This is a genomic window from Clostridium sp. FS41, from assembly GCF_000954015.1.
GTDB classification, from domain to species: Bacteria; Bacillota; Clostridia; order Lachnospirales; family Lachnospiraceae; genus Enterocloster; species Enterocloster citroniae.
The window spans coordinates 57,672-115,342 of sequence record NZ_JYHN01000059.1 but is presented as its reverse complement, the minus strand read 5'-3'; the positions used below and the strand labels follow the sequence as shown (position 1 = coordinate 115,342).

The window sequence follows — 57,671 nt, the reverse complement described above, 5'->3', positions numbered from 1 at the left end:
CCACAGTTTCTTACGGAAGTTTAAGTCAACGGACACGGTTACGCCGTGAGCCTTTGCCGCCTTTAAAGCAGCCTCAGTCAGAGCGATGGCCGCATCGCTGACAGCTGGTGTGATACCTGTAAAATGGAACCAGTCAGCATCAGCAAAAATTTCATCAAAGTTGAACTCATCAGGAGTTGCTGTTGCAATGGCGCTGTTTGCACGGTCATAAACAACATTGGAAGCCCTCATTGCAGAACCGGTCTCCAGGAAATAGATTCCCAGTCTCTCGCCGCTGCGTGCAATATGCTTTGTTCCTACATTATATTTTCTCAGTGCCGCCACTGCGCAGTCACCGATTGGATTCTTGGGGATAGCTGTCACAAACTGAACATCATGTCCGTAGTTGGCCAGAGATACAGCCACATTGGCCTCTCCGCCGCCGTAGTTGATATCAAACTCGTCTGCCTGGATGAATTTTTCATTGTTGGGGGTAGATAATCTTAACATGATTTCGCCCATGGTAACTATTTTTGCCATTGTATGATTCTCCTTTTTTTGAATGAATAGATTATGCTCTGGCTGCCGCCACTGCTGCAACAAATTCCTGAGCCTTTGCTGTCACTGCTGCGAAATCGCCTGTCTTAGCGCCCTTGGTCAGGCTGGAACCTGTGCCCACTGCATATGCGCCTGCCTTGATCCACTTGTCAACGTTGTCAACATCAACGCCGCCGGATGGCATGAACTCGCCCTGGGGAAGGGGTCCCTTAAAGGAGCTGATCGCTGCCGGTCCCACAATGTTGCCTGGGAATACCTTGATGATATCGCATCCGGCTTCCAACGCTGTGATCGCCTCGGTTGGAGTCATGACGCCCGGAAGCATAGGCACTCTGTAACGGTTGCAAAGCTTAATGGTATCTACGTTAAGACCAGGACTTACAATATAGTTAGCGCCTGCCAGGATGCATGCCCTTGCGGTCTCAGGATCCAGTACAGTACCTGCGCCGATCACGATCTTGTCATTGTTTTTATACTTATTAGCCATCATCTTGATGAATTCAACAGGGTCGCCCTCATCCATGGTCATGGTCAGCTCAATAAAGTTAATGCCGCCCTCAATGATAGCGTCAACTACTTTCTCACCCTGCTCGTAGTTCTTTGCACGAACAACAGCAACCAGACAATCCTCTTTCATTCTTGCTAAAACGTGTTCTTTTTTCATTTCGCTTCTCCTTCTCTCTGAAAATTCGCATATACGAATCAGTTTCATATTTGCGATTTCTATAGTTAAATTTTAATCGTTACCGCATCATTTGTCAACAGCAAAAGAGGTAAAAAAACAAGTTTTTCTATGCCGGAATTCAGCATTTACCCAAAAATCCCAGGAGCCTTGAAATCTCCGCTGCCTTTGCCTGCACCTGCCGTCCCAGGGCATCATAATCCTCTGTGGGTTTATAAAGGCTGGACACGCTGATCGCACCCATTACATTACCATCCTGCCCAAATACCGGCGCTCCCACACATTCCATGTGTTCCTCCAGTTCCCTGGCGTCAAAGGCATATCCCTTTTTTCGCACCCGTTCCAGCTCCTTCTCAAACTCTTCCCTGGTTCCAAGGGTCCGCCCCGTATGTTTTTTAAAGGTTATGCGCTCCAGCACCCGCCTCACTTCCTCCTCCTCTGTAAATGCCATAATGGCTTTTCCCAGGGACGTGCAGTAAATGGGATTCTTAGTGCCTACGGTTGCTGTGGTAATAATGGGGTTCTCAGGTTCAAACTTGCAGATGTACACAATGGCATCGTCCGTGCGTGTGCCAAAGAATACGGTCTTTCCCACCTCCCTTGAAAATGCCTTCAGCACCGGGTCAATGGTGCTGATAAAATCCAGGTTATTGGTATAATTGATACCGATCCTGTATGCCGTGAGGCCGATGGTGTAGCGCTGCTTCTGCTCCCTGGCCACATGTATCATCCCGGTCTGCACCAGGGTTGTCACTATGTCATAGCCGCTTGTCTTGGGCATATCAAGTTTTTCACATATCTCATCCAGCGTGATCCCATCCGGCTTTTTTGATACCAGTTTTAATATCTCCACGGTACGCAGTGTGGTTCTGTTCAGTTTCATGGACACCTCCCGCTTTATTGATATTCGCATATACATTATATATCCGTATATACGAAATTCATCTGATTTCAGTATACATCAACCCGTACCCTGATGCAAGTGGAAGTTACATGAAATCCTGCTTTTTAAGCGCGGCATCCCAGCGGACAGGGAAACACAGAGCCCAGGCGTCAGAGTGTGTTTCCCCCGCACTCCTGCCCAGGCTCCTTATATTATTCCCTACAGGGTCACTCCCTGCTTGAAAATAGCCATATCATGGAAGCCTGCTTCCTCTGACTTCACCTTTTTCCCGGAAGCCACTGCCAGCACATAGTCCAGCAGCTCCTGTGCAAGTTCTTCCTTTGTCATATCCTCCACCATGCGGCCCGCATTAAAATCGATCCAGTTGTCCTTATGCCCGGCCAGCTTGGAGTTGCTGGATATCTTTACCGTGGGTACCGGGGAGGCAAAGGGCGTTCCCCTTCCTGTGGTAAAGAGCACCATGTGGGCGCCGGACACTGCCAGGGCCGTGGAGGCCACCAGATCGTTGCCCGGGGCGCTGAGCAGGTTAAGCCCCTTTACCTTCACCGGCTCCCCATATTCCAGAACACCTCTTACAAGCGCACTTCCCGACTTCTGGGTACAGCCCAGGGACTTGTCCTCCAGGGTTGAGATACCCCCCTTTTTGTTGCCCGGGGACGGATTCTCATAGATGGTCTGGTTATGGCTGGTAAAGTAATTCTTAAACCCATTGATCAGATCCACGGTCTTACCAAATAGTTCCGGTGTGGCGCAGCGGTTCATGAGGATGGTCTCGGCCCCGAACATCTCAGGCACTTCCGTAAGGATCGTAGTCCCGCCCTTGCTCACCAGCAGGTCTGAAAATGCTCCCACAACCGGATTGGCCGTAATGCCGGAAAGCCCATCGGAACCTCCGCACTTCATGCCGATGACCAGTTCGCTGGCATCTATCTTCTCCCTGGAAAATGCACCTGCATATGCGGCAAGTTCTTCCAGCATACCCATGGCCGTCTCCATCTCATCCTCCACATCCTGGCACTGGAGGAACTTCACCCGGTCCTTGTCATACTCGCCAATATAATCCATAAGCACAGGAATATTGCTGTTTTCACATCCCAGGCCAAGCACAAGCACTCCTCCGGCATTGGGGTGATGGATCATGTCAGCCAGCACCTTTCTTGTATTCTCCTGGTCATCTCCCATCTGGGAGCATCCATAGGGATGTGGAAATGCGATCACATCCTCCACCGTTCCCCCCGCCAGCTTCCCGGCCTGGGCTTCCAGCGCCTTTGCAATGGAATTGACACAGCCCACTGTGGGAATGATCCAGATCTCATTGCGGATGCCAACCTTGCCGTCCGCCCGGCGGTAGCCGTCAAAGAAAACATGGTCCGTGGGCTCCACATCCCTTCCGTCCGGTATATAATCATAGGTAAGAACATCTCCCAGCGCAGTCTTTACATTGTGCACATGAACCCAGCTGCCTGCCTTTATATCCTCTTTTGCGTATCCGATCCGGAAGCCGTATTTGACCACTTCCTCCCCTGACCTGATATCCCTTAAGGCAAACTTGTGGCCCTGGGGGATGTCCTCAGTGACGGCAACATCCGTTCCCTCCACGCATATGGTCTCTCCCATGGAAACCGGGCGCAGTGCAACGGCAACATTATCATTCCTGTTGATTTTAACAATATCCTGCATGGTCTTCACATTCTCCTATCATTTTATTTGAAATCCTGTGTCATATTTTTGTAAGTACTTACAATTATTCTACCCATTTTCGGGGAATAAGTCAATAAAAAAATAGAAAAGTATTGCAATACTGACGAGGAATATGTATAATAAACTTAGCTTGTAAGCGCTTACAGAATGTGAGGTTTTTTTATGAATATATATGATGTTTCCGAACATGCGGGAGTATCCATAGCCACTGTGTCCAGGGTTTTAAACGGCAATGCCAATGTCAGTGAAAAGACCAGGGAAAAGGTCTTGAAAGTTATGGATGATTTGGGGTATACTCCTAATGTGTTTGCCAGAGGGCTTGGCCTGAACACCATGCAGACCATTGGGATCATGTGCTCCGACTCCTCGGATCCCTACCTGGCAGGTGCTATTTATTACCTTGAGCGGGGACTCAGGTCCCACAATTATGACGCTATTTTGTGCTGTACCGGATATGATCTGGATGCCAAACAGAAGTATTTTGAGCTTCTGCGCTCCAAACGTGTGGACGCCATCATATTGGCAGGCTCCAAGTTTGTGGAGATGCGCTCCAAGGATAACGCCTATATAACCGAAGCCGCCGCCGACCTTCCCATCATGCTGGTAAACGGCTACCTGGAAGGGGATAATATCTACAGTACGGTATGCGATGACCACGCCGCCATGTTCGGCGCGGCCACACAGCTGCTCCAGGCAGGCAGGAGACGCATCCTCTACCTTTATACCAGCTATTCCTACAGCGGTGTCAACAAGTTAGAGGGATACAAGGACGCATTAAAAGCATTCGGCGTGGAGCCAAAGGATGAACTGATCCATCAGTGTCCCAAGGACATAGGCGCTTCCAAGGAACTGCTATTATCCCTCAGGGAACAGGGGCTTTCCTTTGATGCGGTCATGACTTCCGATGACTCCCTTGCGGTGGGCACTGTCAAGTATGCCCATGAAGCGGGCATTTCCATACCTGAAGAGCTGAATATCATTGGATATAATAACTCCATCCTGTCACGGTGCACGGATCCGGAGATTACATCCATTGACAGCAAGGTGGAGGCACTGTGCACCACCACCATCAACACTCTTATGGGGGTTTTCAGCGGCGTAAATGTGCCCAGCCGGACCACGATCGCCTCTGATCTTATAAAAAGAAAAACCACAAATTTTTAATTCTTAAGGAGGACCATCAAACATGAAAGCATTTTTGGACAAGGATTTCTTATTATCCAGCGACATGGCAAAGACACTGTATCACGATTTCGCAGCAAATATGCCGATTCTTGACTATCACTGCCACATCAACCCACAGGAAATTTATGAAGACCGGAAATTTGACACCATTACCCAGGTATGGCTGGGAGGCGACCACTACAAGTGGCGTCAGATGCGCTCCAACGGCATAGATGAAAAGTATGTGACCGGGGACAGCACAGACTGGGAGAAGTTCAAAGCCTGGGCTGAGACCATGCCTAAGCTGATCGGCAATCCTCTGTATCACTGGAGCCATCTGGAGCTTAGAAGATATTTTGGATATGAAGGCTATTTAAACGGCGACACTGCCAAGGAAGTATGGGATCTGTGCAATGCAAAGCTTCAGGAAAGCTCCATGACGGTCCGCAACCTGATCAAGCAGTCCCATGTAACATTGATCTGCACCACTGATGACCCGGTCGACTCCCTGGAATGGCATAAGAAGATTGCTGAGGATCCTTCCTTTGACGTACAGGTACTGCCCGCATGGAGACCGGACAAGGCTATGAACGTTGAAAAGCCTACTTTCCCTGCTTATATGGCACGTCTCTCCGAGGTGAGCGGCATTCAGGTAACGGATTTCGCATCCCTAAAGAAAGCCCTTCAGGTCCGTATGGATTTCTTCACCTCCATGGGCTGCTGTGTATCCGACCATGCACTGGAGTACGTGATGTATGTACCTTCCACAGAAGCTGAGGTTGACGCCATCCTTGCAAAGGGATTAAAGGGCGAGGCCGTCTCCAAGGAAGAGGAACTGAAATTCAAGACAGCATTTATGCTATTTGCTGCACGTGAATACAACAGAATGGGATGGATCATGCAGATCCATTACGGCTGCAAGCGCGACAACAACGCCTACATGTTTGAGCTGCTGGGGCCCGATACCGGATTTGACTGCATCAACAATTATGCCCCCAGCGCACAGATGGCTGACTTCTTAAATGCGCTGAGCACAGGCAATGAGATTCCAAAGACTATCCTTTACTCACTGAACCCCAATGACAATGTTTCCATCGGCACCATCATCGGCTGTTTCCAGGACAAGTTCCCCGGAAAGATCCAGCACGGTTCCGCCTGGTGGTTCAATGATCACAAGGTAGGCATGACAGAGCAGATGGTATCTCTGGCCAACCAGGGCTGCCTGGGCAACTTTATCGGCATGCTGACAGATTCCAGAAGCTTCCTGTCCTACACAAGGCATGAGTATTTCCGCCGCGTTCTCTGCGAACTTCTGGGCGGATGGGTTGAAAACGGCGAGTATCCTGCTGACATGAAGGCTCTTGAGGAGATCGTCAGGGGAATCTGCTACAACAATGCCGTCAATTACTTTGGCTTTGAATTAGACACCGTTAAATAATATGTTTAAGCAGCATAATACAGCCTGCCCGGATCTCCTTTCCGGGCAGGCTGCCTTTATCTCATGGGATGTCTGATAGGTAACTATGTATTATTTCAGCCGGACAACATGCTGACAGTAAATGTACAGATTCTTTATCTTCTTTGCCTGCTGTCCATCCTCGCCCAATACAATGGGCTGGGTTCCGGAGGGCGTGATATACAGCTTAAACGCAATTGCATCCTGTCCCACGTGCATCTCCTTTACCGGCGTATAGGCAAAGTCCTGTTTTTCAATATCCAGATATTCAAACATGATGTGTTCCAGTTCCGGATTGGCAAACACCCTTACAATATCCGGTGTTCCTTTCATCTCCATAATCGCCTTGGCTTCTTCAAACTCAATGTTGGTAAAACGGTAATCTCCACTACCCAGAATATAAGCCAGCGTGCTGTTGTCCAACAGCAACAAAGGATCTTTAGCCATAACGTAACCTCCTTTTTCCCATCCATATGATTGTTTCACTTTAATCATATATCCTTTTCCGAAAATTGTCAATATTGTTAGAAAATAATCAATATTGTCCGAATTTTATCAAACATATCATACAGGTTAAGGGGATTAGTCTGGTATAACTTAAGAATTCTCACACAATTTACTGTTATTTCTTATTTCCCTATCTACACCCTTATTTCCCTATTTACACTCCCATTCTCCTTTATACATCCGTTCTTTCAATCCGGATCCGGTACTTTCCCAGGTATGCCAGGATCCCCTTTTCCCTGTTTTTCTCCTCTGCCCCCGGTTCCCAGACCAGGTCCTGGTATCTGTAAATACTGAATAGGATTCCCAGCAGCCCATAGACGGCAACCGTATGGTACAGGCCAAAGGTAAAAAAAGGCAGACCTGCTGAAGACAGGTAGAGTATGCCAAGATTATTAAGCAGGTGGGTGGCCGTCTCTATCACAAGGATCAGGACACACCCATACCCGATCATCTGCCCCAGCTGATTCTTCTGCCGCTTTACCATAAAGAACAAGCCGGAAAGGAACAGGATCAGCAGCGCAGCCAGTCCAAAGGCCGCCAGGGTTCCCCACATGGAAGCTGCCTGAAGGATCACAAAATCGCTTTGGCCCCACGGCAGTACATGGGCCGGGGTCTCTGATAGACCATATCCCCTTCCCTGCATTCCCCCTATGGGTTTTAACTGGGATATCATCTCTCTCACCTTAAGGGTGACAAAGCTGCCCTCCTTTGCATAAGCCCGGGGATTCAGGTATGCCATAATCCTCCGATACTGATAAGGTGCCATGTTTACAAACGATAGTACGCCCAAAAGCAGGGACATGATGCCCAGACCTGAGAGGGGCAGCCACCTGTGCTTTACCTGATACCAGTTTTTGATCAGAGCTGCTGTAAACATCAGGCAGCAAACAAACATCACATCCAATGTAATGCTGATGCCGCCTCCGATCACTCCAAAACCGACCCATGCAGCCGCAAACAGCCATAGCAGGGAACCGGCGATGCACGCATACCCCCTTCCCCTGTACCGGTACAGGATTCCGCCGTAAACAGGGATGAACAGGTACATGATGGGCTTCAGGTAGGAATGGCCGCCGTTGGCTTTTCTGGCAAAGCCCAGGATACAGGCAAGAGCGATTGCTGCAAGGAATAAAAATCCGATCCCTCCGCCGTATCTGCTAAACATGCTGTAATCAAAGAAATACAGAAGGGCCATTCCCGCAAGGCCCAGGAAAGTATACAGGCATTGTCTCATAAATGCATGGCCCCCTCCGGTCCCGGCAAGCTGGTCACCTCCAAACCGGTAGATACATAAGTACTGCACCAGCAGGCCCACCAGGCTCAGCACAGCCATTGCCCCAAGCAGCTTCCAGTTATTCCTGGGGCGATGGATCCGGTCCATATCGATCCCCACCTCCACAGGATTTCCCATCTGGCGCACTGCTTCTGCCAGGGCCTCCTCCTGCCCCATCCCCTGTTCCATATAGACCTGGGCCTGGTCTTCCATATGGCTTTTGATCTCCTTTGCCACAGATGCCCCTGCTTTCTTATTCCTGATCTGCCCGGTTAAAAGATCCAGATATTCATGCATTTCCATACAGGGCACCTCCTATCACATGTTCCACTGCCTTGGAATAAGTGTTCCAATCCTCCTTCTTCTTAGCCAGGACACCCCTGCCCTCTTTGGTGATGGAATAGTATCTGCGCACCTTTCCCTGGGCCTCCTTTTCATATGATACCAGGAGCCGTTTGGCTTCCATGGTGTGGAGAAGAGGATACATAGTACCCGCTTTCAGGTTAAATACAAATTCCGACCGCTTCTGAAGGGTTTCAATCATCTCATAACCATACATATCCCTCTCAGACAGCAGCTGCAGCAGCAGCATGGATGTGTTGCCTGATGAAACGTTCTTGTCTTCTGCCATAATTCTTCCTCCTGTTCTTACAGGTGTACGCTCGGAGTCCCCGAAAGTACACACGAATCCAAACAAAACCTGATCCATGGACGATATATAGATTACCTATATATCAAGGGCTAAAACCCGGTAATCCACATAAGCATATATAGATTACCGATCTATCATCCATAGTCCCATTATATATAGGTCATCTATCTATGTCAACCCCTATGACCTGTTGTTTTCCCTCGCCTGCCGCCCTAAGGCGTGGCCTGAACTGCAGATACGCGGTCACCAGGCCGCTGATCACAAGAAATCCATAGAAACTGATGCCTCTGCTGAGCATCATAATGGAAAATGTCTGACCGGCCCCAAATAAAGGGCCGTATAAGGCCATGAAACCGCCTTCCGATGCTCCCACGGAGCCGGGAAGAGGCACTGCCGTTACAGCCAGGCTTAAGATGGCCTGCATGGCCAGGAAGCTTCCCGGTTCAGCACCTATTCCCAGGGCCAGACAGGCAAAATAGGGCACCAGGAACAGAGAGGTGAGCTGGACCATGGAGCGCAGGAACATCCTTAGGATCACCAGCGGATACTCCCTCAGATACGCACCGCCCCTGCTGTACTCCATAATAAGCCCTTCCATCCTGCGCTGCGCCTTCTTTTTGTTCCTGATGACCCCTATCCGGGCCAGAAAGCCTATGATGCACATGCCGGCCCGCTCAGCCAGCAGTCCGTTTAGGATAATGAGAAGGATGGCGCAGGAGCAGATCCCGTTTACCAGGATCCCGAATATTAAAAGCCAGCGGATCACCCCGGACTGGGCCATCACAAAGGGAAACCTGACGATCACCACGGCTGTTCCGTACAGGAGCACGCTCATCTGGTACACGGCCGCCACTGTCAAAAGGGTAAAGGAGCTCTGGGCAAACCCAAAACCGTCCCTTGTCATATAGTAAAGCTGCATGGGCTGCCCGCCTGTGGCCGAGGGCGTGATGGCGCTGAAATAGAATCCCGCGCAGGCATAGGACAGGGAACGCCTAAAGGGCACTGTTCTCCGGAAGGTCCTCATAAGCAGCCTTATGTTGGCCGCTTCGCAGTTAATGAATACCGCCATGCACAGGCATCCCATCAGCACATACCGGATATCCGCCCTCCGAAATGCCTCCTGAAGGATCTCCATGGAATGTTTCTTAAACAGGATACGGAATGTAAACCAGGCCAGTGCCGTGACCAGGCCCAGTCCTATGACCGTTTCCCTCATGTTCATCTTCTTTTCTTTCAATCCATGGCTCCTTTCCTGCAAACCGTTTTCCGCCGGCATGCGTTTTTCTGAAGTCCATTATACTAGCAAATTCTTAAAATCCTATTAGGATTTTCTGAATGTTTCCATTTCAAACAACAAAAAAGCCTAAGAAGGATATCTTAGACTCTTTTATTACGGATGCTGTTGTATGTGAGCAGGACGATAAGCCGGGTTATGTCGTTGGATGGCCATCTATCTAGGACTGCCGTCACCGGCAGCCTCAAGCAACCTACCCGGGAGCTGACGGGCCGCCATATGCTCCCTGTTCGGTCTTGCTTCAAGTGGGGTTTACATATGCCCCGCCTGTTACCAGACGGGCGGTAGTCTCTTACACTGCCCTTCCACCCTTACCTCTTCCAGCCAAAGCTGCAATAGGCGGTATATTTCTGTTGCACTGTCCCTGGAGTCGCCTCCGCCAGACGTTATCTGGCACCTTGCCCTGTGAAGCCCGGACTTTCCTCTCCTGCGCCCTTGCGGTCTCGCAGCAGCGGCCACCTGTCCTACTCACAACTGTATTAGTCTAGCACAGAATCCGAGGTTTGTCCAGTCCCATCAGACATTGAGGCAGCTTCCCCCGATAAACTCCCTCAGGATGGAATTTTTAGGTATGTCCTCACTGCTGACCCCGATAAAATAATCCAGGAACTTTAAAAGCCGTTTGGCTTCCAGGTACTCCTCCGAATCCTTTGGAATACTGAACAGCAAAGGCTCCGCATACTGCTTTAACACTGCAAATTCATAGACCAGGGCGGAATTGAACATGGCATCCGCTTCCTCCTGGAAGGGAAAGATATTCTCCTCCTCCCCCTTGCGCACCGAAGGCCACATGCGGATGGTATCCTGGGCCGATGACCCCCTGGTCCTGGCATCCCGCACCATTCTGCGTATAAGACGTCCGTCCGTGGTGGGGATCCGGTTGTGTTCGTCAATATTAAGCTGTGTCAGGGCGCTGATATAGATTTTAAACTTGCTCTCCTTGGGCAGAGAGTGGGACAGCCTGTCATTGAGGCAGTGGATGCCCTCGATCACCAGGATATCCTCTGCTCCCAGCTGCAGGAAATTCCCTTTATACTCCCGCACACCCTTCTTAAAATTATAATAGGGCAGTTCTACACGTTTGCCTGCCAGAAGATCCGTCATGTTCCGGTTAAACAGTTCAATGTCCAGACATTCCAGCACCTCGTAATTATAGTTTCCCTGTTCGTCCCTTGGGCTGTCCGCCCGGTTGACAAAGTAATTGTCAACCGAAATGGGATGGGGCTTAAGCCCAATGGCCTCCAGCTGAACCGACAGCCTGTGGGAAAATGTGGTCTTTCCAGAGGAGGAGGGGCCTGCGATCATCACAAACTTGGCATTTCTCCTGGAGGCGATCTGTGCCGCTATCTCAGCAATCTTTTTTTCCTGAAGTGCTTCCTGGATCAGGATTAAATGGGACATCTCCCCCTGGGCGATCTTGTCATTGAGGGCGCCTACCGTCTCCAGATCCAGGCGCCTTCCCCATTCCGTGGACTCTGACAGGGTTGCAAACAGCTTATCCTTTGGCTCAAATTCCCGGATGGTCCTGGGTTCTTCCTTGGAGGGCATCACCAAAATGAATCCATAGTGGTAAGGGACCAGATCAAAATATTTGATATATCCCGTATTCTGCACCATGTACCCGTAGTAGTAGTCCTCAAACCCGTCAATGCTGTAAATATTGACCCGGGATACCCGGCGGTAATGGAACAGGCGCTCCTTATCATACATCCGGTGCCTGTGGAACAGCTCGACAGCGTCATCAGTGGACACACTGCGCTTCATGATGGGGATCTCCTGGGCCACATACTCCGCCATCTTATTTTTCACCCGCAGGAGAAGGGTCTCGTCCAGCACAAAGTTCCCCCGCGCCTCCACAAAGAAACCTCTTCCCAGGGAAAAGTCAATCACGATCTTATCAATGTTCTCCGCTCCCACCACTGCGTAGAATGCTTTCAGCATGATCAGGGAGGCGCTTCTTTGATAGGTCGTCATACCCGGCTTATCCCGGGCCGTGATAAATTTGAGTTCGCCGTCCTTCACATGCTTATGAAGTTCCTGAAGCTTGCCGTTGATCCGCACCAGAAGGATGTCGTCCTCGTACCTGTACTGATATTCATTTGCAACTTCCAGCCAGGTGGTCCCCTCCGGGTAATCCCGTACAAAACCATCTACTTTAACCTGTACCAAATGTTTTACCTCCCTTATTATTGAGTGTACTCCCGCAAATCCGAGTGCCGGGGCAACTCCGAGAATGCACCTAGTCCTGCCGCCCCTACACGATCACCGCGGGCCACGCGGGCGGGGCCTGGATGATCTCCAGTTCACCGCCCAGACGAGCCTCCAGATATTCCGCCATGTAGGGGATAAAGATATGCTCCAATCCGTAATGGCCTGCATCAATGACAGCCATCTGCCTTGCAGCCGCGTCAATTCCCTGATGGTGGCTGATATCACCGGTCACAAGCACCTGTGAACCGCAGGATACGGCCCCCCCGATCTCACTTCCCCCCGCCCCCGGACACAGGGAGATCCTGGTCACTTCCATGTCCATCAGCTCCTGGCCGTAGACCAGTGCAAAGGGAAGGTCAAATGCTTCCTTTACGCGCTTTGCCACCTGCCTTACGGTCATGGCCTTCCTTAGGATGCCTGTCTTTCCGATGCCGTAGGGAACCGGCCCCTGGCCCGCGTCCATCTCTCCCAGGAGTTCCAGAGGCACGCATTCCTCAAGCCCCAGCCTCCTGGCTGCCAGGTCCGCCATACAGCCCGGGGCAGCATCAAAGTTGGTGTGCATGGCGTAATAGGAAATATCCGACTGGATCAGCTTAACCAGTCTTCTGGTAATAAAGTTCTGGTCATTCACCTGTTTGATGGCCTTAAAGATCAGGGGATGATGGGTCAGGAGCATATGGGCCCCCGCTTCTATGGCTGCCTCCACCACCTGGTCCGTGGCATCCAGGGCAATGTATACTTTTTTTACTTCCTTATCGCTTCTGCCTGCCAGAAGTCCCGGGTTATCCCACTCACAGGCACAATCCTCGGGCGCCAGCCCTTTCAGCACCTCTATCAGTTCACTGCATTTCATTTTGCGCCTCCTTGATCTGGTCCAGTTCCTCCCTGAGGGAGCCCATGGCTTTTCTCTGTCCCTCCGTCATACCGCCGATGTCCTCTCTCCCAAGGGAATCCACAATTACCTGTACCCTGTGCTTTTCTTTTTCCAGATATTCCTTCAGGATATTGTCTTTCCTGTCCATCAGGATCTTCCCGTATTTATACCATACCGGACGCCCGTATTCCATGGTTCCCCGGACAACGCTCATAACCGTATAATATTTTCCCTCGTCCTGCACCATTGTCTCGTCCTCAATAAAAAATCCATGCATCTCCAGATAAGCCCTGACCTTGTACTGCTCGGACTGCGGGGAAAGGATCCAGTGTTTTACGCTGTCCCACACATGGCGCCCCTGATCCAGGATGCGGATCATCAGTTCGCCTCCCATACCGGCTATGATCACCGTATCCGCGTCTTCCGGCGTGAGTTCTTTAAGACCATCGCTGAGACGGGCCTCAATGGGGCATCCCGTTCCAGGGGACCGCGTTTCATATTCCTCAATGTGCTCCCTTGCCCGTTCCAGGGGACCTTTTCCCACATCCATGGCAATAGCGGACCGGATTCTGCCGGTCTGTGCCAGATAGACCGGCACATATCCGTGGTCTGTTCCCACATCCGCAATGCGGCTGCCCTGCCTTACAAAGCCGGCAACGGTCTGAAGGCGCAGGGACAGCTTTACTGTGCCTTTTGGTATGGTCCTGTCATTTGTTTCCAAGTTCATCTTTTCCTCCGGTTGAGATTCCTGCCTTTTCAGGCAGGGAGTAATAACTAATTTAAGATCATTCATCCAAATAATCCTTTAATTTTTTACTTCTGCTGGGATGGCGCAGCTTGCGCAGGGCCTTTGCCTCAATCTGGCGGATCCGCTCCCTTGTCACACTAAACTGCCTGCCCACCTCTTCCAGGGTCCTGGGACGGCCATCGTCCAGGCCGAAGCGCAGCCGCAGCACCTTCTGCTCCCGTTCCGTAAGAGTCAGGAGCACCTCCATCAGCTGTTCGTGCAAAAGAGTGAATGCGGCGGCATCCTGTGGGACCAGCACATTGTCGTCCTGGATAAAATCCACCAAATGGCTGTCCTCCTCCTCGCCGATGGGGGTTTCCAGGGACACCGGTTCCTGGGACATCTTAAGGATTTCAGACACCCGCTCCACTGGAAGGTCCACCCTGGCCGCAATCTCCTCCGTGGTGGGCTCGCGGCCCAGTTCCTGAAGCAGCTGGCGGGATGTCCGCACCAGACGGTTGATGGTTTCCACCATATGGACCGGAATCCGGATGGTCCTGGCCTGGTCTGCGATGGACCTGGTAATGGCCTGGCGGATCCACCAGGTGGCATAGGTGCTGAACTTATATCCCTTGGTGTAGTCAAACTTTTCCACTGCCTTGATCAGTCCCAGGTTGCCCTCCTGGATCAGGTCCAGAAACTGCATTCCACGGCCCACATAACGCTTTGCAATGCTGACCACCAGCCGCAGGTTGGACTCGGCCAGACGTTTCCTGGCCTCCCCGTTGCCCAGCTCCATGCTCTTGGCCAGTTCAATCTCTTCTTCCATGGAAAGGAGGGGAATCTTGCCGATCTCCTTCAGGTACATGCGCACCGGGTCCTCCAGGCTGACGCCCTCGGGTACGGAGAGGTCCAGATGTTCCATGTCGATCTCTTCCTCTTCCTCCAGGTCCATCTCCTCTTCAATAAACAGGTCCGGGTCCAGATCCCCATCCGAGTTCATCCGTATCACATCCACCTTGTTCTGATCCAGAAACTCAAAGAGCTGGTCCATCTGGTCACTGGCCGGCTGTTCCGAACCAAAGTAGTTCATAATCTCCTGGTACTCCAGAACATTTTTCTTCTTCTTTGCTTCCTCCAGCAATCCTGCCAGTTTTTCCTCAAACACGTTCGTCCCTTCCATAACCGGTCCATCCTTCCTAAGAAATGCGTTAATCCAGTGAGATATGCAGCTGCTTTAAGGCTGCCTGCTGCTTTATGATTTCCTGTAACTGGGTTATATCCTTTGCATTGCGGCTGGCCGCATCCAGGCTGTTCTTCCGGACCTTTACAACCGTCTCCGAGAATGCCTTCTTTTGTTCTTCGTTGCTGAGGGACTCTTTTAAGCTGGCATTAAAAAGCGCAGCCACTTCCTTATACTGATCCTCGTCATTGATAAAGCGGCTGAGTATGGCGGCCGGGTTTAAATTGCCGGACGCCTGTCCTTCAAATACCATCTGTGCCACCTGATGATACAAATCCTCCACAAAATCATCTGCTGTAATAATTCCCCTGATCTTGTCAAACAGTTCAGGGGTCTCTATAAGCCATGTGAGCAGCAGCCTCTGGGACCGGCGGATCCCATCCTCCTTGTCCGGCCTTTTAGGGCGCTTTGCCTGGCCTGCTCCCCTTTCCCCGTAGGGACTGTTTCTCCCATCCTGTGCGCTGTCTTCACCTTGGTAGGGATCATTTTCAAAGTAAGCTTCCTCCTGGGCCGGGGCGCTGTGGCGGATCTGGCCGGAGTGGTTCATATGGTCCCCGGCTTTCATGCCAAAGCTCATGCCCATGCGGTTTACCAGGCCGCGCAGCTCATCCGCGGGTATCATCTGCTCCCTGGCGACTGCCTGAAGATAGTTCTCCCGCTCCAGGGCCTCCCCAAACTGAAGGAGCTTCCTTGCAGTCTCCTGGTAAAACTTCGTCTTCTGCTCCGGATCGTCCATCTGGTAACTCTGCCTCAGCACGTCCACCTCAAACAGGAAACTGTTCTTGGCTTCCTTGATCCTCTGCCTGAATGCTTCCGGCCCCAGGTTCTTGATGAACTCATCCGGGTCCTTATGGGGCTTCATGTTCAGGACCTTGATGGATATCCCCACCTCCTTGAGGATGGGAATGGCCCTGAGAGCCGCCTTGATGCCCGCACCATCGCTGTCATATGTCAGTATGACCTGATCCGTGTAACGCTTCAGCACATTGGCATGCTGGCTGGTAAATGCGGTTCCCAGGGAGGCCACCGCATTGGTAAAGCCTGCCTGGTGCAGGGATATGACATCCAGGTAGCCTTCGCATATTAATAGATATCCTTCCCTGGAAGTCCTGGCATAATTCAGGCCGTAAAGATTGCGGCTCTTGTCAAAGAGCTTGGTCTCCGGGGAATTGAGATATTTGGGTTCTCCGTCCCCCATCACGCGTCCTCCAAAACCAATGACGCGGTTATTCACATCCATGATAGGGAACATGACGCGGTTCCAGAACTTGTCCCTTCCCCCGCGCTCTTCCAGTGTCACCAGGCCGGTGTCCTTTAAAAAGCTGTCCTCATATCCCTTACCCTTTAGGAAACGGTAGAGGTCATCGCTGGTCTTGTTGGAATATCCCAGCCCGAAACGCACAATGGTGTCGTCCGACAGACCCCTTTTATCATGGAAATATTCATACCCCATCCTGCCCTGGGGCGCTTTAAGCTGGTAATAAAAATAGTTGGCGGCCAGCTTGTTCACTTCCAAAAGCCTGGCCCTGTGTTCCGCCTGCTCCCTGGCCTCCTTGCTGTATTCCATCTTGGGAAGGTTGACTCCCGCCCGGTCCGCCAGGTGCGACAACGCTTCCTGAAAGGTATAGTTCTCATATTCCATCACAAAAGTGAGCACGTTCCCCCCTGCGCCGCAGCCAAAGCAATAGTACATCTGTTTGCCTGGCGACACGGAAAAGGAGGGGGATTTCTCGTTGTGGAAGGGGCAGAGCCCAAAATAGTTGGCGCCCTTTTTCTGCAGCTTCACATATCCTGAAATCACATCTACGATGTCGTTCTTCATTCTCACTTCTTCTATGACTTCATCGGGATAGTACATGAAATGATCTCCCTTCTATATTTATAAACTCAATACACGTTCCACCGCTTTGGAACAAATAATTCCTCAAACTGGTCAATGGCATAGATGTCGCTCATGCCCGCAATGTAATCGCAGACCACCCTCGACTTCTTTTCCCCTCCATTGACGATCAAAAGCACATATTCCATAGGCAGTTTGTCAACATGGCCCATGTAATATTCATAGAGCTGGCGGATCATGTTCTGGGCCTTGCCCTCTTCCGCCTTGGGGATCTCATTCTTATACACATTCTCAAACATCCATCTGCGCAGCCCCTGCATGGCCTCCTCCATGCCCTCGGACATGATGATGGCAGGCTTATCCATACTGTTTAATATGATATCATGTATCATATTGTTCAGGCGCTCCCGGACGCTGTGTCCCAGTATGTCCGTGTACTCTCCGGGAAGCTCGTCTTCCACAAACATCCTGGCCCGGATGGCATCGTCAATATCGTGATTGATATAGGCGATCTTGTCGGAAAGACGGACAATGGCCCCTTCCAGGGTAGAAGGATGGCCCGAGGTCCTGTGGTTTAAGATCCCGTCCCTCACCTCCCAGGTAAGGTTTAATCCCCTTCCATCCTTTTCCAGGATCTCCACAATGCGTACACTCTGCTGGTAGTGGGCAAAACCATCCTCGCATATCTTGTTTAATATGTATTCACCGGAGTGGCCGAATGGGGTGTGCCCCAGGTCATGGCCCAGGGCAATGGCCTCTGTGAGGCTTTCATTCAGCCTCAGGGTCTTGGCAATGGTGCGGGCGATCTGGGACACCTCCAGGGTATGGGTCAGCCTGGTCCTGTAATGGTCTCCCTCAGGAGCCAGGAATACCTGGGTCTTATGCTTCAGACGCCGGAATGCCTTGGAATGCAGGATGCGGTCCCTGTCCCTCTGGTATTCCGGCCGCATGTCGCAAAGAGGCTCCGGCTTGTCCCGTCCCCGCGTCCTGCTGCTAAAGGACGCATAGGGACTCATATATGATTCCTCCAATGCTTCCAATGACTCCCTGATATTCATCCGTCCACTCCCTATCTCTACTATTATATTGCCCGGTTCCTCTTTTTACTACAAAAAATTCTATTATCACGGTTACAAAAGAGCATTAAGCCTGTAAAACAATGCCTAATGCTCACATTATATCATAAATTCCAACAATTTCATAGAGCATGTGCTGATAGTCTGACTTCATTGTTTCATTCGTGTAACTGTTCAGGGCGGCTTTTCTTCTTGACTGGAAAAACCGGTCAAGAAGCATCAGATGGGCAGGCTGTCCCTGACACACAGGGCGCCGTATCCCAGCTGCGGGTTGGGCCAAACCTCATATCCCGGCAAATGCCTGGCCCCCCGGGCCAGAAACGCCTTTACCTTTTCACCGTACAGGAAGGGGTCATTTCCCTCCACGATCCCCCATTGCATGAGAAGGGCCGCGCTTCCCGTGACAAAGGGCGCCGCAAAGGAGGTTCCGGTCACCGCCTCATACCCTCCCCCGCTTCTGGCCGTTATAATATCCACGCCCGGCGCCACCAGGTCCGGTTTCACCTGCCTGGTCTGTCTTGTAAAACCTCGCCCGGAAAAGTCGGCATATGCCTGGTAGGAATCATCATAAGCCCCCACGGATATCACCTTGGCCGCAGTGGAGGGAATGGTCAGGGTGGTCTCCGGCACTGCCCTGAGAAACCGGGTGGAGGGATTTAAGATGCCCCTGGAGGGAAGCCACATATTGTACTGCCCTGTGACGATCCGTTCCGGGGTCAAGCGAAAGGTCCATATGCCGCTGTCCAGGTAATCCCTGATGGGTATGAAATCAAAATAGATCTCCTGGGCCGGGCTGTAGGGGCTGGGCTTGCCGTAATAGAGCAAGATCCTGGTCCCCCCGTAATTCAGCGTCTGAGGCCCCAGCCGGCTGTCAATAGGGCCTATGATGTCGCCGGAGGGAGTGATCAGGCGGATGGCAAACTGGTCCACATAGGAGGACCATAGCTGCACTCCCATCCCTGTCTCAAAGGGTGCGATGGAAAGCTCCACATTGGTATCATTTCCCATGACCAGCTGTCCCGATGTATGGCCTGCACCCGCCCCCTCATTCCCTGTGCCTGCAACCAGAACGCTCCTGCCGTAATTGGATATGTCGTTCATAAATGTCTCCAGCAGGCTGGTGCCGTCATGGGAACCGTAGGTGTTTCCAAAGCTCAGGTTGACAGCCACGGGCCGCCCCAGTTCCTGTGCCTGGCGGATGACAAAATCCAGCCCCCTCATCAGCTGGGTGGTCCTGGGAAAACTGTCCGCCATGGGCGCCCCCAGTTTCACCACCAGAAGGTCGCTTTCATAGGCAACTCCCCGGTAGATTCCCCTGTCTCCCCTGCCGTTTCCCGCCGCAATGGCCGCCACCGCTGTCCCGTGCCCGCTTAGATCCACGGACGGGACAATTGCCAGGGAGGCCGCACGGTTCGGGGCGTTGAGGGCCTGGTTGATCTCCTCCCTTGTGTAGATCCGGTCCCGGTCCTGGTCCATGAGCATGAGGATCCTGGTGCTTCCGTCCGCATTTTTAAAATCTTCATGAAAATAGTCGATTCCGGAATCAATGACAGCCACCAGGACTCCCTTTCCCGTAAGGCCGGAGGCCAGTCCGCTGATCACGCCGCCTCCCCCTCCTCCAATGGAGGATTGTACCACGGACAGGCAAGAGGCCGCCCTTGCCATATTGCTGGCAAAAAACAGCCTCTTTGGTTTCTCAATATATTCAATCTGGTTCAGGTCGCTTACCTGGTCCATGAGATGTTCCGGGACCACCAGGACCGCGTAGCCGTTGAGCAGTTCGTTTACCTGGATGCCCTCCTGTGTAAGGCCTGCCAGGCTTCCGGAATGCCTGACGATCAGTTCCCAGGTGCGCTCCAAAGGATCGTAGCCCACATCCAGGTTCTCGGACCGCTCACGTTCTTCAGGGGTGGCGTCCAGGGCCAGGTTCAGGAGATTTTCGCGTTTTTGGTTTTGCATGGTGTCACCTCTGTGTGAATCGATCATGTACCGTTATCATATGTTTCAGTGTATTCATGCAAAACTTATATTATGTCAGCCGGTTCTCATCCCCTGACCGTCATATAAATGTTGTAAAAGCCGGTGATGGTGACTGCCAGCACCATGATCGGGGTCAGGAAGCGGATACAGAGGATCCAGAGCTTTTTCAGTTTAAAGGGGATCCCGTCCTTCTCAATCTCCTCCACCAGGTACTGGGGGTCCCATTTCCATCCTATATAGTAACACATGGTCACGCCTCCCAGGGGCAGAAGTATATTGTCGGTTATCATTCCAATGAAATCAAATACACTGTAATTCAGTATGGTCACATGGCTCAGGGTCCCGAAGGAAAGCGCGCTGGGAATGCCCACCAGGAAACAGGCAGTTCCCAGAAGGATGGTACCGGTGCGGCGGCTCAGGCGCAGGGTATCCAGGGCAAAGGATACGGTGACCTCCAACAGGGCAATGGCGCTGGTGACCGCTGCGAAGAACACCAGTGTGAAGAAAACAAGCGCAAAAAACGGGCCGCCCTTGATTGCGGAAAACACCTTGGGCAGGGTTCCGAAAATAAGGCCCGGGCCCTGTCCCGGTTCCAGGCCAAAGGAGAACACGGCCGGGAAAATAGCGATCCCTGCCATCAGGGCGATGACGGTGTCCAGCCCCGCTACACTGAGGCAGCTCCTGGGAATATTCTCCTGGTCGCTGAGGTAGCTACCATAGGTAATGGTGATTCCCATGCACAGGCTGAGGGAGTAGAACACCTGCCCAAGGGCAGCGCTGACCGCCGTCATGTTAAAGGCCGAACGGTTGGGAATAAAGACGAATTTAAACCCTTCCCCAGCGCCGGGAAGGGTGATTCCCCTTCCGATAATGACCAGAAGAAGCACAAACAGCAGGGGCATCATGATCTTACTCACCTTCTCGATCCCGCCGATTCCAAAGCAGCAGATGGTGGTGGTCACAAGCAGAAACAGGAAATGCCAGACCACAGGCTCAAAGGGAGCGCTTATAAATGCCTCAAAATCCGCAGGCGCCTGGAAGGTGCTTGCATAGCTGACAATATACTTGATGATCCAGCCGCCGATCACACTGTAATAGGACAGGATGAGAAATGCCGCCGCCACCCCGAACACACCCACGATCCGCGCGTTGGAGGTGATATCCCCGTATGCCTGGATGGGGTCGTGGCGCGTCCTTCTGCCCAGGGACATCTCTATCATCATAACAGGAACGCCCAGTATGCAGATAAAGAACAGGTATACCGCAAGGAAGGATGCGCCTCCGTTGCGTCCCATAAGGTAGGGAAATTTCCAAAGGTTTCCCAGTCCGATGGCTGCTCCTGCCGTGGCCATGATAAATCCCAGTTTACTGGCCCATTGATTCTTTGTCTTCATATTATCTTCATCCTATTCTCTTGTTCGTTTTTTTATAAAAATAAATGCAAGGCCGCTGACTCCCATGAGAATGGGATAAAAGCAGTAAGGTATGATTTCAAAGGGTGTAAGCCCTGTAATGGTTGCAGCCGCAAGAAGCTGGGCCCCATAGGGGATCAGCCCCTGTCCCATGGAACTGAACATATCCAAAAGGGATGCGCTGCGCCTGGGAGTCACCCCAAAGTCATCGCTGATCTCCTTTGCAATGGGACCGGACATGACAATGGCCACCGTGTTGTTGGCCGTGCACATGTCCACCAGAAGGGCCAGGGCCGCGATGCCCAGCTCACCGCCCCGTTCGCCGCTGATCCTTTTCCTGATAAATGCCAGGATAAAATCAATGCCGCCGTACTCCCTGACCAGGGCCACAATACAGGCCACGACCACGGAGATGACCGTAATGTCGTACATGCCCGTGATCCCCGCTCCCACATGGTTAAACATCTCCCCCAGGGGAAATGCGCCTGTGGCCACGCCTGTGATCAGGGACAGCACCGTGCCTGCGATAAGTACCGCAAACACGTTCACCCCGGCCAGGGCACCTGCCAGGACCACCACATAGGGAAGCACCCGGAACAGGTTGTAGGACAGATTCCCGGTCAGCCTAAAGGCGGCGTCCCTTCCTAACACCAGGAATAGGATAATGGTTGCAATGGCTGCCGGAAGCACAATAAGGAAATTTTCCTTAAACTTGTCCTTCATCTCACATCCCTGGGTCTTGACAGCGGCAATGGTGGTATCGCTTATCATGGACAGGTTATCACCGAACATGGCGCCTCCCACCACCGCCCCTGCGCAGACAGCCATGGAAAAACCGGTTTTTTCACTGATTCCCACCGCAATGGGGGCCAGGGCCGTGATGGTTCCCACGGAAGTTCCCATGGAGATGGATATGAAACAGCCTATGAGAAACAGGCCTGCCACCGCCACATTGGAGGGCAGAATGGACAAGCCCAGGTTCACGGTGCTGTCCACGCCTCCCGCTGCTTTCACCGCTCCTGTAAATGCTCCTGCAGCTAAAAATATAAGGCACATGGTGATAATATTCTCATCACCAACGCCCTCTGCCGCCAGCCTGATCTTTTCTGAAAATGAGAGTTCTCTGTTCTGCACAAACGCTACCAGCAGTGCAATAAGAAATGCCGCAATGGCCGGCATGCTGTAAAAGTTCCCGGTGATAAAACCGGAACCTAAGAATATCAACAGAAACACCAGAATCGGGAGAAGGGCAGACGCCCTTCCCTCTTTTGTATTCCCCTTCATCTTTTCCCCCCGCGCCTGCTTTTATTTCAGGAATCCGTTAACGATCTGGGCCTCTGCTTCTTCCTCGGTCAGTCCCAGGGTCATCAGCTTCACGATCTGTTCTCCTGCGATCTTGCCAATGGCAGCCTCATGGATCAGGGCCGCGTCAATGTTATTGGCAATAAGACCCGGTATGGCGAAAATCTTGGCATCGTCCATGATAATGGCATCACACTCCGTGTGGCCGCTGCACTTTGCATTGCCCACGATCTTAGAGTTAAAGGTCTGCTTGGAGTTGTCCTTTGCAACGGAGCGGGAAACCACGTCCGCGCTGGAATCATCCCCGTTCAGGTTTACGATATAGGTGCTCTCAGCCTCCTGTGTACCATGGGTGAGAAGGCGCTCACGCACGATCAGCTTGGCCCCGGACGCCAATTCCGCGGTGTTGGTCCTGTTGGTGGAGTCCACACCCTTGATCTGGACCATCTCCATCTCCATAAAGCTGTTCTCTTCCATATACACTTCCGTACCCGGATTCAGTATGCGCTTGCCATGGCCGTCCCCTTCCCCGTAATGCTTTTCCACGTATTTGACCTTTGCATTTTTCCCTACAAAGAAGCGGTGGATGCCGTCATGCTCGGAATCCTGGTCCCCGCAGTTATGGATGCCGCAGCCGGCCACGATCACCACATCAGAGTCATCTCCGATAAAAAAGTCATTGTATACCATTTCCTTTAAACCGCTGGCGCTTACTACTACGGGAATGTGTACGCTCTCATTCCTGGTCCCGGGCTTGATCCTGATATCGATGCCTGGTTTGTCTGTCTTTGTGACAATATCAATATTAGCCGTTGTGCTGCGGCTTGCTGTCTTTCCATTGGCACGGATGTTATACGCGCCCTCGGGCACGCCGTGAAGGCCTGCCACTTCCTCTAAGATTCTCTCCTGTATTGCATCTGTCATGTCGCTCACTCCTCCTCTTGCTATGCTGTCTCATAGAACTTGCTGCACGCGTCTACCGCGGAAGCAGTTCCCATGATCTGAGGCATGATTTCATCTCTTGTACCCTGGTTTACCACCCGTCCGTCTGCAATTACCACGATCTCGTCCGCAATATTCAGGATGCGCTCCTGATGGGAAATGATCAGGATGGATCCATTGGTATTCTGGCGCATGCGCTCAAATACCTGGATCAGGTTCTGGAAGCTCCACAGATCGATCCCCGCCTCCGGCTCATCAAACACGGAAAGCCTGGATCCCCTGGCAATGACAGTGGCAATCTCGATCCTCTTAAGTTCTCCTCCTGACAGGCTGGCATTTACCTCGCGGTTGATATAATCCTTTGCGCAAAGTCCTACCTCTGCCAGATATTGACAGGCTTCAGCTACTGTCAGCGTCTTTCCCGAAGCCAGCCGGAGAAGATCCAGTACCTGCACTCCCTTAAAACGGACCGGCTGCTGAAAGGCAAAGCTGATTCCCAGATTGGCCCTGTCTGTGATGCTCATATCCGTGATATCCTGTCCGTCAAACAGGATGCGCCCTCCTGTGGGCCGCTCTATCCCCATGATCAGTTTCGCTGTTGTAGATTTTCCTCCCCCGTTGGGACCGGTGATCACAACGAACTTTCCGTCATTGACCGTAAAGCTTATGTCCTTAATGATCCCCTTTTCTCCTTTTTCATCATTCACATCAAAGGAGAGATTCTCTAATGTAAGCATCTTGTTTCCTACCTCTCTTTTATCTCTTCTTTTTATTTCAGGGCGCGCAAAATACACGACCCATACCCTTCGTCTACAAGGGAACACGCTTTTTAAGCCACAACTTACAGTATATACTATTTCCTAGTAAATTACTATCAAAACTTTACCTCTTATGGCAGAAAATGTCTGTTGCAATTGCAACATTTATAGTTTTCCCTTAAATCCTGATTTTTATTATAACATTCACTTTTGTTTGCAGGATTCACCGTCTGCGGCGGGCTGTTTCAGCGAAAACTTCCCTTCCGCCGCGGCGCGGTCTTTGCGGAGCGTTTTTCGTATCATAGGGATTTCATATGATACAAAAAAAAGGAAGCATATTCTGCTTCCTGCTCTTTAAATGACTGCAGAAGAAGGGAGTCGAACCCTCAAGGTATTACTACCACACGGACCTGAACCGTGCGCGTCTGCCAATTCCGCCACTTCTGCGTTACGCTGCTCTCGCAAGCAACGTAGGTTATTATAATGGATGAATCAGTTTTTGTCAATGGATTTTTTACAAAATCTTTCAAAAAATTCATCCATGGGCATGGGCCTTGCAAAATAGAAGCCCTGTCCAATGGAACAGCCCATCTCCGACACCATCTGCAGCTGCTCTTTTGTCTCGATTCCCTCGCACAGGGATGTAAATCCCATCTTGTTGGTCATCTGGATCAGCTGTCTTAGAAATTCCCTGCCCCGGTCCGTCTTCTGACAGGACTGCACAAACCCGCAGTCCAGCTTGATCACGTCACAGGGGATATCCGCCATCATATTCATGATGGAGTAACCGGAACCAAAATCATCAATGGACGTGGTGAACCCGCTGTCCCTCAGCACCTTCATCACATGATAGGTCCGCTCCGTATCCTCCAAAAAGGCAGTCTCTGTCAGTTCAAACTCCAGATACCTGTGGTCGATCCCGTATTTCTTTGTTCCCTCCAGGATCTCCTCCAGGATTCCCTTTACACAGATATCCACACTGGAAAGGTTCAGGGAAATGCAGACCGGACTTCCGCCCTCATCCTGCCACTCCCTCAGCTTCCTGCACACCTGTATAAAAAGGCAGTAATCCACCTGGGAGATAAAACCGTTCTTTTCAAACAGAGGGATGAATGTACCCGGCCCCATGATCCGCCCGTCTTCCCGCTGCCATCTCACAAGGGCCTCCGCCCCAACAAGAGTATAATCCACAAGAGAAAACTTGGGCTGAAGATAGACTTTAAATTCCTCATGCTTCAGGGCATACTCCATCCTGTTTATGATCTCATTTTCGCGGAAACTACTGTCAAAGGGACCATCGTTAAACACCACCTCAGTGGATTTCATAATGTAGTCCACGGACTTTCTGGCAATGGCAGCCCGGTCAATGGCTGTCTCGATCTCCCGGCATTCATCTTCGATAAAATAAATGCCGGAGCGTATCATGATATTGATCTTGGCAAAGATCCCGTTCTGTATCCTGCAGAATTCCTCGTTAAGGTGCCGGACCATCCGCACAAACCCATCCCGTTCCATCCTGCAGATACCAAAGGTCAGGAACTGGTCCGCGCTGACCCTGGTGTAGAAATTTTCCTCCCGCCCATTCTGGATCAGCATGTCGGCAAACATACGCAGGATATTATCCCCCTGGGTATATCCCACCTCCTCATTGATGAATTTGAATCCTTTGATATCGCTGGATATGATCACATAGCTTTCTTTCCTGTCATCCAGCACCTTTTGACAGTCTTCCTTGAACCGGTCATAGTTCATAAGACCTGTGAGGATGTCCCTGTTCTTGTAGTATTCGGCCTCCCGCCTGGCCTCCTTCAGGCGCAGGGATGACTTGGCGTTGATCCCCACCACGCGGGCGATCTCAGATATGGCTCCCCGCTCCGCCACAGGCCAGTCCCGTTCCTCCTCCGTATTGACCAGCACCAGCATACCTGTGTATTGGTTGTCTATGGTTACGCTTGCAAACAGCATGGTCTTTGCCTTTGCCCTGTCCATGAGCCGCAGCAGTCCGGTATTGTAATGCTTCAGGCCGCTTCTTTTTAAAACCGCGATTCCATCGCTGTCATAGAGATTATAACTGAGATAAAACTCTTCCTTGCGGAAACTGTCCGATGGGTCAAATAACATGGCGGTCCTGTCATCCACCCATTGGTAAGCCAGCCCCTGCTCATTTTCCCCATTCATATAGAGGACAATGCGGTTCAGGCAAAACCGGTTGCCCATGAATCCCATGAGGATGTGCAGCGCCTCCTCAAAGGAGGAGGTCTTTTCAAACACCTCCAGGGCAACCGTTGTGCTGGTCTTGTCCTGCAGGCTGCTCTGCTCCCTGCGCTTCTCATCATTGGAACGCTTCAGCCGTTCATAGGTAAACTCCTCATCCCTCTTGTCCTCAACAGACTCGTAAAACCGGATGCCGCCCTTGCCCTCTTTCTTTGCCTCGTGCATGGCCTGATCCGCCTTCACCATGACATCGTAGAATCCTTTTTCGTCTCTCGCAACCATCCGTATGCCAATGCTGCAGCTGACCTTCATAAGGCCGCCCTGGCTGTCCGCCAGAATGCATCCGATATCCCCGGATATGGAGGAAGCGATCCTGATCGCCTCCTCCTTGTCCGTGTTCTTGAGAAGCACCAGGAACTCATCCCCGCCAAAACGGCCGATCAGGTCCCCCTCCCTGCATGCCCGTTTCAGACAACTGGCGACATTCATCAGCACCACATTGCCAAACAGCTTTCCCCTGGCCTTGTTAATGTCCTGGAAATGGTCCATGTCCAAAAGCAATGCCGCCGGGGTGCCTTCCCTCGGTTCTGTTTTCAGATACTCCTCCATCCTCCGCTCAAACGCCCCGGCGGTAAGCAGGTTGGTAAGGCCGTCAATGTCCTCCGCCCCCTGTTCCCTGCAGCTGATCTGTTCCGTCACGCCGTCCAGCACGTTCTGAAGACTGGAAAGTTCCTGCTTCAGCACATTCTGGGCACGGTCCTTGAGAAGAAAGGTTCCCACGATCCGGGCCACGTAGGTGAGCGCCTCCACCTGTGCACCTGTCCACTGCCGGTTCTCCTTGCACTCGTCAAAGCCGATAAATCCAACCAGCTTTCCGTTGTCATAGATACCGCACTGGAGAATGGCCTTGATATCCTGGGAGGTGAGCACCCTTTTCTGCACAGGAGGGAGCACATCCACATCCATGCACAAAAAGACGCCGTTCTCATCAAAATTGTCCCGGTAACCGGGGGCATCCGTCTCATAGGACATATTCTGCAGGTTGTCGATCTGGGGGCTGATCCCCTGATTGCACCATTCAAAAGTATTGCTCATAAGCCGCCCGTCCGGGCTGTCCTCAAATATATAAACGCGGCTTACATTAAACTGAATTCCCACGATCTTAAGTATGGAGTCGATCGCTTCCCTGGTATTCCCTGATTCATACAGGGCCTTAAATACATAGTGGATGATCCTGTCCCCGCTGTAGATCCGCTCGTCCTCGGAATCAATCCTTGGGACCCGGGCGGAAAAGGACTCCCACCTGGCAGCATCCACGGAGGGCAGTGAGGACTGATAAAAGACACATTTCCCCTTCCCGCTTTTCTTTCCCGAATAAAGCGCAATGTCCGCCTTGGCAAAGAGCTGGTCAAATTCCGTTGCATGCTCCGGATACATGGCCACACCGATGCAGCATTTGAGGCGGAAGGATTCCGCCGCCGGGGCGGAGATGCCGGCCAGGCCTTCCATGATCCTGCCGCCATAGGCCATGACCTCCTCCTGTCCGCTGACCCCGATCAAAAACACCAGGAATTCATCGCCGCCGATCCGGCTCACCACATCACTTCTCCTCGAAACACCGCTGATGCACTTGGCCACTTCCGTCAGAACACTATCCCCAAAAAGATGCCCCTTTGTATCATTGATATCTTTAAAATTATCTATGTCTATGATCATCAGGGCCGCGGTGCCCTCTGTCCCAACAGCTTCCAGATACTGGGTTATCTGTTCTTTGGACGCCTCCCTGTTCAGCAGGCCGGTAAGGGAATCCCGCCTGGACTTTTCCCTGTAGGTATGGATCTGCTTCTTGTCCTCCGTGTCATCCAGCATAATGGTGTAAACCCATCTCTGTCCCTTCTCCCCCTCAATGATACGGCCTCTGCAGTCCACCCACCGGGTGCTTTTGTCCTTTCTCACAATGCGGAACTCTGTCTTAAGGATATCCTTTCCCTGGCACAACTGATTCCGTGATTCCATGATCGCATGCTCATAATCCTTGTCAAGGATCATCCCCTCCAGCGTCCCCCCTGTAAGGTCCTCAAACTCGGCCGTGTCCCTGCATCCAAAAAGATCCAGCATCGTCCGGTTTGCCATGTCCACTTTTCTCACTGCATCCATTGAGCATCGAAAAAAAAACGGCCGGCATAAAGTCCATGAGAAAATGGGCTCCATATTCCGACCGTATTCCGCTTATCATTTGTTCATATTTACTCATATCCCTGATTCCTCCGCCAATGTCCGCCCCATGCATAATTTGATTATACTGAATATTCCAAAGTTTTACAAGCACAAAGGATGTTTGCCTGAAAGCCTTCCTCCGTTCCCCGGGACATTTCCCCCAAAACCCACATATAATAATGCAAACCTTACAGTGGAGCCCCCATGCAGACCATCATCCACCATTCCCTGGAACATACGTTTTACAGCCGCGATATACCGGTCTTAAAATATACCATTGAATTCCCCACCTTTCTCTCCACCTGCAGCCAGACCGCTGCGCAGACAGCCAACGCACATTACGCATCCGTTGCAAAGGAAAAGGAGCAGTACTGCCGCACCGTGCTCTACCCCCAGGCCGCAGAAGATGCCCGGTATATCGAGGACAACATCCCTCCCTTCCACACCTACGAGTTCAACATCGCCTACACGGTCCCCCTTAACTACGGCTGTATCACCAGTCTGTACTTTGACCAGTATACATTTATGGGCGGAGCCCACGGTTCCACTGTCCGCACCTCCGATACCTGGAATTTTTCAAATGGCAGGCAGATGCAGCTGGGAGAATTTTTCCAGTCGGATCCCCATTATGCTGATAACATACAAAACTATATCGAACAACGGATCACAGAACATCTGCGCACGGAACCAGGCGCCTTTTTTGAGGACTATGCCGCCCTTATAAGGAAAACATTTAAGGAGGAAAACTATTACCTGACAACGGACGGCCTGGTCCTGTACTTCCAGGAATACGACATCGCGCCCTATGCTGCCGGACGGCCGCAGTTCCTGCTGCCCTTTGGGCCCGGCTGACCGGCAGCTCCGCCTCATTTTCAATCCGCCCCGGCTTGTCCGCGCCCCATAAACGGACTGCCGCGGACAGCATGCTCCCATGCGCCGCGGCAGTCCTTGCACCGTTTACCATACAAGTTGCACAGGCTAAGCTCTCAGTTCGATTCCAAGATCTCCCAGCCCATTGAGTATTTTATTCATGATCGCAGTTACTTCCTTATCCTCCAGGGTATGGTCCTTTGCCCTGAAGGTGATGGAATATGCCACGGACTTATGCCCGGACAGCACCTGGGCACCCTCATACACATCAAACAGCTTATAGCTTTCCAGGAATTTTCCTCCCCTCTGTTCGATCACATCCTCAATCTGTCCCACAAGGATATCCTTTGGAACCACCATGCTGATGTCGCGGGTTACGGCAGGGAATCTGGCAATTCCTGAATATTTCCTGTCAAATGTGGTGAACTCCATGATGGACGGCATGTCGATCACTGCAATATACGCCCTGTCCCCGATTTTGTAGTTGTCGGCCACATCCGGGTGGACCTCGCCTAAAAAGCCCACAACCCTTCCGTCATATACAATGTCGGCCTTTCTTCCCGGATGAAGGTAAGGATGGTCTCCATTTGGGTCGTAATGGGGTTTTTTATGCATTCCTGCCTTTTCAAAAAACTCCTCCACAACGCCCTTCATGGTAAAGAAATCCCCGTCCCCGTACATACCCAGGGTAAACTGCATGCGCTCATCAGGAAGCTCCGTAAGGGGAACTGCCTTTGGACGGTATACATTAGCCAGCTCGTACAGGCGCACGTCCTTGTTCCGGCGGTTATAGTTGGTTGACAGGGAGGTGAGCATTCCGTTCAGGGAACTGGTGCGCATCACGCTGAAATCCTCTCCCAGGGGATTGGAAATGTTCACGGTCATGCGCAGACGGCTGTCTGCCGGTATCAGCATTTTGTCAAATACCCTGGGGCTTTCAAAGGAATAGGTCATTCCCTGTGAAAATCCGCAGAACTGGGCGATTTCCCTGGCTATCTCCTCAATGCGCAGCTTATAGGAAAGTTTTCCCGTGGTTGCCTCCCCTGATGGAAGGGTTGTTGGGATCTTGTCATAGCCGTAAAATCTGGCCACTTCCTCAGCCAGGTCCGCCATGCGCTCCAGGTCCTGACGCCAGGTAGGAGCGATCACCTCCCTTGTCTCAGGGTCATATTTTAATTCTATGGTTTTAAAATACCCCAGCATGGTCTCTTCCGGCAGATCGGTGCCCAGGAGCTTGTTGATCTTATCAGCGTTAAAAGGTATTCTCTTTTCCACCTTTTTAACCGGGTAAATGTCAATGATACCTCCCACAACCTCTCCTGCTCCCAGCTCCTCGATCAGCTGGCACGCGCGGTTTACAGCCTCCTCAGCCGTGTTGGGATCCAGTCCCTTTTCATACTTGCCTGATGCATCGGTGCGCAGTCCCACCTTTTTAGCGGAAAGGCGGATATTGGTGCCGTTAAAGCAGGCTGACTCAAATACCATGGTCTTTACATCATCCGTGATCTTGGAGTTCTCACCGCCCATGATACCGGCAATTCCCACTTCCTTTTCCCCGTCATTGATCATCAGGATGGTGGAGTCCAGCTTTCTCTCCTGACCGTCCAGGGTCTGGAACACATCTCCATCCTTTGCGCATTTTACAATGATCTCATGTCCTGCCAGCTGGTCGTAATCAAAGGCGTGCATGGGCTGTCCGTACTCTTCCATCACATAATTGGTTATATCCACAATGTTGTTGATGGGACGGATCCCGCTGGCTGCCAGACGGCGCTGCATCCACCTGGGAGAGGGGGCAAGCTTTATATTCTTTACCATCCTTGCGCAGTAACGCGGACAAAGCTGTGTATTCTCCACCCGCACTTTCAGGTAGTCGTTGATATCCTCCCCATTGCCTGTGGCAGTGACCACCGGAGGGATGAAGGGCTTTCTGAAGGTTGCCGCCGCCTCCCGTGCGATCCCCTGCACGCTGTAGCAGTCCACACGGTTGGAGGTGATCTCATATTCAAACACCACATCCCGCATACCCAGAATCACCAGGGCGTCACTGCCCGGTTCGCTGTCCTTTGGAAGGATATAGATGCCGCTCTCCGGGGCGTCCGGGTACATCTCCCGCTCAGCTCCCAGCTCCTCCACGGAACACATCATACCCCAGGACTCCACGCCTCTTAACTTGCCCTTTTTGATCTTGATCCCTTCCTCGGGAAGGGGGCCTCCGTCATGGCCTCCCGCCACACGTCCTCCGTCCAAGACCACAGGCACCTTTTCCCCAACGGAATCCAGAGTGATATTGGGGGCTCCTGTGACGATCTGTACCGGCCCGGCCTGACCCACATTGACCTGGCACACCACCAGCTTGTCGGCATCCGGGTGGCGCTCCACTGAGAGGATCTCTCCCACCACGATCTTCTCCAGGTTTTTATCCAGACAGGTAAAGCCCTCCACCTTTGTCCCTGTCAACGTCATGGCATCGGTGTACTCCTGAGCAGTCACATCCAGGTCCGGCACATATGCTTTAATCCATGATAATGCTGTATTCATATCGGTTCTCCTTTATTATTCACTAAACTCACGCTATACAGTCTATACAGTACTGGTCTTCTTGCCTCAACAGCCCTTATCAGAACTGCTTCAGGAAACGGATATCGTTCTCATACAGAAGGCGCATGTCGTCAATCTCATACTTAAGCAGAGCAATTCGCTCAAGGCCAACGCCAAAGGCAAAGCCGGAGTACTCATCCGGGTCAATATCACACATCTCCAGCACATGAGGGTGAACCATGCCGCAGCCCAGGATCTCGATCCAGCCGGAGCCCTTGCAGAACCGGCAGCCCTTGCCGCCGCACTTAAAGCAGGTCACATCCACCTCGGCGCTTGGCTCCGTGAACGGGAAATGATGGGGGCGGAATTTAACCTTTGTCTCAGGTCCGAACAGTTCCCTGGCAAACTCGGCCAGGGTTCCCTTTAAATCCGCAAAGGTAATATTCTTGTCAATGACCAGTCCCTCGATCTGATGAAAGGAAGGGGAATGGGTGGCATCCACCTCATCGGAGCGGAATACCCTGCCAGGCGCGATCATACGGATGGGCAGATGCCCCTTTTCCATGGTACGGACCTGGACCGGAGAAGTCTGGCTTCTCAGGAGAATGGTGTCATTTATATAAAATGTATCCTGCTCATCCCTGGCCGGGTGTCCCTTGGGGATGTTCAGTTTTTCAAAGTTATACCTGTCGTACTCCACCTCAGGTCCCTCTACCACTTCATATCCCATTCCCACAAAGATGCGCTCCACATCTTCCAGGGCAATGGTATTGGGATGGCTGTGCCCCACGCTGTTTTTGTTTGCAGGAAGGGTTACGTCAATGACTTCCTTTTTCAGCTGCTCCTCCCTGGCTTTTCTGGCCAGGACATTCTTTGTCTCCTCCAGCTTGCCCTCGATGACGGCTCTGGCATCGTTTACCATCTGTCCCACCTTTGGACGCTCCTCAGGTGCAACATCCTTCATGCTTTTTAAAAGGTTGGTCAGTTCTCCCTTTTTACCCAGATAAGACACACGGATGTCATTCAGTTTTTCCAGCGCATCGGAAGCTTCAATTTTTTTCAAGGCTTCTTCTTTGATTTTCTCTAACTGCTCTTTCATGGCTTCTCCTTTTTTGTTCTTTGTTCATACAACCGGCTTCTTCCCTTCCGCCGCAGTGCGGTCTTTGCGGAGCGCTTTTTGTATCACAGGGAATTCCAGTGGAATTCCCTGTGATACAAAAAAGTCCCGTCCCTTCATGAAGAAGGGACGGGACGATAAGCCCGCGGTACCACCCTGGTTCCTGCAAAGACCTGACGGTCCTGAATGCAGACACTCAAATGCACGTAACGTGTGCCAGCGTCACGGACTACGGGAATAGGATCATCCTTTCATCCATGCGGCTCCAGTGGGAATTTCAACTGTTTATCTGAACCCGGGCAGGCTTTCAGCCGGTGGCCGTCCCTCTCTGATGGAAGATAAATGTCTACTATACACTTTCACTGCCTTTTCATAACTTCTAAATCTAATGTACATTCTAGCCAGGTTGTCCGGAAATGTCAAGTGTTTTTTCATCCTTTGTGAGATGGCAGGAAATCTCATTTGACGAAATGCCTCTTTGCGTTTACACTATACCATATGGAAAAACTTGATTAGAAAGCGGGATGGATTATGACCAGTTGTGTGATACCCTGCCTTGACCTAAGGCAGATTGCTGAATCCGGACAGTGTTTCCGGATGACTCCCCTGGCGGCCGGGACCCTGACCGGACATGGGGACTGCGGTTACAGGATCATCAGCCGGGGAAGGGTTCTGAGGATCTGGCAAAGGGGATTGGAACTCTCCTTTGACTGCGGTGAGGAGGACATGGGGTTTTGGCTGACTTATTTTGATGTGGACACGGATTATCAGGCCGTCATTGACTCGGTGGCGCCGGAGGACTCCTATCTTGCGGCCGCGGCCGCGGCGGGAAGGGGGATACGGATCCTGCGCCAGGATCCCTGGGAGATGATCATCACCTTTGTTATCTCCCAGCAAAAGACGATCCCTAAGATCAGGGAGCTGGTGGAAGCGCTGAGCGCCGCCTACGGAAAGGCCCTTGAAGGGGATCCGGGCTGCGGGGACATGGAAACAGTACATGCCTTTCCTACGCCCCGGGAATTATCCAGGGCCACCCTGGAGGAGCTTCAGGCATTAAAGCTGGGATACCGAGCAAAATACATACACAGGCTGTGCCAGGACGCGGTTTCAGGCGCCTTAGACCTAAAAGGGCTGGCGCAGATGGGATATGAGGAGGCCATGGAGTACCTGACCGGATTTTACGGGATCGGGAAAAAGGTAGCCAACTGCGTCTGTCTGTTTGGACTCCACCATATCAGCGCATTTCCCGTGGATACCTGGATTGAAAAAATTCTCATGAGCCAGTATTATGACCAACGGAAATACCGCCGCACTCCCAAAGGCAGACTGTTGGATTGCATTGTAACGGATTGCTTTGGACAATACCAGGGGTGTGCCGGTGTAATGCAGCAGTATATCTTCTATTATGAACGCTTAAGGAGCAGCAAGCTTTCCTGACATCCAACTCTCCAGCCGGTGTCGGGAGAGCGTGCTGCTCCTCCTTTTTGATTTAACACATATTACATCATTCCCAGTTCAAATATCTTCCATTTGCTCTTAAGTCCTGTCTCTTTTCCCACCGCAAAATCCCTGGTAAACTCACCGTCCCCCCACTGGGGCGCTCTTTCAAGAGCCTTGTCTGACCATTTCTGTGAAAAATGCACGCGCACCACCTGGTATTCCTTGTATCCGCAGCTCCGGGCTTTCTCATCATAGTACGTCTTCCGGTCCCCGTATTCCACGGTTGGCAGGGTCTCAAAGCTGTGTATGATATATTCCCTGATATAGCGGCCTTCCTCATAATCCTGACGGTTCTGTTCAAAATTAAGGCTGTCCGGCTGGTCCTGGGGAAACAGCCTTGGGCACATGTCAAACTGGGCCAGACCCATATATTTGAAATACCAGGCCGCCGCCAGCTGGGCTTCATCCGAGGGCATGTTTTCATACTTCACATGCCTTGGGAGGCCCTGGGTAACTGTATATTCCCGGACCAGGCGCTCTCCTCCCCTGGCCTTGTTGACAGCTGACACGCCCAACATAATGGCCATGCACACAATGGTGACCGCCAGTATCTTTACTGCCTGGGGGGAGAATTTCTGTTTGCTCATTGGTTTCCCGTCCTTTCATCTTGTGTCATTGCCGGTGTATAAAGATCCATGCCCAAGCGTCATCTGCCCCTATAATCGGACAGACAGGTCCTGATCCCGGCTGCCGTGTCCTCAAACCCGATCCCATGGCTGTTGACCCGGCTGATGTCAATGGTAAGATTGCGCGGCGAGGCAGCAAAGCGTTCCCTGTCCGGCTCTGCCCAGGCAGACACATCCTCCCTGCCTGTGAGGGCCTGTAAAAACAAAACTGCCGTGTCATAGGTATTCATGGTGTTTTCACTGCCGAAATTATAGATCCCACCCGGGAGCATCAGGGCCCGGGTCATGCTGCGCACCGCATTCCATACATAAGTAATGCCCCTGTAATCGTAAACCGGCAGCTTCATCCTGCGGTTCTCCTCAAGGGCGCTTACAAGATTTCCCAAAAGTCCGGTGCCGCCTGTCCGCTCCCTGACCGGATAATCATACATCCATGTAAGGCGCAGGGCCACTGCGTCACTCAGACAGGCAAACATGGCTTCCTCAGCCCGCTTTTTATCCCGTCCATACACGGTGCAGGGCCTCTGCACCCGCTCTTCCCTGTTGGGTTCCATGGAACAGGAGGCATTATAGATCTGGTCCGAACTCATAAATATCATCTTTGTATTGGACTGCCTGCAGGCCTTGGCCATGTTGGCGGTTCCCCTTACATTGATCTGCTCGGAAAGCTCCGGCTCCGCCTCACATATCCCTGTATCAGAGACACCTGCACAGTGGAGGACGTAATCCGGACGGATGGCATTTATAAAGGCGGTCACTGCCAGGGAATCACTGACTTCCAGTTCCCTGTGGGTTACCCCCAGTACGTCATACCCCTCCTGTTCTTTAAAATATTCAAAAAGCCGGGAGCCTAAAAAGCCGTTGACTCCGGTGATCAAAATTCGTTTTTCCATTATACTGCTCATACCTTTCTTCAGATATGTTAACATTATAGCCCAGGAAGCCCTTATATACTTTGCGATTTTCTTAATATTTTCCAGGACACTTTTTTAAAAAGGGAAAAAAATCAGCCCGCTAAAATAGCGCCGCAAAACATCAAACCAGCCGGAAACAAAGCATATGCCGCCGGTTAACCGCGGCATATAACTTTGTTTCCGGCTGATCCAAAACCCAAATTTACTTAAATATACCTTTTTTCTTGGGCTTTTCTTCCTCCGAAGGAGTGATTCCATTCATTGCATCATCAAACCGCCTTAAGGCTTCCTTCTGCGCCTGGTTCATACGCTCCGGCACCTGCACCACCAGGGTCACATAGTGATCTCCGCGGACATTGCGGCTGCGCAGGGAGGGAACGCCTTTTCCCTTAAGGCGCACCTTGGTATCGGTCTGTGTCCCCGGCCTCACCTCATATTCCACCTCTCCGTCCACGGTCTTGATGCGGATCGGGCCTCCCAGGGCCGCGCGGGCAAAGGAAATGGGTACAGTGGAATAAATGCTGGTGTCCTGACGCTTAAAGATCGGATGCTGGGAGACAACCGCCTCCACCAGAAGATCGCCGCGCTCTCCGCCATTGATGCCGGGTTCGCCTCGGCCTGCCTGGCGCACGCACTGGCCGTTGTCAATACCGGCCGGAATGGGCACTGCAAATTTCTTGCGCACGGTCTTATAGCCTGTGCCGTAGCAGTCCGGACATTTTTCCTTGATGATTTGGCCGGTCCCGTTACAGTCCGGGCAGGTCTGCACATTCTGCACCTGGCCGAAGAAGGACTGCTGGGTGTACATGATCTTACCTTTTCCGTTACACTTGGAACATGTCTGGGGAGAGGTGCCCGCCTTTGCCCCGGTTCCGTGGCAGCTGGCACATGTCTCCTTGAAATTGATCTCTATCTCTTTTTCGCAGCCAAAAACAGCTTCCTCAAAGGATATCCTGATGGAAGTCTTTATGTTAGCGCCCCGCATGGGCCCGCTTCTTGCCCTGGAAGAACGGCCTCCGCCAAAGATATCCCCGAAAATATCCCCAAAGATATCTCCCATATCCCCGTTAAAATCAAAGCCGCCGAAACCGCCAAAGCCGCCGGCGCCTCCGCCGCCCTGGTCAAACGCAGCATGGCCGAACTGGTCGTACTGCTGACGTTTCTGGGGGTCACTGAGAACGCTGTACGCCTCAGAAGCCTCCTTAAACTTAGCCTCTGCCTCCTTGTCGCCTGGATTGGCATCCGGATGGTATTTCTTGGCAAGTTTCCTGTATGCTTTTTTCAGTGCATCATCGTCCGCATCCTTGGGAACGCCCAGAACTTCATAGTAATCTCTCTTGCTCTCTGCCATGTTGTTTACCTCTTAATCTATTAAAACGCCCTGAAACCGCCTTGTTGCAAACCGCTTTCAACGCACTCTTTATCAGCCACAAAGGGGTTAGGAACCGTATGTCCGGCTCCTAATCCCCATTATAATTATCTTACATTATACTTCCTTAAAATCTGCATCCACTACATCATCGTTTGGTGCGGAGGACGCGCCTGCGCCGCCCATGTCAGGACCTGCACCGGCTGCTCCGGCTGCCTGGGCCTGCTCATAAACCTTTGCAAACAGCTTCTGTGCGCTGTTCATCAGCTTCTCTTTGCCTGACTTGATGTCCTCAACCTGGGCATCCGTCATCTCTTCCACGGGTGCGCGGTTGATGGCTTCCTTCAGGGAATTAAGGTCTGCTTCCACCTCTGCCTTGTCATTGGGAGAAATCTTGTCGCCAACTTCCTCCAGGGCCTTCTCGGTCTGGAACACCATGGAATCAGCATCATTTCTGGCGTCAATTGCCTCTTTGCGCTTCTTATCCTGTGCCTCGTACTCGGCAGCTTCCTTCACTGCCTTATCGATATCGTCATCGGACATGTTGGAGCCTGAGGTGATGGTTATGTGCTGCTCTTTTCCTGTTCCAAGGTCCTTAGCAGATACATTTACAATACCGTTGGCATCAATATCAAAGGTAACCTCGATCTGGGGGATTCCTCTTCTTGCAGGCGGGATCCCGTCCAGACGGAACTGTCCCAGCGTCTTATTATCCCTTGCAAACTGACGCTCACCCTGTACCACGTGGATATCCACAGCAGTCTGGTTGTCTGCAGCGGTTGAGAAGATCTGGCTCTTCTTTGTTGGGATGGTGGTATTGCGCTCGATCAGCCTGGTGGCAACGCCGCCCATGGTCTCGATGGACAGGGAAAGAGGTGTAACATCCAGAAGAAGGATATCTCCTGCACCGGCATCGCCTGCCAGCTTGCCGCCCTGGATCGCTGCACCAATGGCAACACACTCATCCGGGTTCAATGATTTGCTGGGTTCCTTGCCTGTAAGCTGTTTTACCTTTTCCTGAGCAGCGATCATACGGGTGGAGCCGCCTACCAGCAGCACCTTGCCAAGTTCGGAAGCCGTAATGCCCGCATCCTTTAAAGCATTCTGTACCGGGATGGCTGTGCGCTCAATAAGGTCATGTGTCAGTTCGTCAAATTTAGCTCTGGTCAGGTTCATATCCAGATGCTTTGGTCCCTCTGAGGTAGCTGTGATAAACGGAAGGTTGATGTTGGTGGTGGTAGCTGTTGACACTTCCTTCTTTGCCTTCTCAGCAGCTTCCTTCAGTCTCTGAAGGGCCATCTTATCCCCTGAAAGGTCAACGCCCTCCGCCTTCTTAAACTCAGCGATCATCCAGTTGGTGATCGCATTATCAAAGTCATCGCCGCCCAGACGGGTATCGCCGTTGGTGGAGAGAACCTCGATCACGCCATCGCCGATCTCGATGATGGAAACATCAAATGTACCGCCGCCCAGGTCGTATACCATGATCTTCTGCTCTTTTTCATTATCAAGGCCGTAAGCCAGCGCCGCGGCTGTGGGCTCGTTGATGATACGCTTTACATCCAGGCCGGCAATCTTGCCCGCATCCTTGGTGGCCTGGCGCTGTGCGTCATTAAAGTAAGCAGGAACAGTGATAACCGCCTCTGTCACGGTCTCACCCAGATAAGCTTCCGCGTCTGCTTTCAGCTTCTGCAGGATCATAGCGGAGATTTCCTGTGGCGTGTACTTCTTGCCGTCAATATCCACCCTGTAATCTGTTCCCATGTGGCGCTTAATGGAGGAGATGGTCTTATCCGCATTGGTAACTGCCTGACGCTTTGCCGGCTCACCGATCAGCCTCTCTCCTGTCTTAGTAAATGCAACCACTGACGGTGTGGTCCTTACTCCCTCTGCATTGGCAATAACAGTTGGTTTTCCGCCTTCCATAACAGCAACGCAGCTATTTGTTGTACCTAAGTCAATACCAATAATCTTGCTCATAGTTTTTTCCTCCTGATATTTTTATATGAATTTAGTTAATGGCCAATATTAGTTGGCTACCTTTACCATACTGTGCCTTACCACACTGTCCCTGTACAGATAACCCTTCTGCAATTCCTCAACCACCACATTCTCCCCAAGGTTTTCGTCATCCACATGCATGACCGCGTTGTGGAAATTGGGGTCAAACTCCTGGCCCGCGGCTTCGATCGCCTTAACGCCGGCTTCTTCCAATGTCTTCCGGAACTGCTTATATATCTTCTCCATACCCTCGGCAAGGGGGCTTCCCTTTTCTTCCTCCGGTATGGTAGCTAAACCTCGCTCAAAATTGTCGATCACGGGAAGCATCCGCTCAATGATGTCCCTGGCGCCCATCTCATACATGGTGGACTTTTCTTTCTCAGTTCTCTTACGGAAATTCTCAAACTCAGCCATCTGGCGCTTCACCCGGTCCGTAAGTTCTTCTATCTTCTCATCTCTGGGATCTTTTTTCTTTTTAAAGAATCCCTTCTTTTCTTCCTTGCCCGCGCCTTCCTCGGGTGCTTCCGGGGATTCCTGGGTGTCCTCCGCCCCGCCCTGTGCTTCCTGGGCCTGGCATTCCTCACCTGCAGCCTGTTGGTCTTCCCCGTTCACTTCTGCCTGCGCCGCTGTTTCCGCTTCTTTTTTTAACTCTTCATCCTTCATATCTTCACTCACAGCCTATCACCTTTCATCTTTTTTAAATGCCGCATCCAGCTGGTTCATTAGATTCCGCAGGGTTCCCAGCACCTTCTCATAATCCATCCGCTTGGGACCAATGATACCAATGGTTCCCCTAAGTCCTCCTCCCAGATCATAATTGGCAGTCACCACACTGCAGTCCTTCATGGACTGCACCGGGCTCTCATCCCCAATATAGACCTGGATGTCTGAATTGTTCTCTGACTCCGCATTGACCCCTGATACGAATTCCTGGAGCACTTCCTTGTGCTCCAGAGTACCGATCAGACGGCTGGCCTTGTCGCCTTCCGAAAGCTCCGGATACTTAAAAATGTTGGTCGCTCCACTGGTATATATCTGCAGATCCTCTTCCCCTGCCCGGATGGCTTCCGCCACCTCGTTCAGCACCAGGTCCACTACCTGGCTGTGGATGCCTGCATCATCTTTCAGCTTGCTGATGATGTCCAGATTAATCTCTTCAATTGTCAGTCCGTTGAGACTGCTGTTCAACAGGATGTTCAGGTTCAGGATTTCATCATCACTCAGATCCTCGGTGATATCCACCATAGTGTTCTTAATGATGTTTCCCTCCACCACCACAACCACCAGCAGCTTGTTTTTCTCCATCTTTGAAAGCTGGATGAACTTAAGCTTTGTCTTGTGATAGCTGGGACCGCTGATCATGGCCGCATAGTTGGTATTGGAGGCAAGGACCTGAGCCATCTTCTTAAGGACCAGTTCCAGCTTATCAACCTTCTGGACCATCATGTCCTTGAACTCAGTTACCTCATTCTCCTTATCCTGCATGATCTGATCCACATAGAACCGGTATCCCTTATCAGAAGGGATACGGCCCGCGGATGTATGGGGCTGTACAATGTATCCCATATCCTCCAGGTCTGACATCTCATTGCGGATAGTGGCAGAGCTTAATTTCAGGTCCGAATACTTGGAGATGGTTCTGGAACCAACGGGTTCCCCTGTCTCCAGGTAGGTCTTGATAATCGCCTTTAATATGGTTATCTTCCTGTCGTCCAGGAATGCATCAACCGGCATCTGCTCACCTTCCTTTCCGAATTATTAGCACTCAGTCTCAAAGAGTGCTAACATCTACATTCCATAATATATTCCTTCTGAGAGGATTTGTCAAGAGATAATTCTAAATTCTTTCATTATAATTTATTTGTTCCCCCGCCCCACCACATATATCCTGTATGCGTCCCCCACCGGAACCCATATATATTTGATTTCACCTCCCACTTTTGCCAAAAATATTTCAAATTTATGCGTTTTATTCCCCACTTTTCACGATTATGTAACACTTGTTTCATCATTTCAACTTGACAATTAACAATTTTGTAATATAATAGATATACATATTTAAGATGTCATATAAGACCATAACAACGGATAAAGACTGCGAGGTAATTGTATGCACCATATAAGAAAGGTCCTGCTGGCTGCCGCCATGGCTTTCCTGTGTCTGGGTTCTGCTTTTCCTGCGTTTGCAGATGAACCCGTGGGAACAGACGTCACTGTTATAGAAGAAACAGAGGATGACACTCCGGAGAACACGGAGAATACCCAGGCCGCGGACACGAAAAAGGATCATGTTTCGCATAAGGCCAAGGTTAGCCAGTCCTCAGAGGATGAATATGTGGATGCGGGCCCCGGAGCCGGGAAAAAGGAGGATCCCCCTAAGCAGGAGGAGATTTCCATGGGCCGTTTTTCCATCACCGGATACTGTAACTGTGAAAAGTGCTCCGGCGGACACGGACTGACCTATTCAGGCACTACTCCCACACCGAACCATACTGTAAGCGCTGATCTGGATGTATTTCCTCTGGGTACCAAATTAAAGATCGATGGGATCATCTACACGGTTGAGGATAAGGGATCCTCTGTAAACGGCAACATCCTTGATATCTTTTACGGCTCTCATGCCGAAGCCCTTGCCAAGGGTACATACACCGCAGAAGTATTTCTGATCGAAGAATAATTTTACAAATGAGCCGTCCTGAACAATAACACATATATTATAAAAGCACTACAAGCCTCCTGGATCCGGTCCGGAGGCTTTACTTTTTGTATTTTTGAAGAAACTTTGATATAATTCCTGCGAAAAACCACGTATTTCCATTTATTTCCTTGACATAAGGTGGAAATTATGGTAAAACCTTGTTTATTGCTCATATATTACAAAAGTATTACATATTATTTATTAATATGTTAAAAAAATGTTTTGAATATTAAGCGGGCAATAGGAGGTAACAAATACATGAAATTCAGACACTTATTAACCGGGACCATTCTTACCATCAGCATACTTGCAGCCACGGCAGTCACAGCATTTGCAGCTGTATCCAAGGGACGTTTTGAGACAGTTGACAGCAATGTCATCAGCGGATGGGCCTACAACAGTGATTCCCCTGACCATGCGCTGAACGTTTTAATAACCATTACAAACAAAAATACAGGAGAGGAAGTATTTTCCCGCAGAATGTCTGCCGGCGAATACAGGGAAGATCTCTACAAAGATAATAAAGGAAACGGATGCCATGGCTTTACCATTGACATTGACTGGGACGCATATCCGGAAGGCGTGTACCTGGTAGAGGGCGCCGTGGGTGACCGGAGCTTTTCCAATCCCAGGACCTACGCCAACGGAAACAGCCAGACGGGCACATCTGCCCCAGGAAGCCAGGCTTTGATCCCCCTGGGCGTCTTTAAGACCACCGCCTACTGCCCCTGCAGGGCCTGCTCCGAGGGCTGGGGACGCCACACATGCACCGGGGCCATTGCCACGGCCGGACACACCATTGCAGTGGATCCCAGGGTGATCCCTTATGGCTCCAAGGTCATGATCAACGGCGTGGTGTACACGGCCGAGGACCGCGGCGGAGCTGTGAAGGGCAACCACATTGATATATTTTTTAACACCCATGCTGAAACCAGACAGCACGGCACTCAGAACGCCGAGGTGTATCTGGTACAGTCATAAGAACGGAGCAGCATAAAAACAGGACCCCAGGCATGATAGGATCTTCCTTCATTGCCTGGGGTCCTGTTTTTTAGTTTCCGATCTCCCTTAATTCTGTCCCGTTATAAAAGAATGACAGGATCGCGGTATAATCCTTTCCTTCCTTTGCCATACCCTGGGCCCCGTTCTGGCTCATGCCCACGCCGTGTCCAAAACCGCCGCCGTACACATGGAAGGATATGCTGCCGTCCTCGCCGCTTCTCTTTTCAATGGAAATGAATGCGCTGGGGAGGGTCTGGCTGCCCTCCATGGTCTTGCCGTCCTGTTTGGTGATTACAAGGCTGCTGCTGCCCAGTGCCGAGCGGATGGCGCTCTGTCCCTTCACTGTGACCGTACCGTCACTTCCTGTCACCTGAAGCTCACTGGCGATCCCTCCCGGGCCTCTTGAAACAACGGTCATATCCGTCACCTTGCCTGCCCCGCTGACCTGGGCGGAAATAATGTCGCTGCTGATATCCGTCTCCCACCGGAACATGGCAAAGGACGAATCATAGGCAGATGCGTCACTGTTTCTGATATAGGAATCAAACTTGTCATTATCCCCCTGGCCCAGTGTTCTGCGCCCTGACTTTACCTCCACTGCCTGAAGGTAGGGCAGCTTATCCGCATCCGTTCCCCAGACGCTGACATCCGCCGTATGGCCGCAGGAAGTGGAAAAATAGAATGCGTCAATGGGATTATCCTCATAGAACAGCATCTTGCCATATGTTTCCTTGACCGCCTGCGTGGTCCTCTCATCCGGGTTGGTATTATTGTACACCTGGAAGTTGGTGCTGTCATCCACGTGGGCACCGTACTGGCTGTATGAGTTTCCCTGGATCTGGCGGTAAGCGTAGGTTCTGGCACACACTGCCTGGGCCTTCAGAGCTTCCTTTTCATAGGAGGGCGGCATCTCGCTGGGAACTACCCTGGTAAGATAATCCTCCAGAAACAGGTCATTGACCAGGACCAGCCCCTCCTCACAAGCTTTGATCTCCATTTTTCCGCTGTACACAGGGGTGCCCTGGCTGCGCTCAATGGTTGGCACCGCGATCCCCTCGTCACCCTCCGGCGTTATGATGATCCGGCCATATTTTAAACGTTCATCATCCGGGGCGACCGTAAGCTGCGTCCCTGCTTCCAGGCGCTCTTTCTCCGTCTTGCCCTTGGAGTTCTCATATTCCATCTGGGCTGCGCCGCCCAGGACAAGGGTGGCCGATGGGTGGTACAGGCTCTTAAAGCCTGTGTCCATCAGCAGTACGCGGATGGTCTTTGCATCAAATTCCCGCTCCAGCAATGCTGCGCACAATTTCCCCTCCGCCGCCACAAACTCCTGCAGGTCATATCCCACCAGGATATCCTTTGCTCCCAGCACTTTAAAATCCCCATATACTTTGTATACATGGAAATTCTCAGATAAGGGGATCTCGCCGTACCCTTCGATCTCAATGGCATTATCAGTGACCGAGAGCACCTTGCCGCTGATACGTTCCCGCTTCATGGTGATCTTTCTCAGCTTTCCGCCTTCCATATGGAGATCAGCCAGGTTGCCGGCCATATCCGTCACATCCCCCATCTTATCACTCACCGGGAACTCCCTGTAAGCAGTGCCCAGATAGGCCTTGAAATGCCTGCCGTCAGACTCAGCCAGCCATATGTTTTCATAGACCACATCCTCTGAGATCAGCTGTCTCATGGCGATCATCTCACCGTCCCTGGCAAGAAACTGTATCTCGCAGTCCAGATACGCATCCAGTGCAAGGCCCTGGAAACCAAAATTACCTTCCGTGGTGTACGCGGTCCAGCTTTCAGCCTGGGGCAGGTTGGAGGGTGTTCCGTAAAGCACGGCATCCACTGTCTTTACCGCACCATCCGGATCCGTCTGGGAAAGGATCCCTTCATAAAGGCGCCACCACTCCTCCTCAGGAAAGGCCCTGTCCCTGTTATGTTTGGTCGCACCTGCCTGAAGCTTCAATTTATTGGAAACCTGCCCTGCCATAAAGGCGGCTTCCTGATATGTAAGATACCCCTGCGCCGTGGAAAGGGAAGGAGTGGTCATCTCCTCATCCAGGTATCCCTCATCGTACAGGTAATCCATATATTTCACAAACCAGTTGTCCTTTTCCTTGGCAGAAAAACGGGAGCTTCCCCGCTCCTTTTCCCGCCTGGAACATTCATCCTTGGTGGTAACAGCCAGCGCCATGGCTTTGAATGCCTGTGCCCTTGTAATACCATCCTTGGGAGGTTCCATGGTAACTATGATCACCATTAAGATAACGACTATGGACACAACGCCGGCCACCCATGCTATCATTTTATTTCTCATATAGATCCGCTCCTGTATCATGGGGTAAATAAATGAAAGCAGCGGCGAACCGCTGCTTTTATCATCTGTAACCCCAAAATGCCGTCTCTTACTTATTGACGCCTAGCAATGCTAGGTGGGCAACCTCACTTAAGCATCTGCCTTCCACTCGAAGGAGGCTTGACATCCGCTTAAAAATATTGGAATCCCTTGAGTCTAATGTAGGTTCAAAATTGGTAAGAGTGTCGAACATTCCAGGTAGTTACAGATCAACATCATTTATCTTGGTGTTATTATACCCCAAACATCTGCGTTTTTCAAGCTGATTTTTCTGAACATTTATGGAAGTTTTTCCATTAACTAAATCTTTCCACTCCATAGTCAGAAACTCTGGCATATATAAGGGGTTCTTTGGCCGGTGCCAAATCTCCTATGGCGCAGGATGAAAAGAATTTATCCGCTCCTGCCCTGATCCGGTCCTGATCAGATCCATGGAGCACGGCCAGCACATCCCCGGCCTCCACTCTCTGCCCGTATTTCTTTTTTAATTGTATACCGGCGGAATAGTCGATGCAGTCATCCTTGGTATTGCGCCCTGCTCCCAGAAGGACGGAAGCAATGCCGATCCCCTCCGTGTCCATATGGGTAATGTATCCTGATACAGGCGCCTTTACCTCATAGAGCATTTTTGCCTCCTCAAACCGCTCTGGCTCCCAGATATAGTTCTCATCGCCTCCCTGGGCCTTTACCATGGCCGCCAGGCATTGCAAGGCACTGCCGTCCTCTATGGCCTTCCCGGCCTGCTCCCGGCATTCCTGCACACTTCCCTTGTCTGCCATATGGAGCATGTTGGCTGCCAGTTCCAGGCACACCTGCGTCAGGTCCTCAGGTCCGTTCCCTCTCAGCGTGCGGATGGCCTCTGTCATCTCCAGGGAGTTGCCCACCGCATATCCCAGAGGGATATCCATATTGGTGATCAGAGCGCAGCATCTGCGGCCTGCCAGGATGCCGATGGAGACCATCTTTTCAGCCAGGCTGATGGAATCGTCCAGGGACTTCATAAACGCGCCGCTTCCTGTCTTTACATCCAGCACAATGCTGTCGCTTCCCGCAGCCAGCTTCTTGCTCATAATGGAGGAGGCGATCAGCGGAATGCTGTCAACCGTGGCTGTCACATCCCTGAGGGCATACAGCTTTTTATCTGCCGGCACCATGTTCCCGGACTGCCCGATTACAGCGATCCCCTGTTCACGCACAATATCAAAGAATTCATCCCTGGGAATGGCAGTCCGAAATCCGGGTATACTCTCCAGTTTATCCACGGTCCCGCCGGTGTGGCCCAGACCGCGGCCGCTCATCTTGGCCACCTTGACGCCCAGGGAAGCCACCACCGGTCCCACCACCAGCGTGGTCTTATCTCCCACGCCTCCGGTGCTGTGCTTATCCACCTTGATCCCCTCAATGGGCGACAAGTCCACTGTGTCGCCTGAATGCGCCATCTCTAATGTAAGATATGTGATCTCCTGGTCATTCATTCCCTGAAAATAAATTGCCATCAGCATGGCGGACATCTGGTAATCAGGGATTTCTCCGTTTACAAACCCCTTTACCATATAGGAAATCTCTTCCTTTGTGAGTGCCATCCCCTTTTTCTTGTTCTCGATCAGATCATACATCCTCACAACCATCCACCACCTTTCATCTTTCCCCTGACCCTGTCAGGTGATCCGGCCCAAAGCCGTCCGGCAAAAGCTGTTCCAGGGTATATTCCCTGTAGTCCTCCGCTGTCTTAGCCACCAGGACACGAAAAGACGAGGGATCGCAGAACTCCCGCATCACCTGCCTGCAGACACCGCAGGGAGGACAGTAGTCCTCAATCACTCCATCCGGTCCCCCGCACACCGCAATGGCTTCAAACTCCCTCCTGCCGTCTCCCACTGCCTTGAATATGGCGCACCGCTCCGCACACACGCTGGGCGTGTAGGCCGCGTTCTCAATATTATTCCCCGTATACACGGTCCCGTCCGCACACAAAAGCGCTGCTGAGACATGGAAATGGGAATAGGGGGCATAGGATCTGCCAAGGCCGTCAACCGCCATCTGTATCAGTTTCTGTTTATCCATGTTCGTTATCTCCTTTTCCATCTGCTGCCCATGCTTTGACCGGCTTCTGATCTTATTATAATACAAGGAAGCTGCCTATACAAGGGAAACAAAGGTCCCCTCCACATAGTCCCTCAGGTCCTGGGGTGACAGGGTGACCTGGACTCCCCTCTGTCCCGCGCTGACCATGATGGTGTCAAAAGCCTGGGCCATCTCTTCTATATAAGTTGGGAAATGCTTCTTCATTCCAATGGGGGAGCAGCCGCCTCTGATATATCCTGTAATCCCCAGCATGTCCTTTACATGGATCATCTCCACCTTTTTCTCCCCAGCCGCCCGGGCCGCCTTTTTCAGGTCCAGCTCCTCGTCCACCGGGATGCAGCACACCATATATCCCTTTTTTTCCCCTTTTAACACCAGGGTTTTATACATCCTGTCATGGTCCGCACCCATCAGGTCCGCCGCATGGCTGCCTGAAAGGTCATGTTCATCCACCTCATAAGTGCCTGTCTCGTATGTGATCCCGGCTGCATCTAAAAGTCTCATTACATTCGTCTTAACCATACACTCTGCTCCTGTACTTCATTTCTTTTCCAACACATCATACCCCTATTTGGGCATATCCGTCAATGGCAGTCTTAAATCCTATTCACAAAATCCGGATTTGCATTTATAATAGGGAATGATATGGATTTACCACATCCGGAGGAAAGGGGTACTTTTAGAATGGAAAAAAATGATATCATCATCATTCATGGAACAGATTACAAGAATATGGCAAAACGGGTGCTGGAGCAGGCAGATGTAGCCTCAGACATCGGGGACAGGGACAAGCTGGTGGCCTTAAAGCCAAACCTGGTAACGGCCAGGGATCCATCCAGCGGAGCTACCACCCACGCAGAGCTGCTGGCGGGAGTGATCGAATATTTGCAGGAGCACGGCTTTACCCATGTCACGGTCATGGAAGGGTCATGGGTGGGTGACCACACCGGGGAAGCGTTTCGCGCCGCTGGATATGACCGGGTATGCAGCCGCTGCCACGTTCCCTTTGAGGACCTTCAAAAAGACACATGGAAGGAATATGATGCTGCCGGCATGAAGATCAAACTCTGTGACAAGGCTGCCGCCGTGGACTACATGATCAACATGCCCGTACTGAAGGGGCATTGCCAGACCACGGTCACATGCGCCTTAAAGAACAATAAAGGCGTTATCCCCAATTCGGAAAAACGCCGGTTCCACACCCTGGGCCTGCACACCCCCATTGCCCACCTGAACACCATTGCCCGCAATGACTTTATCCTGGTGGACAATATATGCGGGGACCTGGATTTTGAGGAAGGCGGCAATCCCGTGGTCATGAACCGGGTGCTGGGATTTAAGGATCCGGTGCTCTGTGATTCATTTGTATGTGACTGCATGGGGTATTCGCCTGAGGATGTGCCCTATATTACCATAGCCGAACGCCTGGGCGTAGGGAGTACGGACACCGCCCATGCCAATATGATCTACCTGAACCAGGCATCCGAGGCCAACAGCCGTTTTAAGATGACCAGAAGGGTACAGAACCTGGCCGCCTACACCTCCCCTGAGGACGCCTGCAGCGCCTGTTACGGCTCCCTGATCTACGCTCTGGACCGTTTAAACGACAGCGGCTTCCTTCACAAAAAGCTGCCCCACATCTGTATCGGACAGGGCTATAAAGGAAAGGAAGGGGAAATCGGCGTGGGCCAGTGCACCTCCTGTTTTGCAAAGACCTTAAAGGGCTGTCCGCCCAAGGCTGCCGATATTGTGGAGTTCCTGTCTGAGAACTGGAAATAAAGAAAGGGAACCGTATTACAGCCCCTTTTCCCTTAACCACGCAACAATGTGGCTGGCATATGCCTTTTCCTTTTTCAGAAGGGTAAAGTGATCCGCCCCCTTTACAAACACCACCTTTGCGTCCATGATCTGCTCCCCCATCCACAGGGAATGGCGGGGGCGTATCAGGTCGTGGCGGCCTGTAAGGATCAGTACCGGCGCCTGGATCCGGGACAGCTGGGTTTTAGTAAGCCTTGGCCAGTGGGCCATCAGGCCGTTTAACTGGCGGCCTGCCACTGCCCGTTCCTTCATGGGGCCGGTCAGGGGTATCTTCTCCATCACATGCCAGAGCGCGTATTTTGCCCTGACCTGAACATAGAAAAAGGCATTCATTCCCCTGGGCAGGGCATTGCCGCTGACAGCCACCACTGCCAGCACCTTGTCCGGATACTGGCTGGCCGTCTCCAGGGCCACGTTAGCACCATCGCTGAAGCCCAGGATCACGGCCTGGGGCACATGGAGCACTTCCATGACCTGCACCACATCCTCGGCCATTCCTGATGTGGTCAGTTCCTGGGCACGGGCTTCTTCCTTTAGATGGGATGCGCCATGGCCCCGGCTGTCCATCAGGATCACGCGGTAATAACGGCTCATCAGGCCGGCCAGACGGCTGAAGATCTCATGGCTTTCACCATTGCCGTGAAGCATGATCAATGGAATGCCCTGTCCCAGTTCTTTATAATATAATGAAGCAAAACGATTGTCCACATATCCTTCGCTCATAAACATCTGCCTCCCGTCTTCCATTTAAACGATTTCTATTGCAGTTCTTTTAAACATGCCGTCAGGCCAGCCGCTAAAAGACGGCGGCCGGAGCGTATGCGTCCTTGTACACTGATGGTAACATACCCTGAGTATATTGTAAATATTCAAAGGCCCGGCAGTTTATCTTCTGCCGGGCCGCTACTTTATCTTCTGAATTAATTTTCTTATCTTCTGTTGTTGGCTTTTTCCACGTGAACATTCTTTCCTTTGATCTTGGCGTGGGACATTGCCTTCAGCACTTCATCCGCATACTGTCCCGGCACATCCACAAACGTATAGCCATCGTACATGTCAATGCTTCCCACCATACGGCCGGGAATCCCTGACTCGCCTGCCACAGCTCCCAGGATATCTCCCGGTGTGACCCTCTGGGCTTTTCCTATATTGATGAAAAGCCTTGCCATCTTCTCATCCCCGTCACCCAACACATAATCCACAGCCGCCCTGTCCGTAGCGCCTCTGCGTCCCCTTCCAAAGGAGGCGCCTCTCTCACGGCCGCGTCCCCGGCCTGCGTTGCGTCCAAAGCTGTCCAGTTCATCCAGGGAACGGGCCGGCATGGTACAGTCTATAACATCTTCATTGTCATCACCCATGTTCATCTTAAGAAGGGCTGCCGCCAGATCCAGGGACGTATAATCCTCCTCCATTAGCTTCTTCTCAATGATGTTTACCATCTTGGTCAGGTCACTGTCATTTAGGATATCCATAACCTGATCCAGCACCTTCTCCACCTTGATCTCCGTAATATCATTCAGGGACGGGATGGCCTGGGGAATGATCTTGGTCTTACAATAGCGCTGGATGTCACGCAGCTTATACACTTCCTTGCCCACAACCAGGCTGAACGCCTTGCCCTCGCGTCCTGCTCTTCCTGTACGGCCGATCCTGTGTACATAGTACTCGTCATCCTGAGGCACGTCATAGTTGAAAACAGCTTCCACATCCCCTACATCTATGCCCCGGGCCGCCACGTCCGTGGCCACCAGGATCTCTGTACGGCCGTTACGGAAACTGTCCATAACACGGTCACGCTGTATCTGCTTTAAATCTCCGTGAAGGCCTTCCGCAAAATATCCTCTGCCCTGAAGCGCCTGCACCAGATCGTCCACCTGTCTCTTGGTATTGCAGAATACGATGGAAAGTTTTGGCGCGTACATGTCCAGCAGTCTGCACATTACCTCCACCTTGTTCTTTGGTTTCACCTCATAGTAATACTGGGTAACCTTGGGAACGGTCAGTTCCTTTTTGATAACCCGGACTGTCACAGGGTTATCCTGGAACTTCTTTGCAATATCGGCAATCGCCTGAGGCATGGTTGCTGAGAACATCAGTGTCTGCCTCTCCTCCGGAAGCTGGCTTAAGATGGTCTCCATATCCTCTAAAAATCCCATATTCAGCATCTCGTCCGCTTCATCCAGCACAACGGTGTGTACATGGTCCATCTTTACGGTCTTGCGGCGCATATGGTCCATCACACGTCCCGGGGTACCCACCACGACCTGTGTGCCGTCCTTTAAGGAACGTATCTGCTTTACAATATCCTGCCCTCCGTAAATGGGAAGCACCTTTGTGCCGTGCATAAACTTGGCCAGACGGCGCATCTCCTCGGCCACCTGGATCGCCAGCTCCCTTGTAGGAAGCAGTATAACGGCCTGAAGCTTTTTCACCTTTGGGTCCACCTTCTGAAGAAGGGGGATTCCGAACGCCGCTGTCTTGCCCGTACCTGTCTGGGCCTGGCCGATCATGTCCCTGCCTTCCATGGCAACCGGAATTGCCTGGGCCTGGATCGGTGATGCCTCCTCAAATCCCATTTCCGTAATAGCACGGATAATTCTTTCATCTAACTGTAACTCGTCAAACTTAACTGTCTCCATATAACTGATTATGTCCTTTCTTCCTCTGCCGTTCCCTGATCTGAGGGCCGGCAGGCCGCCTTGTGCATTTCCCCTACATTACCGCAATGCGTGTCTGAAACCCATTTTCAGGCACACGTCTATTCATCTTGCACCGCAAATTTAACGTTTTTCTCAAAAACGAATATCCTTTTCACACAAAAAGCGAGAGGCTTTACAGGCACGTCTCGGGCCTTTCATCCTCTCGCTTCCCACGGTAATTAACTATAGCAGATATTGGGGCGGCTGTCAATACGGCAATCTATATTTTTGGTAACAGATCAGACGGCGGGAAAATTGTCGGGGATATGGACGTTAAGCTCGCTTATAAAGCGCCCTCTTTTGTACAGAGCCGGTATATATCTATCATCTGTGATTTTCCTATCTTGACAAAGTTGCCCACCGGTATGGTGTCGCCGTATGTGGCTTTGTCCGCCATCTCCTCAAAAGCGTCCGCCGGAAGTCCCGCGTCCTCAAAGGTAATGGGCATGTCCAGCTGCTTGAAAAACTCCCTCATCCTCCGGATTCCCTCCAGGCAGATGGCGTCCTCCTCCCCGTATGCCAGGTCCACATCCCAGACCCGGACCGCAAACTGCATAAAACGTTTTTTGTCATGACTGTATACATACTCCATCCATGCCGGATATACGATGGACAGGCTGGCCCCATGGGCAATATCATACTTGCCGCTCATTTCCAGGGCGATCCTGTGGGACGCCCAGTCCTGGACCCGTCCCGTGTTCAGCAGTCCATTGTGGGCCAGAGTACCTGCCCATACGATCTCTGCCCTTGTATCGTAATTATACGGTTCCTTCAAAGTCCTGACCCCATTGGCGATAATGCTTCTCAGCGCAGCTTCACAGAGCCTGTCCGTAAGGTCCACATGGGTGGTATTGGTAAAATACCGCTCCATGATATGGGTCATCATGTCCACCACACCGCATCCAACCTGATATGCCGGAAGGGTAAAGGTCAGTTCCGGGTTGATGATTGAAAATACGGGCCGGATCAGATCCAGGTTAATGCTCTTTTTATACCATCCGTCCTCATTGGTTAAAACGGAGCTGAGACTGGCCTCGCTTCCGGCCGCCGGTATGGTGCAGACAGCAGCTGTCTTAAGGGTTTTTTCCGGCACCTTTTTTCCCAGATAAAAGTCCCACACATCCCCCTCATAGGGCACTCCCACTCCTATTGCCTTTGCGGTGTCAATGGCGCTGCCTCCGCCCACGGCCAGAATGAAGGAAATGTTTTCCTTTCTGCAAATGTCGATCCCCTGACGTACAAGCCCCAGCCTTGGGTTGGGTTTCACGCCTCCCAGTTCCAGGACACCGATTCCCTGCTCCTCCAGTGATCCGCGCACCGCGTCAAACAAGCCGTCCCTTTTGATCCGGTCAGAACCGTATACCAGCAGCACTTTGGTACAGTCGCTGTATTTCCTTATCTTTTCTCCCACCTGTTTTTGTGTATCCCTGCCAAAGATGATCTCAGTCGTATTTGAAAATTCAAAATTGATCATTTCCCTTTTCCTCCCTGTATAATCCGCCCTTTCCCAGAGAGCCGAACAGCTCCATTTTTTCCCGGATGACCTTCCTGGCTTCACAGATTCCAGGGGTCAGCACTTTGGCCGGGATAAATCCTCCTGTCTCCTCAATTACCTGGTTTACCTTTTTAAAAAACGCATATTTAAAGTCACTGGAAATGTTCACCTTGCGGATCCCGATCCGGCACGCCCTTCTGATCTCCTCATCCGGGTTGTTGCTGCCGCCATGGAGCACCAGCGGAACTGAGGAAACCTTTTTGATCTCCTCCAGCAGCTCCAGCTGCAGCTTTGGTACAAATCCCTTGGGATAAATGCCGTGGGCCGTGCCGATGGCAATGGCAAGACAGTCCACTCCGGTCCTATTCACAAAATCTACCACGTCACCGGGATCCGTATAGGTTACGTGCTCCACTCCCCCCTCCTCAGAATTGCTCATAACCCCGATGGTTCCCACTTCCCCTTCCACGGAAACTCCCACCATGTGAGCCAGGTCTGCAACTTCCCTGGTGACCCGGACATTTTCCTCATAGGGCAGCTCCGACCCATCCAGCATCACAGAGGTAAAACCGGCCTGAATGGCCTTCATGCACTGCTCCGTATTTTTTCCGTGATCCAGGTGGAGCACAAATGGCACCCTGCTGCCTGCCAGGCGTTCCCGCACATAGGTATAAAACTCCCTGGTGGCAAAGTCAAATTCTCCGGGCGCCACCTGCACAATGGCCGGAGCATCCTGCGCTTCCGCTTCCTCCACCACTGAGCGGAACAGTGAGCTTTCCGTGGCATTAAATGCTCCCACGGCAAAATGGTTTTGTTCCGCAACCTCAAGCATTTCCTTCATATTGATCAGCATAAGCTTCTTCCTCCCTTTTTTAATAGTACTCTAAGAATCTCCTGGTACTCAGATTTACAAAATCCCAATGATTAAAATGTCTCAATCTTAATATCACCGCCATCACCGTTCCCGGCTGTGTCCATAACATTGCCCAAATCCTCAAAGCTCTCATCATCTTCTGTCACCGGCTTTTTGATCAGAGACAGGATGACGCCTGTTATCACACTTCCGATGGCAAGGGCAAGGCAGAATTTTACCGGGTTTGTGAACAGGGGAACAGAAAGCATGCCTCCGTGGGGTACAGGCGAACCGCAGCCCCAGATCATGGACAGTCCGCCGGCCACCGCGGAACCGCACACGCAGGAGAATACCACACGGATCAGGTCCCTGGCCGCTATGGGGATCACGCCTTCCGTGATCATACAAAATCCCATGGGAACAGCTGCCTTTAACGCCTCCTTCTCCGCCCTGGTGTATTTATTCCTGGTGAGCAGGCAGGAGATGGCAATGCCGAAGGGCGGGATCATGGAACCCACAAACTTCACTGCCTCCGGTTCTATGACCCCATCGATCATAAGTCCGTTGACAAATGTTGACATGGTCTTGTTCACAGGGCCTCCGAAATCAAAGCACGCCATTCCCCCAAGTACGGCCCCAAACACAAACTTTGACCCGCTCTGCAGGCTGGAGATCGCCTCTGTCAGGGTTACCTGAAGCCATGCAAAGGGCTGCCCCACCACTGTAAACATGAGGACGGATGCAGCTGCCGTTACCAGCACGGGAATTACCATGACCGGCATAAGTCCCTGCATTGCTTTGGGAAGCTTTACATATTTCTTTACTGCCAGAACCAGATACCCTACCAGGAAGCCTGCGACAATGCCGCCGATAAAGCCTGCCTTGATCTCGGTGCAGATAAATCCAAGGATCAGGCCAGGTGCAATTCCCGGACGGTCCGCTATGGAGTAGGCAACGCCTGCTGTGATCACAGGCACCACTGCCGACATTCCAAAGCCGCCTGCTTTGTAAAGGTAATATCCGATCCCTGATACAGAGTTTCTCACATCCCCGTCTATGAACTGTCCTAAGGCCATGCAAAGCCCGGCCGCTACCACCAGCGGAATCATATAGCCAATTGCCGTAAGCACATGTTTTTTGATCAATGCAATAACACCGCGTTCTTTCATATCGTTCCCTCTCCTTTATCCTTTGTTTTCCATTGCCTTTTCTACCTTTTCAATAAACCCGATGGCGTTTTTGATAACAGCCGCCGTGCCAACGCGTATCACCGGCTTCCCCTTAAACCGCTCCTCGCCGGATATCTTTACATCCACTGCCAGGATCACCACGTCCGCCTCTGCAATCTCCTGTTCCGTCAGTTTGTACTCCGTGCCAATGGTCCCCTGAGTCTCTACCCTGCACTCATGGCCTCTGGCCTTTGCCCCCTTGATCAGCTTTTCCCTGGCCATGTAAGTGTGGGCAATCCCTGCGGTACAGGCTGCAATGCCGACAATCTTCATTTACGTTTCCCCCTTTCTGTTAAACAGAGTGAATATCTCCTCCTCACTCTCAGTTGTTAATAGTGTTTCTATTACATCATCGTCACAAAGCGCAACTGCAACCTGAGACAACAGTGAAACCAGTTCTGATTTATCCCCGCTATTGACGGCAAACATAACAAATGCCCTTGTATCCCCTTCTCCCAGGGTCTCCCACTCCACTCCCTGGTCCACTCTGCCAACAGCCATTGCTGTTTTCAGCACCGCATCCGATTTGCCGTGGGGAATGGCCACCTGGTTCCCGATCCCTGTCGGCCCCTCCCCCTCCCTCTCATACACGGCCCGTATAAACAGGTCCCTGGAAGCCAGAACGCCGGCCCGGTCAAACATGTCGGCCATCTCCTCAATGATCTCTTTTTTATTCCTGCCTTTCATATGCAGGTTGATGCATGACCGTTTGATCACATTTTCTATGGTCATAGATGTCACCATTTTCCCATCCTCCCCTTTTCATCCAAATTATGTCATGATCTGTCCTCACAATTTACCGCCTCCCTGATCCTCTGATTCATAAGTTCAGCCAGATCCCTCCCATGCTCCATCTTCCTGATTGCTTCCACTTCCTCCTGACAATCCAGCAGGTCCAGGAACACACTGTAAAACTTAATGGTTTCCTCCTTCATCCCGGCAGCCTCATCCAGATTAAATGCCAATAGGAAGATCACATCCGCATCCACATCCTCCTGCCACCTGACCGGCTGCTTTAAAACAGCCACTGCCACGGTGGGGCGGATCACATATTTGGCGTATCCATGGGGAATGGCCACTCCCTCCCCCAGTGCTGTGGGCGCTGTGACTTCGTGCTCCAGCACGGACCTCTCAAACCCATCCGTTACATATCCGGCATCTGTAAGCTGTTTACAGAGAACCTTTATCAGCTGTCCTTTGTCTTCTGCTTCCATCTGCAGGTGTATAAACTCTTCATAAAACAGGTTTTTCTGTATGCAAAGCTGGTTACAGGGCTGTTTTGTCTTCAGTTTTCTCCGCCTGACCTGCTTCATCTTATTTTCTACATTCCTGACGTCATACTGAGTCATAAGATGGTCCACCACCACTACCTCTCTCCCAAAGTAAGGGCTTTTGATCTGTACGGTTGTAATGATCAGGTCGCAGGGAATACTGCCGACTTTTTTCAGATCCCTGACAGAGAGCACGTCCGCAATCCTGATATCACTGACGGTCCGTTCCAGCTGCTCCCGCAAAAGCTGGGATAT

47 protein-coding genes, 1 tRNA gene and 2 other RNA genes (2 of these 50 cut by a window edge) are annotated in these 57,671 nt (G+C 51.6%); 7 read left to right on the top strand and 43 right to left on the bottom strand.

From position 1 onward, the window contains the following. From CLFS41_RS12625 to CLFS41_RS12610, 4 genes are all read right to left on the bottom strand, one after another. Positions 1-519 carry the 5' portion of a sugar kinase gene (locus CLFS41_RS12625; protein ID WP_007858666.1) on the bottom strand. It extends 513 nt beyond the left edge of the window, so 519 of the gene's 1,032 nt are visible here — the first part of the coding sequence; its start codon is at positions 517-519; its stop codon lies off the left edge, out of view. Between the two features lie 31 nt (positions 520-550). Continuing rightward, the gene (locus CLFS41_RS12620) at positions 551-1,201 is read right to left on the bottom strand and encodes a bifunctional 2-keto-4-hydroxyglutarate aldolase/2-keto-3-deoxy-6-phosphogluconate aldolase (protein ID WP_007858667.1); all 651 of its coding nucleotides are present in this window, start codon (positions 1,199-1,201) and stop codon (positions 551-553) included. Positions 1,202-1,340: 139 nt separating this feature from the next. Next, the gene (locus CLFS41_RS12615; RefSeq protein ID WP_007858668.1) at positions 1,341-2,102 is read right to left on the bottom strand and encodes an IclR family transcriptional regulator; all 762 of its coding nucleotides are present in this window, start codon (positions 2,100-2,102) and stop codon (positions 1,341-1,343) included. Positions 2,103-2,321: 219 nt separating this feature from the next. Beyond that, positions 2,322-3,803: an altronate dehydratase family protein gene (locus CLFS41_RS12610; protein WP_007858670.1), complete on the bottom strand. Its 1,482-nt coding sequence runs from the start codon at positions 3,801-3,803 to the stop codon at positions 2,322-2,324. Between the two features lie 183 nt (positions 3,804-3,986). On the opposite strand from CLFS41_RS12610, the gene CLFS41_RS12605 reads away from it, so the two are divergent. Both CLFS41_RS12605 and uxaC read left to right on the top strand, forming a co-directional pair. Beyond that, the gene (locus CLFS41_RS12605; protein ID WP_007858672.1) at positions 3,987-4,988 is read left to right on the top strand and encodes a LacI family DNA-binding transcriptional regulator; all 1,002 of its coding nucleotides are present in this window, start codon (positions 3,987-3,989) and stop codon (positions 4,986-4,988) included. Between the two features lie 22 nt (positions 4,989-5,010). Further along, positions 5,011-6,426 carry a glucuronate isomerase gene (gene uxaC / locus CLFS41_RS12600; protein ID WP_045092479.1) on the top strand — a complete coding sequence of 472 codons (1,416 nt, stop codon included), beginning with the start codon at positions 5,011-5,013 and terminating at the stop codon, positions 6,424-6,426. 90 nt (positions 6,427-6,516) lie between these two features. Here the strand turns inward: uxaC and CLFS41_RS12595 are convergent, their stop codons facing one another. The 18 genes from CLFS41_RS12595 to CLFS41_RS12515 form a co-directional block, all read right to left on the bottom strand. Further along, positions 6,517-6,891 (bottom strand): hypothetical protein, encoded by a 375-nt coding sequence (locus tag CLFS41_RS12595; RefSeq protein WP_045092478.1) that lies wholly within the window; start codon positions 6,889-6,891, stop codon positions 6,517-6,519. A gap of 232 nt (positions 6,892-7,123) precedes the next feature. Further along, positions 7,124-8,527 carry an FtsW/RodA/SpoVE family cell cycle protein gene (locus tag CLFS41_RS12590; protein ID WP_045092477.1) on the bottom strand — a complete coding sequence of 468 codons (1,404 nt, stop codon included), beginning with the start codon at positions 8,525-8,527 and terminating at the stop codon, positions 7,124-7,126. Continuing rightward, complete coding sequence (locus CLFS41_RS12585; protein ID WP_007858677.1) at positions 8,514-8,855, bottom strand: PadR family transcriptional regulator; 342 nt, start codon at positions 8,853-8,855, stop codon at positions 8,514-8,516. Before CLFS41_RS12585 ends, CLFS41_RS12590 begins: the two co-directional genes overlap by 14 nt. 181 nt (positions 8,856-9,036) lie before the next feature. Continuing rightward, positions 9,037-10,113 carry a lysylphosphatidylglycerol synthase transmembrane domain-containing protein gene (locus tag CLFS41_RS12580; protein WP_045092659.1) on the bottom strand — a complete coding sequence of 359 codons (1,077 nt, stop codon included), beginning with the start codon at positions 10,111-10,113 and terminating at the stop codon, positions 9,037-9,039. Positions 10,114-10,281: 168 nt separating this feature from the next. After that, positions 10,282-10,641: RNase P RNA component class A (gene rnpB / locus CLFS41_RS29010), an RNA gene on the bottom strand. A gap of 45 nt (positions 10,642-10,686) precedes the next feature. After that, positions 10,687-12,339, bottom strand: a complete 1,653-nt coding sequence (locus tag CLFS41_RS12575; RefSeq protein WP_045092476.1) for a nucleoside kinase — start codon at positions 12,337-12,339, stop codon at positions 10,687-10,689. An 85-nt stretch (positions 12,340-12,424) separates the two neighbouring features. Further along, positions 12,425-13,234 (bottom strand): Nif3-like dinuclear metal center hexameric protein, encoded by an 810-nt coding sequence (locus CLFS41_RS12570; protein ID WP_045092475.1) that lies wholly within the window; start codon positions 13,232-13,234, stop codon positions 12,425-12,427. Then, complete coding sequence (locus CLFS41_RS12565) at positions 13,221-13,982, bottom strand: class I SAM-dependent methyltransferase (protein ID WP_045092658.1); 762 nt, start codon at positions 13,980-13,982, stop codon at positions 13,221-13,223. Before CLFS41_RS12565 ends, CLFS41_RS12570 begins: the two co-directional genes overlap by 14 nt. Positions 13,983-14,040: 58 nt before the next feature. Then, positions 14,041-15,165: an RNA polymerase sigma factor RpoD gene (gene rpoD / locus CLFS41_RS12560; RefSeq protein ID WP_007858686.1), complete on the bottom strand. Its 1,125-nt coding sequence runs from the start codon at positions 15,163-15,165 to the stop codon at positions 14,041-14,043. Positions 15,166-15,193: 28 nt separating this feature from the next. Beyond that, the gene (gene dnaG, locus CLFS41_RS12555; protein ID WP_045092474.1) at positions 15,194-17,083 is read right to left on the bottom strand and encodes a DNA primase; all 1,890 of its coding nucleotides are present in this window, start codon (positions 17,081-17,083) and stop codon (positions 15,194-15,196) included. Positions 17,084-17,112: 29 nt separating this feature from the next. After that, positions 17,113-18,123 carry a deoxyguanosinetriphosphate triphosphohydrolase gene (locus tag CLFS41_RS12550; protein ID WP_007858688.1) on the bottom strand — a complete coding sequence of 337 codons (1,011 nt, stop codon included), beginning with the start codon at positions 18,121-18,123 and terminating at the stop codon, positions 17,113-17,115. Positions 18,124-18,360: 237 nt separating this feature from the next. Then, positions 18,361-20,100, bottom strand: coding sequence for a S8 family peptidase (locus CLFS41_RS12545; RefSeq protein ID WP_007858690.1), 1,740 nt, complete (start codon positions 20,098-20,100; stop codon positions 18,361-18,363). A gap of 86 nt (positions 20,101-20,186) precedes the next feature. Beyond that, positions 20,187-21,515: a sodium-dependent transporter gene (locus tag CLFS41_RS12540; protein WP_007858691.1), complete on the bottom strand. Its 1,329-nt coding sequence runs from the start codon at positions 21,513-21,515 to the stop codon at positions 20,187-20,189. Between the two features lie 12 nt (positions 21,516-21,527). Next, on the bottom strand, positions 21,528-22,817 hold the full coding sequence (locus tag CLFS41_RS12535) for a Na+/H+ antiporter NhaC family protein (RefSeq protein ID WP_007858692.1): 1,290 nt from the start codon (positions 22,815-22,817) through the stop codon (positions 21,528-21,530). Positions 22,818-22,838: 21 nt separating this feature from the next. Then, positions 22,839-23,759, bottom strand: a complete 921-nt coding sequence (locus tag CLFS41_RS12530; protein WP_007858693.1) for a SufD family Fe-S cluster assembly protein — start codon at positions 23,757-23,759, stop codon at positions 22,839-22,841. A gap of 20 nt (positions 23,760-23,779) precedes the next feature. Beyond that, complete coding sequence (locus CLFS41_RS12525; RefSeq protein WP_007858694.1) at positions 23,780-24,514, bottom strand: ATP-binding cassette domain-containing protein; 735 nt, start codon at positions 24,512-24,514, stop codon at positions 23,780-23,782. A 384-nt stretch (positions 24,515-24,898) separates the two neighbouring features. Then, positions 24,899-24,982: transfer RNA gene (locus tag CLFS41_RS12520), tRNA-Leu, on the bottom strand. Positions 24,983-25,027: 45 nt separating this feature from the next. Continuing rightward, positions 25,028-28,882, bottom strand: coding sequence for a diguanylate cyclase (locus CLFS41_RS12515; RefSeq protein WP_242856841.1), 3,855 nt, complete (start codon positions 28,880-28,882; stop codon positions 25,028-25,030). A gap of 288 nt (positions 28,883-29,170) precedes the next feature. Here CLFS41_RS12515 and CLFS41_RS12510 point away from each other — a divergent pair, with 288 nt between their 5' ends. Next, on the top strand, positions 29,171-29,818 hold the full coding sequence (locus CLFS41_RS12510; protein WP_007858696.1) for a DUF3298 and DUF4163 domain-containing protein: 648 nt from the start codon (positions 29,171-29,173) through the stop codon (positions 29,816-29,818). A 126-nt stretch (positions 29,819-29,944) separates the two neighbouring features. Here the strand turns inward: CLFS41_RS12510 and pheT are convergent, their stop codons facing one another. Continuing rightward, on the bottom strand, positions 29,945-32,377 hold the full coding sequence (gene pheT / locus CLFS41_RS12505) for a phenylalanine--tRNA ligase subunit beta (RefSeq protein WP_007858697.1): 2,433 nt from the start codon (positions 32,375-32,377) through the stop codon (positions 29,945-29,947). Positions 32,378-32,456: 79 nt separating this feature from the next. Beyond that, entirely contained in the window at positions 32,457-33,476 is a 1,020-nt protein-coding gene (gene pheS, locus CLFS41_RS12500; protein WP_045092472.1) for a phenylalanine--tRNA ligase subunit alpha, read from the bottom strand. Between the two features lie 549 nt (positions 33,477-34,025). Here pheS and CLFS41_RS12495 point away from each other — a divergent pair. After that, positions 34,026-34,931: a DNA glycosylase gene (locus CLFS41_RS12495; RefSeq protein ID WP_007858700.1), complete on the top strand. Its 906-nt coding sequence runs from the start codon at positions 34,026-34,028 to the stop codon at positions 34,929-34,931. A 62-nt stretch (positions 34,932-34,993) separates the two neighbouring features. On the opposite strand, the gene CLFS41_RS12490 is transcribed toward CLFS41_RS12495, so the two are convergent. The 6 genes from CLFS41_RS12490 to hrcA all read right to left on the bottom strand — a co-directional run bounded on the left by CLFS41_RS12490 (position 34,994) and on the right by hrcA (position 41,638). Then, the gene (locus CLFS41_RS12490; protein WP_045092471.1) at positions 34,994-35,581 is read right to left on the bottom strand and encodes a hypothetical protein; all 588 of its coding nucleotides are present in this window, start codon (positions 35,579-35,581) and stop codon (positions 34,994-34,996) included. A 59-nt stretch (positions 35,582-35,640) separates the two neighbouring features. Next, a complete protein-coding gene (locus CLFS41_RS12485) occupies positions 35,641-36,513 on the bottom strand; it encodes a sugar nucleotide-binding protein (protein WP_045092470.1) in 873 nt (290 codons plus the stop codon). A gap of 223 nt (positions 36,514-36,736) precedes the next feature. Next, on the bottom strand, positions 36,737-37,885 hold the full coding sequence (gene dnaJ, locus CLFS41_RS12480) for a molecular chaperone DnaJ (protein WP_007858703.1): 1,149 nt from the start codon (positions 37,883-37,885) through the stop codon (positions 36,737-36,739). A 135-nt stretch (positions 37,886-38,020) separates the two neighbouring features. Beyond that, entirely contained in the window at positions 38,021-39,883 is a 1,863-nt protein-coding gene (gene dnaK, locus CLFS41_RS12475) for a molecular chaperone DnaK (RefSeq protein ID WP_007858704.1), read from the bottom strand. Positions 39,884-39,931: 48 nt separating this feature from the next. Then, positions 39,932-40,579, bottom strand: a complete 648-nt coding sequence (gene grpE, locus CLFS41_RS12470; RefSeq protein ID WP_330629970.1) for a nucleotide exchange factor GrpE — start codon at positions 40,577-40,579, stop codon at positions 39,932-39,934. Positions 40,580-40,585: 6 nt separating this feature from the next. After that, complete coding sequence (gene hrcA / locus CLFS41_RS12465) at positions 40,586-41,638, bottom strand: heat-inducible transcriptional repressor HrcA (protein ID WP_007858713.1); 1,053 nt, start codon at positions 41,636-41,638, stop codon at positions 40,586-40,588. Positions 41,639-42,014: 376 nt separating this feature from the next. Between hrcA and CLFS41_RS12460 the strand changes: the two genes are divergently transcribed. Together CLFS41_RS12460 and CLFS41_RS12455 are read left to right on the top strand one after the other, a co-directional pair. After that, on the top strand, positions 42,015-42,581 hold the full coding sequence (locus tag CLFS41_RS12460; protein WP_007858722.1) for a 3D domain-containing protein: 567 nt from the start codon (positions 42,015-42,017) through the stop codon (positions 42,579-42,581). A gap of 279 nt (positions 42,582-42,860) precedes the next feature. Further along, complete coding sequence (locus CLFS41_RS12455) at positions 42,861-43,583, top strand: 3D domain-containing protein (protein ID WP_007858724.1); 723 nt, start codon at positions 42,861-42,863, stop codon at positions 43,581-43,583. Between the two features lie 70 nt (positions 43,584-43,653). Here CLFS41_RS12455 and CLFS41_RS12450 read toward each other — a convergent pair whose 3' ends face one another. From CLFS41_RS12450 to ybaK, 5 genes are all read right to left on the bottom strand, one after another. After that, a complete protein-coding gene (locus tag CLFS41_RS12450; protein ID WP_007858726.1) occupies positions 43,654-45,927 on the bottom strand; it encodes a SpoIID/LytB domain-containing protein in 2,274 nt (757 codons plus the stop codon). Between the two features lie 68 nt (positions 45,928-45,995). Then, a non-coding RNA gene (gene ssrS / locus CLFS41_RS29440) (6S RNA) lies at positions 45,996-46,170 on the bottom strand. Between the two features lie 92 nt (positions 46,171-46,262). Beyond that, entirely contained in the window at positions 46,263-47,588 is a 1,326-nt protein-coding gene (locus CLFS41_RS12445) for a pyrimidine-nucleoside phosphorylase (RefSeq protein ID WP_045092656.1), read from the bottom strand. Positions 47,589-47,604: 16 nt separating this feature from the next. Further along, on the bottom strand, positions 47,605-48,081 hold the full coding sequence (gene cdd, locus CLFS41_RS12440; protein ID WP_329809190.1) for a cytidine deaminase: 477 nt from the start codon (positions 48,079-48,081) through the stop codon (positions 47,605-47,607). A 24-nt stretch (positions 48,082-48,105) separates the two neighbouring features. After that, the gene (gene ybaK, locus CLFS41_RS12435; protein WP_045092469.1) at positions 48,106-48,573 is read right to left on the bottom strand and encodes a Cys-tRNA(Pro) deacylase; all 468 of its coding nucleotides are present in this window, start codon (positions 48,571-48,573) and stop codon (positions 48,106-48,108) included. Between the two features lie 162 nt (positions 48,574-48,735). Here ybaK and CLFS41_RS12430 point away from each other — a divergent pair, with 162 nt between their 5' ends. Further along, positions 48,736-49,830 (top strand): DUF362 domain-containing protein, encoded by a 1,095-nt coding sequence (locus CLFS41_RS12430; protein WP_045092468.1) that lies wholly within the window; start codon positions 48,736-48,738, stop codon positions 49,828-49,830. A 15-nt stretch (positions 49,831-49,845) separates the two neighbouring features. Here CLFS41_RS12430 and CLFS41_RS12425 read toward each other — a convergent pair whose 3' ends face one another. From CLFS41_RS12425 to CLFS41_RS12390, 8 genes are all read right to left on the bottom strand, one after another. Next, entirely contained in the window at positions 49,846-50,592 is a 747-nt protein-coding gene (locus tag CLFS41_RS12425) for an alpha/beta hydrolase (RefSeq protein ID WP_007858741.1), read from the bottom strand. A gap of 206 nt (positions 50,593-50,798) precedes the next feature. Then, a complete protein-coding gene (locus CLFS41_RS12420) occupies positions 50,799-52,508 on the bottom strand; it encodes a DEAD/DEAH box helicase (protein ID WP_007858744.1) in 1,710 nt (569 codons plus the stop codon). Between the two features lie 343 nt (positions 52,509-52,851). Continuing rightward, a complete protein-coding gene (locus CLFS41_RS12415) occupies positions 52,852-54,042 on the bottom strand; it encodes an iron-containing alcohol dehydrogenase (protein WP_045092467.1) in 1,191 nt (396 codons plus the stop codon). Next, positions 54,029-54,916, bottom strand: a complete 888-nt coding sequence (locus CLFS41_RS12410; RefSeq protein WP_045092466.1) for a ketose-bisphosphate aldolase — start codon at positions 54,914-54,916, stop codon at positions 54,029-54,031. Before CLFS41_RS12410 ends, CLFS41_RS12415 begins: the two co-directional genes overlap by 14 nt. 71 nt (positions 54,917-54,987) lie before the next feature. After that, on the bottom strand, positions 54,988-56,085 hold the full coding sequence (locus tag CLFS41_RS12405; RefSeq protein ID WP_007858750.1) for a PTS fructose transporter subunit IIC: 1,098 nt from the start codon (positions 56,083-56,085) through the stop codon (positions 54,988-54,990). A gap of 15 nt (positions 56,086-56,100) precedes the next feature. Next, on the bottom strand, positions 56,101-56,418 hold the full coding sequence (locus CLFS41_RS12400) for a PTS fructose transporter subunit IIB (protein ID WP_007858752.1): 318 nt from the start codon (positions 56,416-56,418) through the stop codon (positions 56,101-56,103). Beyond that, positions 56,419-56,889, bottom strand: a complete 471-nt coding sequence (locus CLFS41_RS12395) for a PTS sugar transporter subunit IIA (RefSeq protein WP_007858754.1) — start codon at positions 56,887-56,889, stop codon at positions 56,419-56,421. Between the two features lie 32 nt (positions 56,890-56,921). Beyond that, positions 56,922-57,671, bottom strand: the final stretch of a protein-coding gene (locus CLFS41_RS12390; RefSeq protein WP_007858756.1) for a PTS sugar transporter subunit IIA. Its footprint extends 1,341 nt past the window's final position; the window shows 750 of its 2,091 coding nt (coding positions 1,342-2,091); its start codon lies beyond the right edge, outside the window; its stop codon occupies positions 56,922-56,924.

Coding starts and splice junctions, on each gene's coding strand:
- CLFS41_RS12620 (WP_007858667.1), bottom strand. CDS start 1,201: ATGAAAAAAGAACACGTTTTAGCAAGAATGAAAGAGGATTGTCTGGTT.
- CLFS41_RS12615 (WP_007858668.1), bottom strand. CDS start 2,102: ATGAAACTGAACAGAACCACACTGCGTACCGTGGAGATATTAAAACTG.
- CLFS41_RS12610 (WP_007858670.1), bottom strand. CDS start 3,803: ATGCAGGATATTGTTAAAATCAACAGGAATGATAATGTTGCCGTTGCA.
- CLFS41_RS12605 (WP_007858672.1), top strand. CDS start 3,987: ATGAATATATATGATGTTTCCGAACATGCGGGAGTATCCATAGCCACT.
- uxaC (WP_045092479.1), top strand. CDS start 5,011: ATGAAAGCATTTTTGGACAAGGATTTCTTATTATCCAGCGACATGGCA.
- CLFS41_RS12595 (WP_045092478.1), bottom strand. CDS start 6,891: ATGGCTAAAGATCCTTTGTTGCTGTTGGACAACAGCACGCTGGCTTAT.
- CLFS41_RS12590 (WP_045092477.1), bottom strand. CDS start 8,527: ATGGAAATGCATGAATATCTGGATCTTTTAACCGGGCAGATCAGGAAT.
- CLFS41_RS12585 (WP_007858677.1), bottom strand. CDS start 8,855: ATGGCAGAAGACAAGAACGTTTCATCAGGCAACACATCCATGCTGCTG.
- CLFS41_RS12570 (WP_045092475.1), bottom strand. CDS start 13,234: ATGAAATGCAGTGAACTGATAGAGGTGCTGAAAGGGCTGGCGCCCGAG.
- CLFS41_RS12565 (WP_045092658.1), bottom strand. CDS start 13,982: ATGAACTTGGAAACAAATGACAGGACCATACCAAAAGGCACAGTAAAG.
- rpoD (WP_007858686.1), bottom strand. CDS start 15,165: ATGGAAGGGACGAACGTGTTTGAGGAAAAACTGGCAGGATTGCTGGAG.
- dnaG (WP_045092474.1), bottom strand. CDS start 17,083: ATGTACTATCCCGATGAAGTCATAGAAGAAGTGAGAATGAAGAACGAC.
- CLFS41_RS12550 (WP_007858688.1), bottom strand. CDS start 18,123: ATGAATATCAGGGAGTCATTGGAAGCATTGGAGGAATCATATATGAGT.
- CLFS41_RS12545 (WP_007858690.1), bottom strand. CDS start 20,100: ATGCAAAACCAAAAACGCGAAAATCTCCTGAACCTGGCCCTGGACGCC.
- CLFS41_RS12540 (WP_007858691.1), bottom strand. CDS start 21,515: ATGAAGACAAAGAATCAATGGGCCAGTAAACTGGGATTTATCATGGCC.
- CLFS41_RS12535 (WP_007858692.1), bottom strand. CDS start 22,817: ATGAAGGGGAATACAAAAGAGGGAAGGGCGTCTGCCCTTCTCCCGATT.
- CLFS41_RS12530 (WP_007858693.1), bottom strand. CDS start 23,759: ATGACAGATGCAATACAGGAGAGAATCTTAGAGGAAGTGGCAGGCCTT.
- CLFS41_RS12525 (WP_007858694.1), bottom strand. CDS start 24,514: ATGCTTACATTAGAGAATCTCTCCTTTGATGTGAATGATGAAAAAGGA.
- CLFS41_RS12515 (WP_242856841.1), bottom strand. CDS start 28,882: ATGGCAAACCGGACGATGCTGGATCTTTTTGGATGCAGGGACACGGCC.
- CLFS41_RS12510 (WP_007858696.1), top strand. CDS start 29,171: ATGCAGACCATCATCCACCATTCCCTGGAACATACGTTTTACAGCCGC.
- pheT (WP_007858697.1), bottom strand. CDS start 32,377: ATGAATACAGCATTATCATGGATTAAAGCATATGTGCCGGACCTGGAT.
- pheS (WP_045092472.1), bottom strand. CDS start 33,476: ATGAAAGAGCAGTTAGAGAAAATCAAAGAAGAAGCCTTGAAAAAAATT.
- CLFS41_RS12495 (WP_007858700.1), top strand. CDS start 34,026: ATGACCAGTTGTGTGATACCCTGCCTTGACCTAAGGCAGATTGCTGAA.
- CLFS41_RS12490 (WP_045092471.1), bottom strand. CDS start 35,581: ATGAGCAAACAGAAATTCTCCCCCCAGGCAGTAAAGATACTGGCGGTC.
- CLFS41_RS12485 (WP_045092470.1), bottom strand. CDS start 36,513: ATGGAAAAACGAATTTTGATCACCGGAGTCAACGGCTTTTTAGGCTCC.
- dnaJ (WP_007858703.1), bottom strand. CDS start 37,885: ATGGCAGAGAGCAAGAGAGATTACTATGAAGTTCTGGGCGTTCCCAAG.
- dnaK (WP_007858704.1), bottom strand. CDS start 39,883: ATGAGCAAGATTATTGGTATTGACTTAGGTACAACAAATAGCTGCGTT.
- hrcA (WP_007858713.1), bottom strand. CDS start 41,638: ATGCCGGTTGATGCATTCCTGGACGACAGGAAGATAACCATATTAAAG.
- CLFS41_RS12460 (WP_007858722.1), top strand. CDS start 42,015: ATGCACCATATAAGAAAGGTCCTGCTGGCTGCCGCCATGGCTTTCCTG.
- CLFS41_RS12455 (WP_007858724.1), top strand. CDS start 42,861: ATGAAATTCAGACACTTATTAACCGGGACCATTCTTACCATCAGCATA.
- CLFS41_RS12450 (WP_007858726.1), bottom strand. CDS start 45,927: ATGAGAAATAAAATGATAGCATGGGTGGCCGGCGTTGTGTCCATAGTC.
- ybaK (WP_045092469.1), bottom strand. CDS start 48,573: ATGGTTAAGACGAATGTAATGAGACTTTTAGATGCAGCCGGGATCACA.
- CLFS41_RS12430 (WP_045092468.1), top strand. CDS start 48,736: ATGGAAAAAAATGATATCATCATCATTCATGGAACAGATTACAAGAAT.
- CLFS41_RS12425 (WP_007858741.1), bottom strand. CDS start 50,592: ATGAGCGAAGGATATGTGGACAATCGTTTTGCTTCATTATATTATAAA.
- CLFS41_RS12420 (WP_007858744.1), bottom strand. CDS start 52,508: ATGGAGACAGTTAAGTTTGACGAGTTACAGTTAGATGAAAGAATTATC.
- CLFS41_RS12415 (WP_045092467.1), bottom strand. CDS start 54,042: ATGATCAATTTTGAATTTTCAAATACGACTGAGATCATCTTTGGCAGG.
- CLFS41_RS12410 (WP_045092466.1), bottom strand. CDS start 54,916: ATGCTGATCAATATGAAGGAAATGCTTGAGGTTGCGGAACAAAACCAT.
- CLFS41_RS12405 (WP_007858750.1), bottom strand. CDS start 56,085: ATGAAAGAACGCGGTGTTATTGCATTGATCAAAAAACATGTGCTTACG.
- CLFS41_RS12400 (WP_007858752.1), bottom strand. CDS start 56,418: ATGAAGATTGTCGGCATTGCAGCCTGTACCGCAGGGATTGCCCACACT.
- CLFS41_RS12395 (WP_007858754.1), bottom strand. CDS start 56,889: ATGGTGACATCTATGACCATAGAAAATGTGATCAAACGGTCATGCATC.